This window comes from Ensifer sp. Root127, from assembly GCF_001425225.1.
GTDB classification, from domain to species: domain Bacteria; phylum Pseudomonadota; class Alphaproteobacteria; order Rhizobiales; family Rhizobiaceae; genus Ensifer; species Ensifer canadensis.
The window spans coordinates 460,187-516,709 of sequence record NZ_LMDX01000023.1; the positions used below are offsets into that span (position 1 = coordinate 460,187).

54 protein-coding genes and 1 pseudogene (1 of these 55 running past the window's edge) are annotated in these 56,523 nt (G+C 60.7%); 36 read left to right on the forward strand and 19 right to left on the reverse strand.

Annotated features, from left to right (window positions below; translation table 11 throughout):
- Position 1: 1 nt before the first annotated feature.
- The 3 genes from ASD03_RS24315 to ASD03_RS24325 form a co-directional block, all read right to left on the reverse strand.
- Positions 2–715, reverse strand: coding sequence for an SDR family oxidoreductase (locus ASD03_RS24315; protein WP_057207205.1), 714 nt, complete (start codon positions 713–715; stop codon positions 2–4).
- Between the two features lie 142 nt (positions 716–857).
- Positions 858–1,790, reverse strand: coding sequence for a LysR family transcriptional regulator (locus ASD03_RS24320; protein WP_057207206.1), 933 nt, complete (start codon positions 1,788–1,790; stop codon positions 858–860).
- 153 nt (positions 1,791–1,943) lie between these two features.
- A complete protein-coding gene (locus ASD03_RS24325) occupies positions 1,944–2,975 on the reverse strand; it encodes a helix-turn-helix domain-containing protein (RefSeq protein WP_057207207.1) in 1,032 nt (343 codons plus the stop codon).
- Between the two features lie 88 nt (positions 2,976–3,063).
- Between ASD03_RS24325 and ASD03_RS24330 the strand changes: the two genes are divergently transcribed.
- The 3 genes from ASD03_RS24330 (at position 3,064) to ASD03_RS24350 (ending at position 7,490) form a co-directional block, all read left to right on the forward strand.
- Positions 3,064–4,452 carry an FAD-binding oxidoreductase gene (locus ASD03_RS24330; RefSeq protein WP_057216991.1) on the forward strand — a complete coding sequence of 463 codons (1,389 nt, stop codon included), beginning with the start codon at positions 3,064–3,066 and terminating at the stop codon, positions 4,450–4,452.
- 1,050 nt (positions 4,453–5,502) lie between these two features.
- Entirely contained in the window at positions 5,503–6,936 is a 1,434-nt protein-coding gene (locus ASD03_RS24345) for a family 16 glycosylhydrolase (protein WP_057216997.1), read from the forward strand.
- 368 nt (positions 6,937–7,304) lie between these two features.
- Positions 7,305–7,490 (forward strand): twin-arginine translocase TatA/TatE family subunit, encoded by a 186-nt coding sequence (locus ASD03_RS24350; protein WP_025430220.1) that lies wholly within the window; start codon positions 7,305–7,307, stop codon positions 7,488–7,490.
- Positions 7,491–7,735: 245 nt separating this feature from the next.
- Here ASD03_RS24350 and ASD03_RS24355 read toward each other — a convergent pair whose 3' ends face one another.
- The 3 genes from ASD03_RS24355 to ASD03_RS24365 are packed head-to-tail and all read right to left on the reverse strand — an operon-like array spanning position 7,736 to position 10,138.
- Positions 7,736–8,659 carry a U32 family peptidase gene (locus ASD03_RS24355; RefSeq protein WP_057216999.1) on the reverse strand — a complete coding sequence of 308 codons (924 nt, stop codon included), beginning with the start codon at positions 8,657–8,659 and terminating at the stop codon, positions 7,736–7,738.
- 4 nt (positions 8,660–8,663) lie between these two features.
- Entirely contained in the window at positions 8,664–9,641 is a 978-nt protein-coding gene (locus tag ASD03_RS24360; RefSeq protein WP_057217002.1) for a peptidase U32 family protein, read from the reverse strand.
- The gene (locus ASD03_RS24365; RefSeq protein ID WP_057217004.1) at positions 9,632–10,138 is read right to left on the reverse strand and encodes an SCP2 sterol-binding domain-containing protein; all 507 of its coding nucleotides are present in this window, start codon (positions 10,136–10,138) and stop codon (positions 9,632–9,634) included. Before ASD03_RS24365 ends, ASD03_RS24360 begins: the two co-directional genes overlap by 10 nt.
- 113 nt (positions 10,139–10,251) lie before the next feature.
- Between ASD03_RS24365 and ASD03_RS24370 the strand changes: the two genes are divergently transcribed.
- Together ASD03_RS24370 and ASD03_RS24375 are read left to right on the forward strand one after the other, a co-directional pair.
- Positions 10,252–11,763: a UbiD family decarboxylase gene (locus ASD03_RS24370; protein WP_057217006.1), complete on the forward strand. Its 1,512-nt coding sequence runs from the start codon at positions 10,252–10,254 to the stop codon at positions 11,761–11,763.
- Positions 11,760–12,386: a UbiX family flavin prenyltransferase gene (locus ASD03_RS24375; RefSeq protein WP_057217008.1), complete on the forward strand. Its 627-nt coding sequence runs from the start codon at positions 11,760–11,762 to the stop codon at positions 12,384–12,386. The genes ASD03_RS24370 and ASD03_RS24375 overlap by 4 nt, the downstream gene beginning before the upstream one ends.
- Here the strand turns inward: ASD03_RS24375 and ASD03_RS24380 are convergent.
- The 3 genes from ASD03_RS24380 to ASD03_RS40050 all read right to left on the reverse strand — a co-directional run bounded on the left by ASD03_RS24380 (position 12,335) and on the right by ASD03_RS40050 (position 13,735).
- Positions 12,335–13,027 carry an NnrU family protein gene (locus tag ASD03_RS24380; protein ID WP_057217010.1) on the reverse strand — a complete coding sequence of 231 codons (693 nt, stop codon included), beginning with the start codon at positions 13,025–13,027 and terminating at the stop codon, positions 12,335–12,337. The two genes, ASD03_RS24375 and ASD03_RS24380, sit on opposite strands and share 52 nt — an antisense overlap.
- A 9-nt stretch (positions 13,028–13,036) precedes the next feature.
- Positions 13,037–13,453, reverse strand: a complete 417-nt coding sequence (locus ASD03_RS24385; RefSeq protein ID WP_057217012.1) for a hemerythrin domain-containing protein — start codon at positions 13,451–13,453, stop codon at positions 13,037–13,039.
- Positions 13,454–13,573: 120 nt separating this feature from the next.
- Positions 13,574–13,735 carry a hypothetical protein gene (locus tag ASD03_RS40050; protein ID WP_164474911.1) on the reverse strand — a complete coding sequence of 54 codons (162 nt, stop codon included), beginning with the start codon at positions 13,733–13,735 and terminating at the stop codon, positions 13,574–13,576.
- A gap of 123 nt (positions 13,736–13,858) precedes the next feature.
- On the opposite strand from ASD03_RS40050, the gene ASD03_RS24390 reads away from it, so the two are divergent.
- The 6 genes from ASD03_RS24390 to ASD03_RS24415 all read left to right on the forward strand — a co-directional run bounded on the left by ASD03_RS24390 (position 13,859) and on the right by ASD03_RS24415 (position 19,487).
- The gene (locus tag ASD03_RS24390) at positions 13,859–14,416 is read left to right on the forward strand and encodes a cytochrome c oxidase subunit 3 (protein WP_025430212.1); all 558 of its coding nucleotides are present in this window, start codon (positions 13,859–13,861) and stop codon (positions 14,414–14,416) included.
- Positions 14,417–14,420: 4 nt separating this feature from the next.
- Positions 14,421–14,699, forward strand: coding sequence for a cytochrome C oxidase subunit IV family protein (locus ASD03_RS24395; RefSeq protein ID WP_057217014.1), 279 nt, complete (start codon positions 14,421–14,423; stop codon positions 14,697–14,699).
- Positions 14,700–14,871: 172 nt separating this feature from the next.
- Positions 14,872–15,324, forward strand: a complete 453-nt coding sequence (locus ASD03_RS24400) for a cytochrome c (RefSeq protein WP_025430210.1) — start codon at positions 14,872–14,874, stop codon at positions 15,322–15,324.
- A 24-nt stretch (positions 15,325–15,348) separates the two neighbouring features.
- Entirely contained in the window at positions 15,349–16,695 is a 1,347-nt protein-coding gene (locus ASD03_RS24405) for a nitric-oxide reductase large subunit (protein ID WP_025430209.1), read from the forward strand.
- A gap of 67 nt (positions 16,696–16,762) precedes the next feature.
- A complete protein-coding gene (locus ASD03_RS24410; protein WP_025430208.1) occupies positions 16,763–17,575 on the forward strand; it encodes a CbbQ/NirQ/NorQ/GpvN family protein in 813 nt (270 codons plus the stop codon).
- Positions 17,576–17,585: 10 nt separating this feature from the next.
- Positions 17,586–19,487 carry a nitric oxide reductase activation protein NorD gene (locus ASD03_RS24415; RefSeq protein WP_057217016.1) on the forward strand — a complete coding sequence of 634 codons (1,902 nt, stop codon included), beginning with the start codon at positions 17,586–17,588 and terminating at the stop codon, positions 19,485–19,487.
- 69 nt (positions 19,488–19,556) lie between these two features.
- On the opposite strand, the gene hemN is transcribed toward ASD03_RS24415, so the two are convergent.
- On the reverse strand, positions 19,557–20,909 hold the full coding sequence (gene hemN / locus ASD03_RS24420) for an oxygen-independent coproporphyrinogen III oxidase (RefSeq protein WP_057217018.1): 1,353 nt from the start codon (positions 20,907–20,909) through the stop codon (positions 19,557–19,559).
- Between the two features lie 226 nt (positions 20,910–21,135).
- Between hemN and ASD03_RS24425 the strand changes: the two genes are divergently transcribed.
- From ASD03_RS24425 to ASD03_RS24445, 5 genes are all read left to right on the forward strand, one after another.
- Entirely contained in the window at positions 21,136–21,426 is a 291-nt protein-coding gene (locus tag ASD03_RS24425) for a DUF2249 domain-containing protein (protein WP_025430205.1), read from the forward strand.
- Positions 21,427–21,561: 135 nt separating this feature from the next.
- On the forward strand, positions 21,562–22,926 hold the full coding sequence (locus tag ASD03_RS24430) for a hypothetical protein (RefSeq protein ID WP_057217020.1): 1,365 nt from the start codon (positions 21,562–21,564) through the stop codon (positions 22,924–22,926).
- Positions 22,923–23,459 (forward strand): DUF2249 domain-containing protein, encoded by a 537-nt coding sequence (locus ASD03_RS24435; RefSeq protein WP_057217021.1) that lies wholly within the window; start codon positions 22,923–22,925, stop codon positions 23,457–23,459. Before ASD03_RS24430 ends, ASD03_RS24435 begins: the two co-directional genes overlap by 4 nt.
- Complete coding sequence (locus tag ASD03_RS24440; RefSeq protein ID WP_025430202.1) at positions 23,446–23,754, forward strand: metal-sulfur cluster assembly factor; 309 nt, start codon at positions 23,446–23,448, stop codon at positions 23,752–23,754. The genes ASD03_RS24435 and ASD03_RS24440 overlap by 14 nt, the downstream gene beginning before the upstream one ends.
- Before the next feature lie 126 nt (positions 23,755–23,880).
- Positions 23,881–24,732, forward strand: a complete 852-nt coding sequence (locus ASD03_RS24445) for a DUF1214 domain-containing protein (RefSeq protein ID WP_244494261.1) — start codon at positions 23,881–23,883, stop codon at positions 24,730–24,732.
- A gap of 339 nt (positions 24,733–25,071) precedes the next feature.
- Here the strand turns inward: ASD03_RS24445 and ASD03_RS24450 are convergent, their stop codons facing one another.
- Entirely contained in the window at positions 25,072–26,295 is a 1,224-nt protein-coding gene (locus tag ASD03_RS24450; protein ID WP_057217023.1) for an NnrS family protein, read from the reverse strand.
- A gap of 335 nt (positions 26,296–26,630) precedes the next feature.
- Here ASD03_RS24450 and nirK point away from each other — a divergent pair, with 335 nt between their 5' ends.
- The 4 genes from nirK (at position 26,631) to ASD03_RS24470 (ending at position 30,857) form a co-directional block, all read left to right on the forward strand.
- On the forward strand, positions 26,631–27,773 hold the full coding sequence (gene nirK / locus ASD03_RS24455) for a copper-containing nitrite reductase (RefSeq protein WP_057217232.1): 1,143 nt from the start codon (positions 26,631–26,633) through the stop codon (positions 27,771–27,773).
- A gap of 110 nt (positions 27,774–27,883) precedes the next feature.
- Entirely contained in the window at positions 27,884–28,801 is a 918-nt protein-coding gene (locus tag ASD03_RS24460) for an SUMF1/EgtB/PvdO family nonheme iron enzyme (protein ID WP_057207224.1), read from the forward strand.
- A 120-nt stretch (positions 28,802–28,921) separates the two neighbouring features.
- Entirely contained in the window at positions 28,922–29,623 is a 702-nt protein-coding gene (locus ASD03_RS24465) for a Crp/Fnr family transcriptional regulator (RefSeq protein ID WP_025430196.1), read from the forward strand.
- A gap of 328 nt (positions 29,624–29,951) precedes the next feature.
- Positions 29,952–30,857, forward strand: coding sequence for a LysR substrate-binding domain-containing protein (locus tag ASD03_RS24470; RefSeq protein WP_057217025.1), 906 nt, complete (start codon positions 29,952–29,954; stop codon positions 30,855–30,857).
- A 13-nt stretch (positions 30,858–30,870) separates the two neighbouring features.
- On the opposite strand, the gene ASD03_RS24475 is transcribed toward ASD03_RS24470, so the two are convergent.
- Together ASD03_RS24475 and ASD03_RS24480 are read right to left on the reverse strand one after the other, a co-directional pair.
- Positions 30,871–31,821 (reverse strand): alpha/beta hydrolase, encoded by a 951-nt coding sequence (locus tag ASD03_RS24475; protein ID WP_057217027.1) that lies wholly within the window; start codon positions 31,819–31,821, stop codon positions 30,871–30,873.
- Positions 31,822–31,847: 26 nt separating this feature from the next.
- A complete protein-coding gene (locus tag ASD03_RS24480; protein ID WP_025430193.1) occupies positions 31,848–32,069 on the reverse strand; it encodes a DUF2798 domain-containing protein in 222 nt (73 codons plus the stop codon).
- Positions 32,070–32,265: 196 nt separating this feature from the next.
- Here ASD03_RS24480 and ASD03_RS24485 point away from each other — a divergent pair, with 196 nt between their 5' ends.
- The 3 genes from ASD03_RS24485 to ASD03_RS24495 all read left to right on the forward strand — a co-directional run bounded on the left by ASD03_RS24485 (position 32,266) and on the right by ASD03_RS24495 (position 35,112).
- Positions 32,266–33,057: an SDR family NAD(P)-dependent oxidoreductase gene (locus tag ASD03_RS24485; RefSeq protein WP_057217029.1), complete on the forward strand. Its 792-nt coding sequence runs from the start codon at positions 32,266–32,268 to the stop codon at positions 33,055–33,057.
- 145 nt (positions 33,058–33,202) lie between these two features.
- A complete protein-coding gene (locus tag ASD03_RS24490) occupies positions 33,203–33,997 on the forward strand; it encodes an SDR family oxidoreductase (RefSeq protein ID WP_057217031.1) in 795 nt (264 codons plus the stop codon).
- A 173-nt stretch (positions 33,998–34,170) separates the two neighbouring features.
- Entirely contained in the window at positions 34,171–35,112 is a 942-nt protein-coding gene (locus tag ASD03_RS24495) for a DMT family transporter (RefSeq protein WP_025430190.1), read from the forward strand.
- 45 nt (positions 35,113–35,157) lie between these two features.
- On the opposite strand, the gene ASD03_RS24500 is transcribed toward ASD03_RS24495, so the two are convergent.
- From ASD03_RS24500 to ASD03_RS24510, 3 genes are all read right to left on the reverse strand, one after another.
- The gene (locus ASD03_RS24500; RefSeq protein ID WP_057217033.1) at positions 35,158–36,123 is read right to left on the reverse strand and encodes an NADP-dependent oxidoreductase; all 966 of its coding nucleotides are present in this window, start codon (positions 36,121–36,123) and stop codon (positions 35,158–35,160) included.
- Positions 36,124–36,257: 134 nt separating this feature from the next.
- Positions 36,258–36,713 (reverse strand): carboxymuconolactone decarboxylase family protein, encoded by a 456-nt coding sequence (locus ASD03_RS24505; protein WP_025430188.1) that lies wholly within the window; start codon positions 36,711–36,713, stop codon positions 36,258–36,260.
- A gap of 4 nt (positions 36,714–36,717) precedes the next feature.
- A complete protein-coding gene (locus ASD03_RS24510; protein ID WP_057217035.1) occupies positions 36,718–37,143 on the reverse strand; it encodes a cupin domain-containing protein in 426 nt (141 codons plus the stop codon).
- Positions 37,144–37,251: 108 nt separating this feature from the next.
- Here ASD03_RS24510 and ASD03_RS24515 point away from each other — a divergent pair, with 108 nt between their 5' ends.
- Positions 37,252–38,673 carry a PLP-dependent aminotransferase family protein gene (locus ASD03_RS24515; protein WP_057217037.1) on the forward strand — a complete coding sequence of 474 codons (1,422 nt, stop codon included), beginning with the start codon at positions 37,252–37,254 and terminating at the stop codon, positions 38,671–38,673.
- A gap of 194 nt (positions 38,674–38,867) precedes the next feature.
- Here ASD03_RS24515 and ASD03_RS24520 read toward each other — a convergent pair whose 3' ends face one another.
- Positions 38,868–39,080, reverse strand: coding sequence for a hypothetical protein (locus ASD03_RS24520; protein ID WP_057217039.1), 213 nt, complete (start codon positions 39,078–39,080; stop codon positions 38,868–38,870).
- Positions 39,081–39,393: 313 nt separating this feature from the next.
- Positions 39,394–40,632: a bifunctional alpha/beta hydrolase/OsmC family protein gene (locus ASD03_RS24525; RefSeq protein WP_057217041.1), complete on the reverse strand. Its 1,239-nt coding sequence runs from the start codon at positions 40,630–40,632 to the stop codon at positions 39,394–39,396.
- A 192-nt stretch (positions 40,633–40,824) separates the two neighbouring features.
- Between ASD03_RS24525 and ASD03_RS24530 the strand changes: the two genes are divergently transcribed.
- The 4 genes from ASD03_RS24530 (at position 40,825) to ASD03_RS24545 (ending at position 44,922) form a co-directional block, all read left to right on the forward strand.
- Positions 40,825–41,700: a LysR family transcriptional regulator gene (locus tag ASD03_RS24530; RefSeq protein WP_082555591.1), complete on the forward strand. Its 876-nt coding sequence runs from the start codon at positions 40,825–40,827 to the stop codon at positions 41,698–41,700.
- 110 nt (positions 41,701–41,810) lie between these two features.
- Positions 41,811–42,257, forward strand: coding sequence for a peptide-methionine (R)-S-oxide reductase MsrB (gene msrB / locus ASD03_RS24535; RefSeq protein WP_025430182.1), 447 nt, complete (start codon positions 41,811–41,813; stop codon positions 42,255–42,257).
- The gene (msrA, locus tag ASD03_RS24540) at positions 42,254–42,760 is read left to right on the forward strand and encodes a peptide-methionine (S)-S-oxide reductase MsrA (protein ID WP_025430181.1); all 507 of its coding nucleotides are present in this window, start codon (positions 42,254–42,256) and stop codon (positions 42,758–42,760) included. The genes msrB and msrA overlap by 4 nt, the downstream gene beginning before the upstream one ends.
- A gap of 302 nt (positions 42,761–43,062) precedes the next feature.
- Positions 43,063–44,922, forward strand: coding sequence for an ABC transporter ATP-binding protein (locus ASD03_RS24545; protein WP_057217045.1), 1,860 nt, complete (start codon positions 43,063–43,065; stop codon positions 44,920–44,922).
- A 172-nt stretch (positions 44,923–45,094) separates the two neighbouring features.
- Here ASD03_RS24545 and ASD03_RS24550 read toward each other — a convergent pair whose 3' ends face one another.
- Positions 45,095–45,748, reverse strand: a complete 654-nt coding sequence (locus ASD03_RS24550) for a glutathione S-transferase family protein (protein ID WP_057217047.1) — start codon at positions 45,746–45,748, stop codon at positions 45,095–45,097.
- Between the two features lie 400 nt (positions 45,749–46,148).
- Here ASD03_RS24550 and ASD03_RS24555 point away from each other — a divergent pair, with 400 nt between their 5' ends.
- From ASD03_RS24555 to ASD03_RS24590, 8 genes and pseudogenes are all read left to right on the forward strand, one after another.
- The gene (locus ASD03_RS24555; protein WP_025430178.1) at positions 46,149–46,736 is read left to right on the forward strand and encodes an ANTAR domain-containing response regulator; all 588 of its coding nucleotides are present in this window, start codon (positions 46,149–46,151) and stop codon (positions 46,734–46,736) included.
- 52 nt (positions 46,737–46,788) lie between these two features.
- Positions 46,789–48,073, forward strand: a pseudogene (locus tag ASD03_RS24560) (CmpA/NrtA family ABC transporter substrate-binding protein).
- A 354-nt stretch (positions 48,074–48,427) separates the two neighbouring features.
- Positions 48,428–49,720 carry a CmpA/NrtA family ABC transporter substrate-binding protein gene (locus ASD03_RS24565; RefSeq protein WP_057217049.1) on the forward strand — a complete coding sequence of 431 codons (1,293 nt, stop codon included), beginning with the start codon at positions 48,428–48,430 and terminating at the stop codon, positions 49,718–49,720.
- Positions 49,721–49,779: 59 nt separating this feature from the next.
- On the forward strand, positions 49,780–50,673 hold the full coding sequence (ntrB, locus tag ASD03_RS24570; RefSeq protein WP_057217051.1) for a nitrate ABC transporter permease: 894 nt from the start codon (positions 49,780–49,782) through the stop codon (positions 50,671–50,673).
- A gap of 14 nt (positions 50,674–50,687) precedes the next feature.
- On the forward strand, positions 50,688–51,488 hold the full coding sequence (locus ASD03_RS24575; protein WP_057217053.1) for an ABC transporter ATP-binding protein: 801 nt from the start codon (positions 50,688–50,690) through the stop codon (positions 51,486–51,488).
- Between the two features lie 6 nt (positions 51,489–51,494).
- Complete coding sequence (nirB, locus tag ASD03_RS24580; protein WP_057217055.1) at positions 51,495–53,957, forward strand: nitrite reductase large subunit NirB; 2,463 nt, start codon at positions 51,495–51,497, stop codon at positions 53,955–53,957.
- 5 nt (positions 53,958–53,962) lie between these two features.
- Positions 53,963–54,298, forward strand: coding sequence for a nitrite reductase small subunit NirD (nirD, locus tag ASD03_RS24585; protein ID WP_057217057.1), 336 nt, complete (start codon positions 53,963–53,965; stop codon positions 54,296–54,298).
- Between the two features lie 2 nt (positions 54,299–54,300).
- A protein-coding gene (locus tag ASD03_RS24590; protein WP_057217059.1) for a nitrate reductase crosses the window boundary here: on the forward strand, positions 54,301–56,523 show its 5' portion. 435 nt of this gene lie beyond the right edge of the window; the window shows 2,223 of its 2,658 coding nt (coding positions 1–2,223); the start codon lies at positions 54,301–54,303; its stop codon lies beyond the right edge, outside the window.

Below are 56,523 nucleotides of genomic sequence, written 5' to 3' on the forward strand. Positions count from 1 at the left end.
GTTACCAGCGCCCGGCGTTCTGGCCGCCATCGACATGGAGGATCTCGCCGGTGACGAAGCTCGCGTTCTCCAGATAGAGTACGGCGTCGACGATATCGCGGATTTCGCCCATCCGGCCAACCGGATGCAGCGCAGAGAGGGCCGCGTGTGTCTCGGGCGCGTGCATGGGGGTCTTGATAACCCCTGGAGATACCGCGTTGACGCGAACCCCGCTCTTCGAGAATTCCATGGCAAGCGACTGGGTGACCGCGTTCAGCCCACCCTTGGTCAGGGAAGCAAGCGCTGAAGGCAGGCCGACGATCGGCTGATTGACCAGGCTTGTGGTGATGCTGACAATGTGGCCCGAGCCCTGCTTCAACATTTCGGCCGCGGCACGCTGGGTAATGTGGAAGAATCCGGCGACATTGACCCCGAGGTTGTGATCATAGTCTTCCTGGGTCATTTCAATGAACGGCTTGGCAAGAAACACGCCGGCGTTGTTCACCAGCGAGTCGATGCGACCGAAGCGCTCCATACCTTCGCGGACGATCCGTTCGGCGGTCTCCGGCCTGCTGATGTCGCCGGGCACGGCGAGAATGTCCGGGTCGGCCGTGGCCGCGATCGACCTGGAACTGGCTATGACGCGAAAGTTTCGGTCACGGTAGGCGCGAACCAGGGCGGCGCCGATGCCTTGTGACGCGCCGGTGATAATGACGACCTTCTGTTCGGTATTCATGATGTGATCCTTTCTCAATGGCAGCGACCGTCTGATCGACGCCCGCCCGACGCCCTCGGCGTTGGTGCTATTGATTTAGATCTATCCTGAGATCGGGAGAATGGTCAGAAGTTGGACGTCAGTCATTCGAATATCGGCATAATCAAGGGAGCGTACCTGCTTCTGCAGCCAGTCGGGCAAATTCGGAGCGCAGACGTGGCGTGGCGAAATCGACAAAGGCTCGAACCTTGGGCACGGACATGCGCCCCTGGGGTGCGAGCAAATGAACGGGCAGGGGTGGGTGCTCGGCGTCGGCGAGGACGATCTTCAGTCGCCCGTCTTTGACATGTTCAGCGACATGATAGGAATAGAGCCTGGCTACGCCTCTACCCGCGACGGCCGAAGCAGCGGCGGCCCGAACGCTGTTGACGATCAATCTCGGCGTGAAGTGAACCGTCCGCGGAATGGTCGAGTCTTCTGCCGGTGTGAAGTTCCAGGAATCGAGACCGAAATTGGTAAAGGCGATGATCTGGTGCTTTGTGAGGTCGGCTGGCACCTCGATGACGGGATGATTGGCGAGATAGCGGGGAGAAGCGACCACCACGCGCCTGACATCACCGCCCAATCGCGTGGAAATATGTGACGAATCCGCCAGATGGCCAATACGCAACGCAATGTCGACGCCTTCGTCCACCAGGTTGACGAACCGATCGAGCAGCAGCAGCCGGGCAGAAACAGCCGGGTGGACGTCGAGGAAATCATCCAGGATCGGACGCATAACCTCGTCCCCTATGATCGGCGGCACGGAAATGGTCAGCGTTCCACGCGGAGCCGCACGCTCACCGCCGGCGAGCATGTCGGCCTCCTCGAGATCGATCAGCACCCGCCGACAGGCAGTCGCGTAGCGTTGGCCGGCCTCGCTGAGCTTGAGTGTGCGGGTCGTGCGATGCAGCAGTTCGGCACCCACATGCGCTTCCAGGAAGCTCAGCGCGCGACTGACCGCCGTCGGGGAGCGCTTCAGCCGACGGGCAGCACCTGCGAGGCTGCCCTCGTCGATCGCGGTCACGAACACTTTCATTGCATCAATGCGATCCATTATTCTGCCGATCTCCGGTGTAGTGCTATCAGCAGGCAAGTATTCGCCCGAAACTGGCAATAGGTAAATATGCGAACCGAAGGCACCTTCGGTTCCTCTCGGTCGAGATCGATATCGGCGATCGTCGCCGGCTGTGCCGAAACGCGGCTCCAATCAGGTATGTTTCAAGGCTTGGCGCAGCGAGCCAAATCTGAGGCGATAATGCGCGGCGGTCAGGCCCGTTTCACGGTGGAACAGGCGGCTGAAGAAGCTTGCGTCCTCATAGCCTGTTTCGTTGGCGATCGCCTCGATCGTCAGGTCGGTTGTTTCCAGCATCTGCTTTGCTTCTTCGATACGAAGCGCGTGTGCGTAGGCCAGCGGCGTCATACCTGTCGCTTTGGTGAAGCGGCGGATGAACGAGCGTTCCGACAGCCCGGAAAGAGCCACCATTGCGGCGACGGGCGCGCGGGTCTTGTAGTTCAGCGCGAGCCACTTTTGGCAGGAGTTGATCACCGCGTCGACCGTCTGGCGGAGGCTCATGAGTGACGCAAATGGCTGCTGCCCCAGGTCATGCCATTGCAGCATGTAGACCTTGGCCACTTCCATCGCCTCCTTGAGGCCGACGAACCGCGCAATGAGGTAGAGAGCGAGATCCTGCCAGCTTGACCCGCCCCCCGCCATAACGATGCGCTGCGCCTCACCACTCAGGACCAGTGACCGATCCAGGCGCACCCTGACACCAGGGTAATTGTTGGAAAGGGTCGTGACATAGCCCCAGTGGATCGTCGCTTCGCAATTGATGAGCAGTCCCGCCTCGCCGAGCAGGACGGCACCGGAACAGGCACTGGCCAGCAACGCGCCATCCTCATGCGTTCGCCTTAGCCATCTTGCTTCAGGCTCATACAGCCCTGCGACGCTGTCGCCCGGATTGATGAAAAAATCCGGAATGCACACGATCTGCGGTGGAGGGCAGTCGCCGAATGCGAAGTCTGGTTTGACCCAAATGCCGTTGGCGGCGCGAAAACCACTGTGTGAACGGGCAACGACATAGGGGCGCATGCGCTGTTGTCCCGCTTCACCCTTGACGATGAACGGCCAGTCGCGGCCGGGAGATGAAAACAGATCGAACATGCCGAACAAGGCGGAGGCCGTGACTTCGGGCACCGCGAGAAGTGCTACATTGATAGGGCTGTCCTGATCAAGCATGGCAGAAATGACCGCCTTCCAGCATTTTCGACTTTAGTACCAAGCGTCGAACGCGACTAGGCTCTTTCAGCCAAGAGGAGGTCTCGACATGTCCCATGATGTGCTCCGCAGTGTACTGCGTGGCGAGCTGCTCGAGCCCGGAACTTCGGCTTATGACGCTGCTCGAGTGGTTTGGAACGGGCTGATCGATCGGCGGCCTGCCTTGATTGCCAGATGCCGCAATGCTGCCGACGTCATCGCAGCGGTAAACCATGCGCGGACGCATCGGCTCACCATCGCCGTTCGCAGCGGCGGGCACAATGTCGCCGGCTACGCCGTTTGCGATGATGGTCTGATGATCGATATGTCGCCCATGAATGCCGTCCACATCGCGCCTGGGCTCGACCGTGTGCTGATCGAAGGCGGGGCGACATGGGGCGATGTCGATGCGGCGACCACGCCTTTTCGGCGGGCCACGCCGGGCGGACTGATTTCGATGACAGGCGTGGCCGGGCTCACTCTTTCGGGCGGCATTGGCTGGTTGCGCGGCACCCATGGCCTGAGCTGCGACAATCTCATTGCTGCCGATGTGGTCACCGGTGATGGCAGGCTCATCCGCGCCAGCGAAGTCGAGAATATCGACTTGCTTTGGGCGCTAAAGGGCGGCGGCGGGAATTTTGGCATCGTCGTGAACTTCGAGCTTCGTCTTCACGAAATCGCCGATCCGGTGATGTTCTGCGCGCCTGCCTATCCGGAAGAGCACGCCGTCGACGTCATCCCACAGTGGCGCGACCATATGGCTTCAGCCCCTGACGAAGTCAGTGGTCTCGCCGAATTCTCCACCATACCGAGTGATCAGGCCTATCCGGAACAGACATGGGGCAGGCGAGTGATAACGCTTGCCACTGTTTATGACGGTCCCGCTGAAAAAGGGGAGCGCGTCATGCAGCCGTTGCGCGCTCTTGGTGAGCCGTTGCTCGATTTCAGTGGTCAGATGCCCTATCGCGAGCTCCAGTCCATTTATGACGGATTGTTCCCCAAGGGGCGTGACCGCTGCTACTGGAAATCGACCTACCTTTCGGGCCTTGGTGACGATGTCATCGGCGCGATCATCGAGCGCCTGATTAAACGACCCTCCGAGATGACCTACGCGTCGATCTGGAAATTTGGCGGAGCCATGCAGCGCGTTGCTTCCGATGCCACTGCCTTCGGCGATCGCAACATACCTTACATGTTGAGCCTTGATGCGATCTGGTCCGATCCGTCAGATGATGACGCGAACATCAGTTGGGTTCGCAATGCATGGCAGGACATGCAGCCACATTCCACGGGTCGCCTCTACCTGAATTTTCCCGGGCTCGGCGAGGGTGACAACCTGGTTCGCAATGCTCTCGGCGCTGAAACCTATTCGAGACTTCAGAAGATCAAACGCGTCTACGACCCGGAGAACATCTTCCACTTGAACCAGAACATTGCGCCGGACGTTCGATTGTCTTGACCAATGAGCGGTCGCGGCAGTCGGCAAGGGCTGCACTCTGCCGATGGGGCGGATCGACCTGTGGATCCAAGCGCGCGTCACGCCGGAGTGGTACGCCATTTAGATCGCGACGTTGTCCCGCTCTCTCCTGTTACCAGTGGAACATTCGAGCTGACGCCGATGAGGTAAATTTCATCCGCGGATCTGTGGAGGAGAAACGTGATGGCGACAGACATGACCATATCCGAGGTTTTGAGAGATCCGCTTATCAGGCAGGTTTTGCGCGCCGATGGTATCGCACCTGACGTGTTTTCTGCTGCTTTAAAGCAGGCGGCCGCAGGTTTGCGACGCAGTCCCAGATTGGCTCGCTCCTCGACTGAAGCCCAGAACGTATCCATATCGAGGTGAGCGAATTTCCGGAGTGGTCTAAGTGCCTCATCGTCCAAGGTAGTTTCGCGCCCAGCTGTTTAGCGAGGCGACAAGATCGTCTACGCGCGGCCGCCCACCGCGCGTTCTTATTAGACGTGCAAAGATCGCTGTAGGACTTTGAATTGCTGCATGTTTTTATCCTTAAATCGAAGGCGATTTAAGGATAAAAACATGCAGCACGATACGATGTTGCTTGCGATCGTCATGAATGGAAATTCGTTCTCCAGCACACCCTCGAACCGGTGCTACGACGCGGCTATTCGGATGGCGCCGTGGCCGTTGTCGAGCATCCAAGGCGCCACGCGCGGTTCCGAATCGGACAATTTCGGCAGCATGCTTCGAAGCCTACTTTCGTAACCGGGAGCATCCACACATGCACGCTGGAACACACCTTCGCGTTCATGCAAGATCTCTGAGGATGGTGGCAAGATTTCCCTCTAAGCCTTTCAATACGCGACAAAATTCTGTTTGCAGTGATGTGACCTGGGTCGTGTCATTTACTGCGGCAAAGCGTTGAGATCATCCCGATCACCTGCGTTTTCCAGCGCCGCAATTCACATCAAAAACCCATAAATGCAGGCGGTGCCACCCTCTGCCGGGCGATGTTAGCTTGCCTTCGGGAGGAAACCGAAGGAGCTGAACATGCCAAAATCTATCGTCAACGCCGTAGGCACCCCGCTTTTTTACAGTGGAGCATCTACTGCGTGGTTCTCTGCGACGGGATCGGGGCCTGTGCTTTACGGCACTGAGGCAAACGACTCGATCTGGGGCGATGGCTCCGTCGATGTCACCATGGCGGGCGGGAAGGGTGACGACATTTACTACCTCTATTCGGGCATCAACCGTGCCATGGAGACGGCTGGAGCTGGTGTTGATACCATCAACACCTGGATGAGCTATACCTTGCCTGAGAATTTCGAGAACCTGACGGTCACCGGCAGCGGCCGGCATGCTTTCGGCAACAACGCCGACAATATTATCTCGGGGGCTTCCGGTAGCCAGACGATCGACGGTGGCGGCGGCAACGACATTCTGGTCGGCGGCAGCGGTGCGGACATCTTCGTCGTCGGCCGAGGTGGCGGCAGCGATCTGATTGCCGACTTCGACAGTTCCGATACGGTCCGGCTGAATGGTTACGATCTCACAAGCTTCCAGCAGGTCACCAGCCTTGCGACACAGGAAGGCACGGATTTGAGGCTGAACCTCGGCGACGGCGAGAGCTTGCTGTTTGCTGACACGAGCGTGGCCGATCTCGCGCCGGAGCAATTTCAGCTTAGTCTCGATCGCTCAAACCTTGCGCTGAGTTTTGCCGACGAGTTTGACAGCCTCTCCCTTCATGATGGCGATCAGGGCGTATGGGATGCAAAGTTCTGGTGGGCGCCTGAAAAAGGCGGAACCTTGGCCAGCAACGGCGAACTGCAATGGTACATCAATCCTGACCATGCGGAGACCGCTGCCATCAATCCGTTTTCGGTCGAAGATGGCGTGCTGACGATCAAGGCAGAGCCGACGCCGGATGCACTGGAATCAGTGATCGATGGGTACGAATACACGTCCGGAATGCTGACGACGTACTCGACCTTTGCGCAGACCTACGGCTATTTCGAAATCAGAGCGGACATGCCGACCGAAACCGGCACTTGGCCGGCGTTCTGGCTGTTGCCGGCAGATGGCTCCTGGCCCCCCGAACTCGATGTTGTCGAGATGCGGGGGCAGCAACCGAACATTGTCAACGTAACCGTTCACAGCAACGAGACCGGCGAACAGACAAGCGAGACGACCGCAGTCAAGGTCGCCAGTACCGAAGGGTTTCACACCTACGGCGTGCTATGGGAAGAGGATGAAATCGTCTGGTATTACGACGACGTCGCCGTGGCGCGTGCCGATACGCCCGCCGACATGCACGACCCCATGTACATGGTGGTCAATCTGGCGGTGGGAGGGGCAGCGGGGGAACCGAACGCAGACTTCGGCGACGGAGCAGAAATGCAGATCGACTATATTCATGCCTATGCTCTGGATGAAGTGCAGTCGGCGACTGGCGAAGCGCAGCCGATGGACGACTGGTTATCCTGATTCTTCACTTGGGCGCGCGCCGACCAATGCTCAGCCCGCGCCTCCTTGAGCGGTTGGACAGTGCCGACATCCGTCCGAAGTTGCCCCGCGTCGAACAGTCCGGCGATTGCGCGCAGTGCCTTGGCTCGCTTCTCGTCGGGATGCGCCGTCGGCGACACAAGGATGCCCACCGGGCCGGCAATCTCTGGTAGCGGTTTAGCGCCAATGAACACCAGATCGGACTGACGGGTGAACGAGCGCCGCGCGCTTTGAATGTTTGCGCCCTGACAAAGACTGGTGCCTCATGGCCCGCTAGCTTCCCGATTGTCGCCAGCGGCGCCATCGCCGCGCGGCATTGTAACGGTTCATTGGATCAGGGAAACAACGATATGGGATCTTTTAGTGTCTGGCATTGGGTGATCGTGCTGGCAGTCGTGTTGCTGTTGTTCGGGCGCGGCAAGATCCCGGAGTTGATGGGCGACGTCGCCAAGGGCATTCGCAGCTTCAAGAACGGCTTGAGCGACGAGACCGCAGCGCCCGCCGAGAAGCGGATAGAAACGGGATCGGGAGAGTAATCGGTCGCGCCGAGCCCACGACCAATCAGCCTGAGCATGCCGATCGTCAACCGGCTCGCTCAGGCAGTCGGTCGGGGGGAAGCCTCACGACCTGCTGGAGCAATTGATCGATTTTCTTCCGGCAAATTCAAACGAGCGTGGCGTGATCGATCAGACGCGGATGCTGCCGACGAAGTCAGCGATGTTGGCATCGTGTGTCGGCACCATGGCCGCGTGGATCAACGCATCTGCCAATGCGCGTCTCCCTAGGGTGAGGCGGTCGGGGCTGAGATCCACGACGCGCCGGATCGGCCATGGTGAAAGCCGTTCGACAACGGCACGCCGGGATAGGCGATAGCCAGCCGTTCGAGCCCCTCTGTGGCCGAGATCCGCCCGGTTGCAACGTCCTCATAGATACGGGCGACCGTCACCATGTCGCAGTCCTGCGGCGACAGCCGGATTCGGCTGACGCCGACGGCCGCCAGTTCGGCAAGCTCCTGCAACAGGCTCTGGCAGGTGTGCGACAGGGTCTGGACCCCATTGAGCGTGAGGAACGGCTGGCGATCGAGCGTCTCGACAATGAGGCCGTCGCTGTCTTCGCCGCAGATGAACTGACAATTGTCCTTCACCAGGCCTTTGGAGCGGGCGTGAGCACAGCGCGCCGAGATTGCGAGCGGCACGCGGCCAAAGCCGAAGATTTCGAACGCGACATCAGGCGCATCGCGAACGATGTCGCTGACCGACGCCATGGGCAACTCCGGCGGCAAACAAATGCTGGTCGCGCCGCGTGTTGCCAGCAGCCGGGCCGTAGCACCGTTGTAAACATTGATCAAAGGCCCGACCGAATGCGGTTTGCCGGCAAGGAGCCCGAGCGCAGACAAATCGTTGGCCTCGATCGGGTGGATGCTGTCGCGCACCAGACCGCGCACGAGTTGGCTCTCGCGCTCCAGGGTGACGAGAGCAAGCGAGGCAAGGCTAACCTTCTTGCCGGCGCCTTCCAGCCGTTCGATTACTTCCGCGACATGCGGCTCGATGAAATGCAGGCGCTTCGAGCAGACCGCCTCGCCGAGGGTGACATGATCAACCGGGGCTTCGTCGGCTATACGGAAATAGAAGTCGCGCCATTTGGGTCCATCCCAGAGATAGAGCACCGGACCAAGGCTGAGCGAGGGGTGGGTTGTTGCGGACATGTCGTTACCTCCACCGCTTTTCATAGGCGCCCGACGTCGTCTTCTGTCCTTCGCTGAGCCGCCTAAGTCGTGACAACAAGGCGGGCCTTTCGGCCGCATCGGCAGCGACGGCACGGCGCATGATGGAAACCACCTCGGCGACATAGGCCTTGCCGCGCTGACGTCCCTCGATCTTCAGTGCTCCAACACCGGCATCGCGCAGGGCGTCGATGTGGTCCATGACGTCGAGAGAAACCGGATCCTCGAAGGCGTAACCACGCTCCTCGGCGATGTCGAAACGTCCCTTGCAGAGCGTGGGATAGCCGGCAGCCTCGCCGGCCGGAAAGCGGTTGATGGTGTAGTCCCCCAGCTCCGACACCAGTTCGCTGCCATCTTCGCGGTAACGAACGTGGCTTGCCGGAGAGCAGACGCCGTTCATGTTGGGCGATTTTCCGGTGGCGTAGGACGAAAGCGAGCAGCGCCCCTCCGCCATGACGCAAAGCCCGCCGAAAACAAAGACCTCGATCTCGCAGCTGATCTGCCGTGCAAGGCGGGCAATATCCGGAATGGTCAGAATACGCGGAAGCACGACGCGCTTCGCTCCGAAGGTTTCGACCAGGAATTTGACGGCATCGGCGTTCGAGGCGGAAGCCTGGACCGAGACGTGTAGCCGCTGCTGAGGGTGGCGCTCGGCGGTGTAGGCCATCAATCCGAAGTCGGCGAGGATCACGGCATCGGCCCCCAGACGCACGGCATCGTCGACGGCGTCATGCCAGAGCTTTTCGTGGCCAGCCCGCATGAAGGTGTTGATGGCAACGAAGGTCATCACCTTGTGCCGGCGCGCATAGGCGATCGCCGTCTTCAGCTCGTCGCGCGAAAAGTTCAGGCCGGGAAAGTTGCGTGCATTGGTCTCGTCGCGAAAACCGCAATAGACCGCATCGGCACCGGCATCGACGGCCTCGCGAAAGGCAGCCGGCGTGCCTGCCGGACAGATCAGCTCCATCTGGCTGCCTCCCCTGACAATGCGCGTGTCCTGATCTCAGATGCCGCGCGCCGAACCAAGGGCGCGAACGGTCCGCTCATGCGGGCGATATCTGCGGGCAGGTCGATATTGCAGTCGTCGAGCGCGTTGCGCAGCGCCAACATGGCTTCCATGTCGCCCGTTATCGTCAGGCTTCTGGAAAAGAACACGGCATCGCCGTCGATCTGGCCCTCGAGCAACGCCAGAAGCAGCACGAACTTGCCGCCCATGCAGGCGTCAGCGGCCGGCAGATGGGCAGCGCGGTGAACAGAGATGCGCCGGGCGGCCGGCTCGACCAGAAAGCTTACCGGAAGGTCCGTCGGGATGAACGCATAGCGTTTGTCGGCGTGCTCCCCGAGCCGGTCAAAAAGATCCGGATGCTGCTCGACGACCTGGGCAAAGACGAGCCGCGCGGCGTGTTCTAAGAGGGGGATTGGCACGATCCGCAACGGCGCGGTCATCGCAAAGGGTAAGGTCATGGGCTGCCTGCATGAAAACGGAGCAAAGAATGGCCGCATGCTAGTCGGCGCGTCGCCGCCGCTGTTTGTCCCACGTCAAAGACATCGGGCATTTGCCGCCCGTAAGAGGCGGTATGAACAAGAGCTTCCGTCCCGCCAAGGGTTTCGTCTCGCTTCAGGATTTTGCCTGCGCACTGGAGCGTGAGGGGGAGCTGAAGCGTATCTCCCGTCCCGTGTCGCTGGTGCACGAGGTGACGGAGATCCACCGGCGCATTCTGGCGGATCATGGCCCGGCTTTGCTCTTCGAGCGGCCGGTCGATGCGTCTGGACGCATCCACAACATCCCGCTCTTGGCCAATCTCTTTGGCACCGAGCGTCGGATCGAACGTGGTTTCGGCCTGCAGAACGGCGGACTGACCGCGCTTGCGCGAGACCTGGCAGAGCTGCGGGACCCGCGGGCGCCGGGGTCGCTGCGCGACGCCTGGGACCGGCTGCCGCTGTTGCGCTCGGCGCTCTTCATGCGGCCGAAACATGTGACATCAGCACCGTGCCAAGACATCGTCTGGCGCGGTACGGACATCGACCTTGCTCGATTGCCGATCCAATGGTGCTGGCCGGGCGAACCCGCACCGCTGATCACCTGGCCACTGGTGATCACCCGCGCACCGGACGATCCGCGTGATGTCAATGTCGGCATCTATCGTATGCAGGTGCTTGGCCGGGATCGAGTGATCCTGCGCTGGCTTGCCCATCGCGGCGGCGCGCGACACCATCGCCTGTGGCAGCGCCAGGGGCGCGACATGCCGGTTGCCGTAGCAATCGGCGCCGATCCTGCGACGATCCTCGCTTCGGTCATGCCGCTGCCGGAGGGGCTGAGCGAGCTCAACTTTGCCGGATTGCTGCGGCGCAGCCGAACGCAATTAGTCGCCGCCACATCGGTGCCGCTGGCCGTGCCGGCAAATGCCGAGATCGTGCTTGAGGGAACGGTGTCGGCAACCGAGACCGCCGACGAGGGCCCCTATGGTGACCATACCGGCTACTACAATTCGGTCGAGCCGTTTCCGGTCATGACGCTTTCTGCCATCACCACGCGCCGTGCCCCCTATTACCTCTCCACCTACACCGGCCGCCCGCCAGACGAGCCTTCGCGGCTCGGAGAGGCGATGAACACATTGTTCATTCCGCTCGCCAAGAAGCAGTTCCCCGAGATCACCGATCTCTGGCTGCCGCCGGAAGCCTGTTCGTATCGCGCCATGGTGGTCGCGATCGACAAGCGTTATCCTGGACAGGCGAAACGCCTGATGATGGGTCTGTGGTCGATGCTGCCGCAGTTCAGCTACACCAAGCTGATCATCGCGGTCGATCCGGATATCAATGTCCGCCACTGGCCCGACGTCATGTGGGCGCTGGCGACCCGCTTCGATGCCAGCCGCGATGTCACCATCATTGCCGACACCCCGATCGACTATCTCGATTTTGCGTCGCCGCGCTCCGGTCTCGGCGGCAAGCTCGGGCTGGATGCCACCACCAAGATCGGTTCCGAGACCGATCGGGAATGGGGGCGAGTGCTCGACATGACGCCGGATGTCGTCCGCCAGGTGGATGCCATCTGGGCCGATCTTGGGCTTGAAAGGAAAGCATCATGAGCAGGCACCGAATTGTCGTTGGCATCACCGGTGCGTCGGGCGCTGCCATTCCGTTGCGCATTGCCGAGCGGCTTGCACAGATCGAGGAGGTGGAGATGCATCTGGTGCTATCGCCGTCGGCCCATCGCACACTTGCCCATGAGGTTGGCGGACATGCGCTGTTGCGGTTGCTGGAGAAGGCGGACCGGACCTATGAGCATGACGACATCGGCGCTGCGATCGCCAGCGGGTCGTTTCCGACCGCCGGCATGATCGTCGCGCCCTGTTCGATGCGCACGCTTGCCGCGATCGCCAACGGGCTTGCCGACAATCTCATCGTTCGCGCCGCGGACGTGCACCTGAAGGAACGCCGTCGTCTCGTGCTGATGGCGCGCGAAACGCCGCTGCATCTCGGCCACTTGCGCAACATGTGTGCGGTGACAGAAATGGGAGCGATCGTCATGCCGCCGGTGCCGGCGTTCTACCATCGGCCTGATAGCGTCGAGGCAATCATCGATCATCTCGCCGCAAGGGCGATCGATCTTCTCGCGCTGCCGATCGGCCCGCTTGCAAGGGCATGGCAGGGAGAGGTTCAGTCGAAAGGCAACGCCTGCAACAGCGGATCTGCCCCGAACATAACGTAGTGGCCACCGGCGAGCAGCCAGAACGTGATCGCCGCGGTCGCGAAGGCTGACAGGATCATCACCGGATCGAGGCGCAGGCGCGCCTGACCTTTCAATATCGCGCCAAAGGGCCAAATCGAGGTGCCTTGCTGGGCAATCGACCAATTGTCCGCCAGGCGGCGGCGCGCACGCTTTTCCACCATGAGGAAACCGCCGAGCGCAAACAGCGCGAAGCCGCCGAAGAGCACTAGGGAGCGCAGATCGCCATTGGCGACGACATGGCCAAGAGCCCACAGAAGGAAGCCACAAAGCACCGGGTGACGTGTGACGCTGACGATCGCTCCCTTCCGATCGTTGCTCTGGTAAATGGAGATCGACAACGGGTTCTCACTGAACAGGCCGGCGAGAACGAGGAAGAGCCCGAGTGGCGCAAGGACGAATGTCGTCCACGCCTGCCAAGGGGCCGGCTCCCAGAGCGGGATAAAATCGAGCGCAAGCGCTGCCTGAAAAACCCAGATGAGTGCGACGATCGACAGCAGCGAATAGACGGTGAAATAGGTCCGCCGCCCCAATAGTGTGATCAGCCGCTGACGCAGCGTCGGCAATGCCGGTACCATATGAAGGGCAAGGAAAACTGCGAATGCCGCGAGAAAATTGGACATCACTGGGCCTCAGATCCTCTCAGTGAGGAGCAAACGTTCTGTCGCGATATGGCGCCGGACGGTTTCGAAAAAGGCGCGCAGCATGTAGCCGATCGCCTCCCAGCTGTGCGGGCAGCGCGCGTGAAGCAGTTCATGGAGGACGCGGGCGACTTGCTCGGCCAGTTTTCCGTCATGCCGGTGCTCGTCGCGCAAACGCTCGATCAGCCTCTGTCCGTCGTTGGGGCTTCTTGCCGCCATGATGGCTGGAAACAGGATCTGATCCTCAAGCCTGTGCACGGCCAGCAGCGTCGATGGCAACTTCTCTGCAATCTCGCTGCAAGCGGCCGCATCGAGGCGGCGCGGCAGGGAGTCGGCAATCGCCTCGAGGCGATCACACAATCCGAGTAGGCTCTGATAGCCTTCTTCCAAGGCAGTCCGTCCGGGCATGGGCAGCTCCGTCAGCGAGATTTGTCATCCCTCAAACGTCTAGGCGCAATCGAAAGGGCGATCTTTGACATTTCGCAAACTGGATGGTGACCGCCTGGTGAGGAGACATCCGCGACATGGCTATTGCGACGGGTCGAGGAAGAGCACGACGGCGATCGCGACGGAAAACAGGATAGCCGACAGCGTTGCCGCACGCTGCAGGACCCCCATGCGATAGAGAAGGATGGCGAACCCGACAATGATCGGGGTTGCGACGGAAAGGCCGATTTGAGCATCTGTCATCGAAAAACTCCTGGAATGATCCTGCTGCTATCAGCCCAGTTGCCAGGCCTCTTTGCGTAATCGCAAAGACAGGTCATCCCCGCCTGCCTAGGTGTCGGCCGGTTCCGGCAAAGGAGTTGGCGCATGGACGGACGGGCACTCCCGGTTCAAGACGCAGACGAGAACGCATCCGCGGATGACCTTCTGCTTTGGGTGCTGGTGTGGAGCGAGTTGGCCGCCTTCGGCATCCTGCTCGTAGGTTTTCTCGTGGTCGGTGTCATCCAGGCGGACGCGTTTGCCGCCGCCCGTTCACATCTCAACCCGTTGCTCGCAGGTATCAATACGCTCGTTCTTCTGACCAGCGGCTGGCAGGCGGCTCTGGCGACGCGTCCGGCAGCTTCGACGCCGACGCGCCGGCGCGCGCTCGTTCTTGCCGCGCTCTTCGGTTTCGCCTTCGTGGCCATCAAGCTGTTCGAATATTCGACCGAAGTCGCCGTCGCCGGGTTGCCGAAGTTCGGCGCCTTCTTCGAGCTCTATTTCCTCATCACTGGCTTCCACCTGCTGCATGTCGCCTTCGGCAGCGTGATTCTGCTGTTGGTCGCCTGGCGCCCAAGCCCGGGAAACATCGCTCTGATCACCACGCTCTGGCACGTCATCGACCTTGTCTGGATCGTGATGTTCCCGATCATCTATCTCGCGTGACGCCATGACCCATCACAATGCGCGCCGACTTCGCAATACCTTTGCCGTGCTGATCGCGATCGTGCTTTCGGGCATGGCCATCATGACGATTTGCGGCGGCACGGCTTTCGTGATCGCGGCCCTGCTGGTGCTGGCGGTGATCAAATGCCGGCTTGTTGCCCTCGATTTCATGGGCCTTGGTCAGGCGCCGGCTGGCCTGCGGTTTGGCCTCTTGGCCTGGCCGATGATGCTTGCGCTTCTGGCCCTGGCCAAGCTTGCGATGGACGTGGTGCTATCCGCTTGAAACCACTCTCTGTCTTGTTTGCCAAAACGCAAAGAAGGCCCTTCGGAAATCCCTAGACATGGGTCGCGCCCCGACAGTTCGTCGGTGCCGCACGTCGCGGCGCCAAGCGGGGAGGGGATCAGATAAGCCGGCCACGGTGTTTGCGGCCGGCCGAAGTCGAAAGGATGACGTGATGGCAGAACGCCTCACCAAGACCGGGGCCCGAAACGTCTTTTACGGCGGGTCCTTTTTCTTTTTTGCAATCTTTGTCGGGCTTACCGCCCACAGTCACTACTACATGCGGACTGTTTCGACCGATGAGTCGACCCTGACGGACGCCGTCGCCCGCGGCAAGCACGTCTGGGAAAAGAACGCCTGTATCAACTGCCACACGCTTCTCGGTGAAGGCGCCTATTTCGCGCCCGAGCTCGGCAATGTCTGGAAACGCTGGGGCGGCGAGACCGATCCGGAAGGTGCGCGCGAGACGATGAAGGCCTGGATGGCGGCCCAGCCGAGCGGCATCGAAGGGCGCCGCCAGATGCCGCAGTTCAACCTGACCGAACAGGAACTCAACGACCTCGCCGATTTCCTGGAGTGGACGAGCCGCATCAAGACCCAGAACTGGCCGCCGAACGAGGCCGGCTAAGCGTTGCGATTGGAGTGTGAAATCATGAAATACCAGACCCAGAAGGTCGCAATGCTCTACTTCTACGGAGCAATCGGCCTGTTCCTCGCCCAGGTGCTGTTCGGCGTCCTTGCCGGCACCATCTACGTCCTTCCCAATACCTTGTCCGAACTGTTGCCTTTCAACATCGTTCGCATGGTGCACACCAACGCGCTCATCGTCTGGCTGCTGATGGGCTTCATGGGGGCCACCTATTATCTCCTGCCGGAAGAGGCGGAGACCGAGCTTTACAGCACGAAGATCGCAATCGCGCAGTTCTGGATCTTCCTGATCGCGGCTGCGATTGCCGTCGTCGGCTATCTCCTGCACATCCACGAAGGCCGAGAGTTTCTCGAACAACCCTTCGCGATCAAGGTCGGCATCGTCATCGTCGCTCTGATGTTCCTCTATAACATCACGCTGACGGTCCTTAAGGGCCGCAAGACGACCGTCACCAACATCCTGATCTTCGGGCTCTGGGGTGTGGCGATCTTCTTCCTCTTTGCCTTCTACAATCCGATCAATCTCGCGCTCGACAAGATGTACTGGTGGTACGTGGTTCATCTCTGGGTCGAAGGCGTCTGGGAACTGATCATGGCTTCGGTGCTCGCCTTCCTGATGATCAAGCTCAACGGCATCGACCGGGAAGTCGTCGAAAAGTGGCTCTATGTCATCGTCGGCCTGGCACTGTTTTCAGGCATCCTCGGCACTGGCCACCACTACTACTGGATCGGCGCGCCGGGCTACTGGCAGTGGATCGGTTCGCTGTTCTCGACGCTCGAGGTCGCACCGTTCTTCACCATGGTGATCTTCACCTTCGTGATGACCTGGAAGGCCGGTCGCAAGCATCCGAACAGGGCAGCGCTGCTGTGGTCGATCGGCTGCTCGGTGATGGCCTTCTTCGGCGCCGGCGTCTGGGGCTTCCTGCACACGCTGTCGTCGGTGAACTACTACACCCACGGCACACAGGTGACCGCCGCTCACGGGCACCTCGCCTTCTTCGGTGCCTATGTCATGCTCAACCTTGCGGTCATGGCCTATGCGATCCCCGAAATCCGCGGGCGGGCGCCCTATAACCAGATGCTTTCGATGGTCAGCTTCTGGATCATGTGCACGGCCATGTCCGTGATGACCTTCGCGCTCACCTTCGCCGGTGTGCTGCAGGCCCATCTGCAGCGCGTGCTCGGTGAAAGCTACATGGACGTCCAGGACCAGCTCGCGCTGTTCTACTGGATCCGCCTTGGCTCCGGCGTCTTCGTGCTGATCTCGGCACTGATGTTCGTCTGGGCAATCCTCGTCCCCGGCCGGGAACGCAGCAAGACGCTGAGCGCATCGATGCAGCCCGCAGAATGAATGAACGTGCCGGTCCGGGTTACCCGGACCGGCCAATCTCCTTCCTCCTTTTTTACGGAGTCATGCCATGAGCATTGTTCAACCAAGCCTGGTACCGGTATCGATCGACATTCCGGCCTATAGCCCCTCCGGCAATGAATGCGCGCTGTTCGAGAATGCCTGGGTCCGGCAATTGCCGCTTCTGCTCAAGGGGCCGACCGGTTGCGGCAAGACGCGTTTCGTCAGCCATATGGCAGCAAAGCTCGGCCTGCCGCTTTCCACCGTCTCCTGCCATGACGATCTGGCCGCAGCGGATCTGACCGGACGCTACCTGTTGAAGGGCGGAGATACGATCTGGGTCGATGGCCCCCTGACGCGCGCCGTGCGTGAAGGCGGGATCTGCTACCTCGACGAGATCGTCGAGGCACGCAAGGATGTCACCGTCGTGCTGCATCCGCTGACAGACGACCGCCGCATGTTGCCGCTGGAGCGGACCGGCGAGCTGCTCGAAGCGCCTTCAGCGTTCATGCTGGTCGTCTCCTACAATCCCGGCTACCAGAACCTGCTCAAGAGCCTGAAGCCGAGCACCCGACAGCGCTTCGTCGCGATCGAGTTCGATTTCCTGCCACGCAACCAGGAGATCGAAGTGGTCTCGCGCGAGAGCGGACTGGCCGCAAGCCAGGTCGCGCCACTCGTCAACCTCGCTCAGCGCCTGCGCGCACTCAAAGGGCATGATCTCGAGGAGGGCGTCTCGACGCGGCTGCTTGTCTATTGCGCCTGCCTGATCGATGCCGGAATGCCGATCAGGGACGCGGTGCGCGCTGCGATGATCGAGCCGCTGACCGACGAGCCGGACGTGCGGGCAGCCCTTCTCGAAGTCGCCGCCTCCTTGATCGCCTGAGGACAGGCCCATGCTGGATTTCCTAGAACTCGAAGAAACCGTCGGGCGCGCCTGGCACCGGTTCATTGGCAACACCGGCACCTGGCGACGTTATCCCGAACAGGCTGTCAAACTGGCCGACATGATGCCGATGCTGGCGATCAGCTTTCGGGGACACGGCGGCGAGACCGCGGTCCAGATCGTTCCCGCACGCGGCCGCACCTCTGGCCACCGTCTGAAGTGGCGACAGAAAATGGGTCTCGGCGAGGAAAAGCTCGTTCAGCCTGGCCGGGATCACGCCTCGTTGATGCTGCCGGGCGAGATCGACATCTTTCCCGACCGGAAACTCAACATTGACCTCTATCTCTGGCTGGTCGCCTATATGGCGACCATGCCGCTTGCCCCGCGTGATGAGGCCGACCCGTTACAGGCCGACCTTACGTATCTGTCGCGGGCGCAGGAAACCGTGGCGGAGGTCTTTCAGCGATTTCCGGGCATGCGCCATAAATACTGCCGCCTGGCTGAAGCCGTTCTCGTCGAGCGCCAGCGCGGTTCACTCCCGTCGGTAGAGCAGCATGTCGAAAACCGTGTCCTGCGGCTGTTGCGCAAGGCGGCCGGACAGCCGGATACGACTTTGCCGGTAATCTTCCCGCATCGCGCGCCGCCGGGATATTTGCCGCTGCTGCCGGTGCCGCTGTGGCCCGATACCTTGCTGCGACCCGAGACCATTACCGAACGCGATGACGATGTGGCGGCAACAGGTGCCGCCTCCAGCCAGATCGCCGAGACCGAACGGCACGTGGCCGTCAGGGAAAACCCGGAGAACCGCAAGGGCGATCGTAGCCCCTTCATCCTCAACCGCTTCGAAAAAATTCTGGCGATGGCCGAGATGGTCAATGTCGACCGGCCGTCCGACGACAGCGACGAACACGACAACAAGGCCGCACAGGATCTTGACGAGATGACGCTCGGCGAGCGGAAGGGCCGCCCGTCTGCGCGTTTCCGCTTTGATCTCGACCTGCCGCCGGAAGCCGTCGACCCGACACCGCTGACATCAGAACTGACCTATCCCGAATGGAACTACAGGACGTCGAGCTATCTGAAAGACCATTGCCGGGTGCTGGCCAGCCCAGCCTCGGGCATGGAGGACCGGGCTGAACTCACACCGGAAACCAGGAGCCTGATCCGGCGGGTACGGCGCCAGTTCGAAGTGCTGCGTCCGCGCAACGAGATCCTGCGCGCGCAGATCGACGGCGCCGATCTCGATCTCGATGCCGTGGTGCGGGCTCGCACCGATCTGGCGGCCGGCGGGCAGGGGAGCGATCGCATCCATCTGATGAGCCGCCCGCAGGTTCACGACCTCGCCGTCACCATCCTGGTCGACGTCTCGCTTTCAACCGATGCCTGGTCCGACAATCGCCGGGTGCTGGACGTCGAAAAGGAGGCGCTGCTCATTCTCGCCCATGGCCTTTCGGCCTGCGGCGACAATCATTCGATCCTCACTTTCACCTCGCGGCGGCGCGACTGGGTGAAAGTGGAAAGCGTCAAAGCTTTCGACGAGCCGATGGGCCCGCTGGTCGAATCCCGTATCGCCGCATTGAAGCCGGGATATTACACCCGCATCGGTGCGGCTATCCGCCATGCCACATCAGAGCTCCAGAGGCAGCCCAACCGCAAGAAGCTGCTTTTGGTCCTGACCGACGGCAAGCCGAACGACGTCGATCACTATGAGGGACGCTTCGCGCTGGAGGACAGCCGCAGGGCGGTGATGGAAGCGCGCCGCAGCGGCATCAGCGCTTTTGCCGTCACCGTCGACCGCGAGGCGAGGTCCTATGTGCCTGCCATGTTCGGCCAGAACGGTTATGCGCTGGTCGGCAATATCACCCGGCTGCCGGCGGCATTGCCGGCGATCTACCGAAGCCTGGCGGGATAGAACGGTCAGGTACAACACGAAAAGGCCCGGTCTCGACCGGGCCTTTTCGTGTTTGTGGTCAACCGAGGTTCAGGCCGCCTTGCTGTGCGTGCGTTGCGCGTCGTCGATATAGGCATCGAATGCTGCGGCCACGGCGCGGATCACGAAGCGATGATCCTGGCTTACCGTTATGACGCCGTCGGCGATATCCAGCACGCCGTCATTGGCCATCGTCGTCAGCCGTGCATTGCCACCGAGAAGGACCTTCGGGTCGCGTCCGTGTGCGGTGGCGATTGCCTTGATGTCGACCGTGAAGTCGCACATCAGTCTCTCGATGATCGCGGCACGCAGGCGATCCTCATCGGTCAAACGATAGCCTTTGGTCGTTGCCAGCCGTCCAGACGCGATGTGGCTTGCATAAAGTCCTGGGGGAACCTCGTTCTGCACGTAGCCGGCTTGTGACCGGCCGATTGCCGAGGCGCCGAAGCCTATCAGCGTTTCACAATTGTCCGTAGTATAGCCCTGAAAATTCCGCCGAAGCGTGCCGGAGGATTGCGCGAGCACGAGATCGTCGTCGGGCAGGGCGAAGTGGTCGAGCCCGATCTGGCGGTAACCCGCTTCACAGAGCGCCTCGCTGATGGCGAGCGCCTGATCGGTGCGCGCCGAAGCGTCGGGCAGCACGTTCTCGTCGATCATGCGCTGGTGTTTCTTGAACGACGGCACATGCGCGTAGCCGAAGACGGCAAATCGCTCCGGCCGCATCGCCACTGCCGCCTGGACCGTCTCGACGCAGGAGCGAACCGTCTGGTGCGGCAATCCATAGATCAGGTCGAAATTGATTCCGGTGACACCGGCTTTGCGAAGATGCGCCACTGCATCCGCCGTCTGCTGTTCTGTCTGAATGCGGTTGATCGCCTTCTGGACGACCGGGTCAAAGCTCTGCACGCCGAGGCTGGCGCGTCCAACGCCCCCCTCGCCAAGCGCTTGCGCCATGGCTGCGGTCAGGCGTCGGGGATCGATTTCGACAGCCACGCCTGTCTTTTGACCAAACAGGTAGCGTTCGCGCAGGAGGGCCATCAGGGAAAGGAACTCTTCCGGCTCGATGATCGTCGGCGTCCCGCCGCCGAAATGGACCTCGCCGATTGGCAGCGGCGCGGACACATGATCGGCCACCATGCCGATCTCCTGCCTCAGCACGTTGAGGTAATCGAGGATCGGTTCGTCCTGCCGGGTAATCGTGGTGTGGCAACCGCAATACCAGCACATCGATCGACAGAAGGGGATGTGCAGATAAAGAGACACATCGCGATCCGCGGGAACCGCGCCGAGCCAATCGGCGTAGGTCTTGCGATTGACATCGGCGGAAAAGCGCGGTGCGGTCGGGTAGCTGGTGTAACGCGGCAAGCGCATCTCGGCATATTTCAAAAGGGCGGTGGACTGCATGGCGGTTCCTATCGGCTTGTCGAAACAATCGACCCGTTTCTAGGCCTCGTGCCCCCGTCGTTCTTTGCGAAATGCCAAGTAACCGAGCATGAAGGCGCAAAGCGGGATTTGTTTGCGCTTCGACAAAATGTCGCGTTGCCGTCGGCATTAGCCTTTGCAAATCCGGGCCGTTTGCGCCGGCGTTTCCCGGAAACCGAGGCAACAACGGCGCCCTGAACGGACTGAGATGACCACTGCAGAAACAGAAACCAAGCCCTTCATCGACGTGCGCACCATCCCGCCGGTGGAGCGCCATCCGAAGATCTTCGGCATGCTCAATGCGCTGGCCGAGGGCGGCTCCTTCATCATCGTCAACGACCATGATCCGCGTCCGCTGCACTATCAGCTGGAAAGCCGCTACCCCGGCGAATTCACCTGGGATTACCTCGAACAGGGACCGGATGTCTGGCGGGTCGAAATCGGCCGGCAACAGGCCTCCGGCTGCGATTGCTGCTGCGGCAGCAGCAGCGGCCACTGATACGAGTGTCCCGGTTAGGGCGTTTCCAGTTTAGGCAGAGCCGCAGGAACGCTCTATCTCTTTGTGTTTACGCATTTCCGGCCGGAAAACCGCTTCGCACTTTTCCTGGAAATGCACTCTTCTGGATGAACCGCGATGTTCGGAGCCACGCTTTCCCGCTGGACGATGTCCTATTTCGCGGCCGCGCTGATCTTTCTTGCCACCAGCGAGATCATGATGGTCCTCGGCTTCGGATATCCGGTTTCCTCCATCGAGGCACCTGAGACGCTGGCGCTCGTCCATACCATTGCGCTCGGATGGCTCAGCCTGCTGATGGCGGGGGCACTGCTGCAGTTCGTGCCTGTTCTCGTTGGTCGGCCGCTTTCGTTTCCCAACCTGGCTTTTCCAGCTCTGGCGCTGCTGGTTGTCGGCATAACCAGCCTGGTGCTTGGTTTTGCCAGCCTCGCAGGCGCCGTCAGCCTTTCACCGCTCCTTCTGCCGTTCGGGGCGACTGTGACGATCGCCGGTTTCGGCCTGCTCATCATCATCTTTGCATCGACGCTTTGGCAGGCGCGACCGCTGCCCTTGCCCGCGCGGTTTGTCGCCGTTGGTCTTGGCTCGCTGGTCATGACCTTCATTCTCGGTGGCATCTACGCATTCGTCCTTGCCGGACTTGCCGATGCGCCGGCCGCGATCGATCTGACGCTCGAAGGTGTTTCGCTCCATGCCACGTTGGGGCTGGGCGGCTGGCTGAGTTTTACGACCATGGGGGTCAGCTACCGTCTTTTGACCATGTTCATGCTGTCGCCGGACCGCGAACGGCATAGCAGCAGGATCGTCTGGGCGCTGGGTGCTGTTGCCCTCGGAATGATCGTCTGCATTGTGCCGATGATCCTTTCCGGTTCGGACGGGCGGACGATCCTGCTCGTCGGTGCGGCGCTCGCCGGTGTGATCGCCATTGGAATTTACATGGCGGACATCGTGCGGATCTACCGCGAGCGCAAACGCAAGCTCATCGAATTGAACAGCCGCGCCGGCATCGGCGCTTTCGTGGCGCTGATTGTCGCGACCGTATTCCTTGTAGCTTCGGTCTTGAGCGGCCGCATCGAAGAAGGCGTCGGTCCGCTCGTCTATCTCGTCACTTTTGGCTGGCTGACGGGCATGGGGCTGGCACAGCTCTACAAGATCGTTCCCTTCATCACCTGGCTCGAATGTTACGGCGCGCTGCTTGGACGCATGCCGACGCCGCGCGTTCAGGATCTGGTCGTCGAAACGCGTGCGGCGTTCTGGTTTCGCCTCTACTATCTCACCGTGATCGTTGCCTCGACAGCGCTCTATTTCGACAACGCATTGCTGTTTCGGGCGAGCAGCCTTGGCCAGTTGATTGCGGTCAATGCGTTGCTTTGGGAATTCGTGGCAACACGAAGGCTCAGCAACGTGCCCGGCAATCTTCAGCTTCCTGGCGGCTTCGCCCGTCCGCATCTCTTCTTCCCATCGTTTCAGTCACGGAGACAACCATGATCAAAGACCCCTACGAACTCGACGTCCGGCCGCTTCTCAAAAGCGGTAGCGATCCGTTCCAGGCCATCATGCGCGCCGTCGACGGTCTGGCACCCGGACAACCGCTCAAACTGATTGCAACGTTCAGGCCGGTGCCGCTTTTCAGCATCATGGCCGGCCGCGGCTTTGCCCACCAGGACCAGCCGCTCGGCAACGGTGACTGGGAGGTTCTATTCACGCCGGAGGAACAGGTCGACGAGATCAGGGTCTCCGCCGGCGACACGGATCTGGACGCCTGGCCGGATCCCGCGCGCCAGCTCGACCTGACGGATCTGGACCCGCCCGAGCCGATGGTTCGCATCCTCGCCGTGGTGGAAAAGATGCAGGCCGGCGAGGTGCTTTTCGCACTTCTCGCGCGTGAACCGTTGTTTCTCTATCCCGAACTTGCCATGCGCGGCCACAAATGGGCCGGGAACTTCGACGCGGCGGGCGAGACCTATCGCATCCTGATCCGCGTCGGTGGACACAAGGGGCACGAAAATGCAGCCGACTGAACGCGAAGAGCTGGTCGAAAGCATACGCAGCGCCCTGCGGATGATTGTCGATCCGGAAATGGGGTCCAATGTCGTGGATCTCGGTTTGATCTACGACATTGCTGTCCAGGATGGCGGCATCGTCCGCGTAACGATGACCACGACGATAAAGGCCTGCCCCGCCACGGCCTTTCTCAAGGAAGCCGTGCAGAACTGCGTCTGGTACGTTCCCGGCGTCGAATATGCCGAAGTGCGGCTGACCTACGAGCCGCCATGGACCCCGGAAATGATGCGCGAGGCATCTGCCAGGTATTAGGTCGTGGACGTGTAAACTTGCAGGCATGTAGCGTGCTGGTGCGCACTGTGCTGTCAATCATCTGAACCACAGCACCGTTCAGGTTCGAGATCGCTCTACGGCGACATCGCTGCGGCAGTCAGGAGCGTGAAGGACCATGCGCGTGTCTATCGGCTGTCGGCGGGCAAGGAGCCGCCGGAAACCACCTTTATCAACATCTCAGGCAAGCAGATGAATACGGTCCATGCCAATGACTTCCATTTCTACGAGGAGCTGAACAGCGTCATCCAGACCGAGCCGGGCGATGCATTCGATCCCGAAATTGTCGGCCTGTTCGCATCTATTGGCATAAAGAAGGGCAAGCCGTTCGCGCCTGATACCCGCATGAGGGCAATCCTCACCGAGGCTGTTGCGGTCGGCAATGCGACGGCCCGGTCCATGGTCTTTGCTCCCCGCGATGAACGCGCGAAATTTTACCCCGACCGTCAATGGAACAATGGCTTCATCGGCAACAGCTATCAGTTCCTGAACGACGGCGAACGCATGCTCGACGCGCGCACGATGTTCCACTACGCGGCGACGGGGATCACACCTGCGATGGCAGATGCGAAGCCCGGCACCGGCTCAGCCTACGCGTTTGCGGTCAGGGACTCGACCGGAACCTATCTCGACGGCAGCAAGACATACAAAATCACCTTGCCTGCCCCCGTTCCGGTCGGACAGTTCTGGTCGTTCACGGTGTATGACAATCAGACCAGATCAATGCTGGAGACTGACCAGAAGCTCGCAGGCATCGACAGCAATCAGCCGGGCATCAAGAAGAACGAGGACGGTTCGGTGACAGTCTGGTTCTCTCCAGAGGCTCCGTCGGGACAAGAGGGAAACTGGGTTCAAACCATACCCGGCAAGGGCTGGAATTCGCTGTTGCGGCTGTATGCTCCATTGGAGCCATGGTTCGACAAGAGTTGGAAGCCAGGCGACTTCGAGAGGGTTGATTGAACACGCGCCGCGGGTTCCGGATGTTTTGCATACGGTCCGACACCCGCCCCGCTGGGAAGTCACCGAAGAAATGAACCACAGGCACTGCATGAGTGCTAGATTTCTTGCGTCTGCCGCCGTGGCAAGTGTTTCTGCCCCCATCGCTTTTTTCAGCGCAGCCAATGACCGGTTATTGGCTGCGCTAGCGATTTTCGAGAGGTTCGCCTCACGTCCGCTGTCGGAGGCACAAGCTTCGATCCTGCGGGGCGGCGTCTTTATGAGTACATGGCCTCGTCGGAAGGTTGCCGCAGCGGAGGCAACCTTCTTTTTTGGTTATGCAGAACCAACTTACTCGGGGCGCTAGGCAGCACCCCGTGGCGCGCGCCGGGCGCGAACCAGCATCGGACCGTATTCGATGCAGAACAGCGCAAAGGCTGTGATCCAGAGTGCTCCCGATAGCGCGAGCAGGTGATGATAGTGCGCCGGCAGGATCTCGGCGAAGGGGCGCGCCAGCGCCGCGCCGATGATGGCGATGTAAGAGGCGCAGCTGAGGTTCGATGCAGCCAATGGCCGTCCGGTGTGTCCGCGGCTTGCGCGCGTCATGACGGCCAGCATCATGCAGGCTATGACCCCAACGGTCATCACATGCATGACGGGGTACGCGTCGAGAGCGCTGACCGCGCCTGCCGCAACGGCGGCAAAGCCGAGTGGAACGAAGGCATAGGCCGCGTGCAGGACGAACACGATCTTGTCCGGCCACGTGGTCCACCCGCGCCAGCGGATAAGCCGGGCCGCCTGCAGCAACGAGGCGGCGGACGCTACCGTAGCCGTGACGATGTGTTGCGGCGCGAAGGTCCAGCAGACAAGAGCAGCGACGCCGACGAGAATCGTCACTGTGTCAAAGCGGTTATAGGGAACCGGAAAGTCGGTCCGGCCGAACTTGTTCAGCCAGTTGCGGGTGAAGCTTGGCAGAATTCTGCCGCCGACAATCATGATCAGCATGACATAAGCGCCGATCGCCAGCCGTGCCGCCGCGTCGACGTCGAGCTCACGGACGACGGAGATATGGAACCACGCATTGGCGGCTGAAAGAAGAACCAGACCGCCGACGATTTTCAGATCTTTCCACTTCCGACCGACGATGATTTCGCGCGCGCAGATCGCGAGCAACGCCGGCATGAAGGCGGCCTCGATGATCACTGCGAACTTCAATCCGATAACATCGGTTGCAAGCAGCGCCAGCCGCCCGGCAACCCACAGGGCGAACAGGTAGGCGAGCGGCCTGCCAGAAACTGGCAGCCTGCCGGTCCAGTTCGGAACAGCGGTCAAAAGGAAGCCTGCGAGTACGGCGGATGAGAACCCGAAGAGCATCTCGTGTGCGTGCCAATGGGCAGGGCCATATTCGCCGGCAATGTCGATACCCGTGGTAAGGGCGGCAATCCATCCGGCCATGGCGAAGATCGCCCAGAGACTGGCGCCGAGGAAGAAGGGTCTGAAGCCATAGGAAAAGAGAACGGGACCGGTGGTGGCGATTCCGCGCGGGATTCCTCCGCTGGGCCTTGGTTTGCTGAAGTAACTAAACATTGTTCGATCCTGTTCTTTCGTCGAGCGGACGGGTGGATGGGATCGATTTATCCGGGGCTTGCCGAGGCATCTTTGCGAAAACGCAATTATAGAGCCTGGCGAACGCCGCCCCCGCGAAGATTTGCAGAAAAACATCCACTTTCCGGGGCGATTTGTTCCAAGACAAAGACGTCATTCGCTCTCGGTTCTACTTGAGGCATGACTACTGAAAAACCGGTGGTCAAAACCTGAGGTGAGCCCGCCAGGGACGGCAGAGGACACCGTAACACGTTGAATTTCGGCATGATTTTCGGACGGCCACTCCGGTCGCGCGGTCATGCCCAAGGAGAGCAATGATGACAGAACAGCTGCAGATGACTCGCCGGACGATTCTGGCCGGCGCCGCCTTCGCTGGCGCGCTGACGCCGATCCTGACGGCGACCTCGACCCAGGCCGCAACGGCCGCCGCTCCCGCGGCAGCGGACACGGCGCCGGTCGACATTGCGACAATTGAACGGGTCAAGGTCGACCTCGTCGCTCCGCCCTTCGTTCATGCTCACGATCAGGTCGCCAAGACCGGCCCGCGCGTGGTCGAGTTCACCATGACCATCGAAGAAAAGAAGCTGGTCATTGACGGCGACGGCACCGAAGTGCACGCCATGACCTTCAATGGCTCGGTTCCCGGTCCGCTGATGGTCGTCCACGAGAACGACTATGTCGAACTCAGATTGATCAACCCCGCCACCAACACGCTGCTGCACAATATCGACTTTCACGCAGCAACGGGGGCCTTGGGCGGTGGCGGCCTGACGCAGGTCAATCCCGGCGAGGAGACGACCTTGCGCTTCAAGGCGACCAAGCCTGGCGTCTTCGTCTACCATTGCGCGCCGGAAGGCATGGTGCCCTGGCACGTCACGTCGGGCATGAACGGCGCCATCATGGTGCTGCCGCGTGACGGGCTTAAGGATGAGAAGGGACAGCCGCTGACTTATGACAAGGTCTACTACGTGGGCGAGCAGGATTTCTACATCCCGCGCGACGAAGCCGGCAACTACAAGAAATACGAAACGCCCGGCGAAGCCTATGAAGATACCGTCAAGGTGATGCGCACGCTGACCCCGACCCACGTCGTCTTCAATGGCGCGGTCGGAGCGCTGACCGGCGAGAAGGCGCTGACAGCGGCCGTTGGCGAACATGTGCTCGTCATCCACTCGCAGGCCAACCGCGATACACGGCCACACCTGATCGGTGGACACGGCGACTATGTCTGGGCAACCGGCAAATTCCGTAATCCGCCCGAGCTCGATCAGGAAACCTGGTTCATTCCGGGCGGCACGGCCGGCGCGGCCTTCTACACATTCCGGCAGCCGGGCATCTATGCCTACGTCAACCACAACCTGATCGAGGCCTTCGAACTGGGCGCGGCCGGACACTTCAAGGTCACCGGCGAGTGGAACGACGATCTGATGACCTCGGTCGTCAAGCCGGCTTCGATGTAACCCCGATATGACAATCGGCCGCGTTGCCCGAAGAGGTCTTTGGGCAGCGCGAGGCAGCGACAAAGGCATGCGCCGGATCCATCGGCGCATGCCAATAGGAGGGGAAGAACATGCGCGATAGACGTCACAAGAATTCGGTTTCGGTGTTTTCCGTCGCCGTTCCAGCTTTGCTGCTGGTTGCCATCGGCGGGGTGCTTTCGGCCAAGGTCGGGCTGCTGGATGACCTCGACGCAACGGTCGACACCCGCATCGAAGCGCCAGTGACAGTGACGATCGAGCCGCGCCGCATGGAATACCGGGCCGAAGGCCACTTCATCAAGAATGGCTTTGCCGTCGATGCACCGCTGGTTGATGCGACGCTCGCGAAACCGTTCAGGATCATGAAGTACCAGGTTAGCCGCACGGACTATCAGCGTTGCGTCGAAGACGGCGCCTGCGAGAAGGGTGAGCCGGCGGCAAGCCTCGGCAATGATACCCCGATGACCGGCGTCAACTACACCGACGCCAGCAACTATGCCGCCTGGCTGACGGAAAAGACGGGGCAGGTCTGGCGTCTGCCGACCGATCGGCAATGGGCCTTTGCGGCCGGCCGGAAATTTCCCGACGACGCGCTCGGCATTGACGGCAGCAAGGACAATCCGGCGCTGAGGTGGCTTGCCGACTACGAGCGCGAATCCGCGCGGCAGAAGTCGAAGAACCCAATGCCGCAACCGTCGGGCACGTTCGGCGAAAACGAATTCGGCGTCGCCGATCTCGACGGCAATGTCTGGGAATGGACGCAGACCTGCCACCGTCGCGTGACGATCGGCGTCGATGGCGAAGTGCTGAAGATATCGCCAGCCTGCGGGATCTACGTCGTCGACGGCAAGCACCGTGCGTCGATGAGCTTTTTCATTCGCGATCCGAAGAGCGGCGGTTGCGCGGTCGGCGTGCCGCCGGACAATCTCGGCTTCCGCCTGGTTCGCGACGATCGTTGGTATGCGGACATGCTGTACGCCTTCGAGCGCCGTTTCCCCGGTGCGGTGTAACAGCGCGGGGCCTTGATTATCGCCGCTTAAGGGCGGCGAAAGGGTGTTGTCCGCTTCTTCCTCCCGATCGCACGTGATATAGCAGCCCGCATCGCCGATCCGCAGGAGACAGGAAACGACGTGGCTGCACTGGACCGAACACTCGTCAAATCACTCCCGCTGTTTCAGAAGATGAGCGATCAGGAGCTGGACAAGCTCCTGGCGCACGCGACCGTGCGGCGCGTCCCCCAGAATGAGGCCGTCTTCGAGCAGGGGGCTGCGGCGGATTCGTTCTATCTGCTTCTGCACGGACGCCTTAAGGTCACTCAGGTCACCCGCGACGGACAACAGATCATCGTCCGTGTCGTCAATCCGGGCGATCTGTTCGGCTTTGCCCGCGCGCTGCAGCGCAGCGACTATCCGGGAACGGCGATGACGGCAACGGAAAGCCTCGTCCTCGCCTGGCCGACCGAGCTCTGGAACGTGTTCGTCGAGAGCAATCCGCATCTGGCCATCAATGCGATGCACACGATCGGCCAGCGGCTCGACGAGGCCCATACCCGCATCCGCGAGATGTCGACCGAGGAAGTCGAACGCCGCGTCGCGCACGCGGTTCTGCGGCTGGCCGAACAGGCGGGTAAGCGCGAAGAGCTTGGCGTGCGCATCGATTTTCCCATTTCCCGGCAGGACATAGCCGAAATGACCGGCACGACGCTCCACACCGTCTCGCGCATTCTCAGCGCGTGGGAGGGGCGGGGACTGGTGCAGGGCGGACGACAGAAGCTGCTCCTTTGCGATTTGCCAGGGCTGCGACGTCTCGCTGAACAAGTCGAGAAGAGCTAAGGAATGACTGCCCCTCCACGAGGTGTGTTGCTTCCAGACGTCCGGTCAGGGCCGGTGGCCGGCTGCAATCCCTACTGCATGTTTCCTTAAATCCTATTCGATTTAAGGAAACATGCAGTAATTCAAAGTGCTGCAGCGATCTTTGCGCGTCTAATAAGACGCGCGGCGCTGTAGTCACCTTCGGACGAATGCAGTACCTATGGGCAAACTTTAGAGCGCCGTGCGTTCAGATGAACGCACAAAGGACGCTCTAGCACTTTGATTCTAGAGCATCTTATCCGCTTTCGGTGATTCTACTTGAAAGGGGATGCTCTAGTCGCGGGGTCCAATGGATCGACTTGATGCTATGCGGGTACTGCTTGCGGTGGTCGACGCCGGAAGTTTGTCGGCTGGCAGCCGCAAGCTGAATGCTCCCTTGCCGAGTGTCAGCCGCAAAGTCGCTGATCTCGAGCGGCACCTCGGTGCAAACCTAATCATTCGCACAAGCCGAAACCTGCAACTTACTGATGCCGGTCGTGATTATGTCGAAGCGGCGCGGAAGATCGTGTCCGACCTGGAGGAGGCCGAGCGACGCGCCTCGGGTGAATATCAAACACCGCGCGGAACGTTGACGATCACGATGCCGGTGGAGTTCGGAAGCCGCTACGTGCTGCCGATTGCATTGGACTTCATGGACAAGCACCCGGAAGTCTCCTTGAACATCTTGTCGTTGGACCGCTCAGTCAATCTCGTCAACGAGCAGGTGGATGTTGCCATTCGTCTCGGGGAACTTGCCGACAGCTCTCTTTACGCAGTCAAGGCTGGCGAGTTTCGCCTTCTGACGGTTGCCAGTCCAGCTTATCTCAAGCGGCATGGCGTGCCTGAGCATCCGAGCGACCTGCCGAAGCATGACGGCATCATGTTCAACAACCGCTCGTTCTTCTGGGGATTTGACGTCGACGGTAAACTGATCGAAGCTCTTCCGGTCACCCGGCTCGAAGTCAACACGGCGGCAAATTGTGTTGCCGCCGCGTTAGGTGGAGTCGGCATCTCCAGGGTCTTTGACTACCAGGTGCCAGAGGAGCTCTCCACCGGCGCGCTTGTGCCGATCCTGCAAGGTTATGGCGGCGAGGCGAAACCGATCCACATCGTTTATTCGCGTCAAGGGCTACTCGCATTGAAGGTGCGCGCCTTCATCGACTGGGCCCTGCCGCGGCTCCGTACGACTTGCAGTGGGTATGGATCGGCGGCCTGACAGCTACGCCCCGTCACCGAAATGAAGCTCGAACCTCTTCGATCGTTTGCTTCGGGCTCTGCAGATGAGGGTAATGCCCAACGCCGGCAAGAAGATTGAGTTTTGCGGAGAGCCTTGAGGCGAGTTCGAGCCCCATTTCCTTCTTGATGTAGAGGTCCTTCTCACCCCAAACCACATTTACGGGTGTTTTGAACCTGGCCAATTGGGTTTCAAAATGGTCCTGGTCCCGCGTGAAGTGAGAATAATAATACGAGAAAGCGTCTGCCGTCGTCAAAGCGCCGTGGTTCCAGCCATTGGCCATGTCGTCCTTGAATTCCTTCGATACCTCGAACTGAGCTTCTTGGGGCAGGCCTCGTCTGAAGGCGTTCTCGAGGATATCGGCGCGATTCTTGTTCAGTTGGGCGCGCGCCTGGTCGGTCGATCCCGCCACTTTCAGGCTTTGCAGGCTCTCGTACATGTACTGGGGCCTGTTGAAGGGAGCGAAGTCGCCGACAATGATCGTCCTGGCGATATCAGGCTTTTCCAATGCCAGGAGCAGCGCTGGCAGGGCTCCGATGTCGGTTGCGTAGATCGTCAACTTCGAGGTGTCGATATCCGCTTTCGCCAGGTATTCGTTCAAGACGCGCGCGTAGTCCTTGGGCGCATAGGAAAATCTGTCGACCGCTGGCCGTGATGAGAGACCGTAACCTGGCCAGTCGAAAGCATGAACCTCGTAGTCATTGCCAAGGGCGAGCGAAACATCTTTCCAGGCATAGAGGGTCTCCGGAAAGCCATGCAGGAAGAGAACGGTCCCCTTCGGTCTCGGGTTATGCACCACCATTCTTCTAAGCGTGATGTCTGCATCGATCTTCAGGAAGTCGATGTTGGCCTTTGGTTGTTGGCTGTCTTCGGCGCTTGCCGGAGCGATGGCAGAGCAAAGCACCGCGGCGGCCGCGAACAACGTCCGAATGGATGATTTTGGCATGTCAGTTTCCTCAATGTAGCGTCAGATCAGTAGACCAGGCGATCGACTTGCGCCTGAAGGCGAGGGCCGATCAGGAGGATTGCGGGAATGACGATCACGTAGCCGATCCCCCAGGAACGCAGCCACGTCAGGACAAATCCATTCGAAAAGCCCAGATTGAAGGCGAGAAGCGAGAAGGAGATGATCCCCGTCGTCACGACGCCCATCGACAGGGCGAATGCGATTTTCCGTTTCAGATGTATGTGCATGTCTTTCTCCCAGAAGGCTTGGAAATAGCGGTTCAATCAGCCTGCTTGTCGTCAGCGACGAGTTCAGGACCTGGCATAAGAATTGAGCGCCACGCCCGCGGCCGGTAGAGCAAGAATGCGAGAGGCAGCCTCTTGATGTCGGCAAGTCCCAAACGGGGCGGAATGACATACACCAGTCGCGAAAGGACGAAATGTCATGTCGCGAACGCACCCGAAGGCCCTTGTGACCTACGCGTCATGCGCGATCGGTCTCCTTTATGCCGATCGGCTGGCGCGCCGCGGATACGATGTTGTGATGCTTGCAAATGGTGCTGATCGACCAGCCGCGCTTGCACGTATTCTGCAAGCCGAAACCGATGCGGCGGTCGAGATCATCACTCCAAACCTTTGCACCGATCGCGGCCTGGATGACGTGGAAGCCAGTTTCGCGCGAGGAACCGGCTTTGACGTCGTCGTCAATAACCTCGGCCTGCCTCCCGGCAAGGCACTGGCCGAAGCTTCTGCGGCAGATCTCGACCGCCTGATTGGCACGAATGTGAGGGCATACACGCGCATTTCGGCGGCCGCCGCCCGGAACATGGCCCTTCGGCGCCACGGTGCGATTATCAACGTGGCGTCGGCCGGCGGCATCGCACCCGAAACTGCAACCGGCGTCTACGGCGCGAGCAAGGCCTTCCTGATCGCCCTGGCCCGCACGATGCAACACGAACTGGGACATCACGGCGTTTATGTACAATTGGTTCTGACCGCCGCAATCCGCACCGATGTCTGGCCATTTGCGGGATGTGAAGCCGAACTTCTGCCCGGAATGATGTGTGCCGCCGACCTGGTGGATGCCGCATTGGTCGGATTCGACCGCCGCGAGCCGCTGACCATTCCCTCTCTGGCGAAGGCAAGCCAATGGGCGCGGTACGAACACGCGCGCAAGACGCTGCTCGATGATCTCGTGAATGGCGAGTTGGCGCCGCGATATCGGCGCCTTGTCTGACCCGAGACTACGAAACGAGAGGCTGGCTCTCATTTCCCCTCAGTACCGGTCGCCGGGTGTCCAGCCTAATCTAAAGGGCATGAGCAGAGACCGAAGCTCGCCAGCGATGACGGCCTGCCTTCACCACAATCAGAGAGGAACGACGATGCAAGAGACGTTGGGAAAAGCTGTCATTACCGGTGCATCGAGCGGTATCGGTGCGCTTTACGCTGATCGCCTGGCTCGGAAGGGTTATGATCTGATCCTCGTCGCGCGAAACGGCGATCGGCTGCGGCGAGCTGCTGCAACCATTCACGAGCAGACGGGCCGCACGGTTGAAACGGTCACGGCCGACCTGACGGTCGCGGACGATGTGGCGCGGGTCGCGGCGCAGATCGCCGGTGATCCGCGGATAACTATGCTGGTCAATAATGCCGGCGTCGGCGCAACTGCGCCTCTGCTCCAATCTGACGCTCACGCCATGAGCGCGATGATCGCACTCAACGTCGACGCTCTGATGCGCCTCACCTATGCCGCGGTGCCTGCCTTCGTCGAGCGGAACAGGGGCACTATCATCAATATCGCTTCGATCGTGGCGGTTGCACCTGAGAGGCTGAATGGCGTCTACGGCGGCACGAAGGCCTTTGTTCTCGCCTTCAGCCAGAGCCTGCGTCAGGAGCTCGCCGACAGCAACGTTCATGTGCAGGTCGTGTTGCCAGGCGCCACTGCGACCGACTTCTGGGATATCGCCGGCTTGCCCGTGCAGCACTTGCCCCAGGAAATCGTCATGCCGGCCGATGCCTTGGTCGACGCCGCGCTCATGGGTCTCTCCCGCAACGAATTCGTTACGATCCCCAGCCTTCACGATGTCGGCGAGTGGGACACCTTCGAGGCTGCCCGCCAGGCGATGGCCGACAATCTGTCTACGAACAAACCCGCCGACCGCTACCTGGCCAACTGACCACCATTGAGGGCACACGGGCGACAACGTCGACGCCCGGCAGTGCCCTCGAACGAACGCTTAGATCAAGGGAAGCGCGAAGGCTCTATCGCTGTGTAGCATAGAGAAACATTGGCCATGGAACCAGCAGACGGCGGGACCGCCTCGCTTGGCTTGGCAGATCGGGGCCAGTTATGGACAGACAGTTTTATATCGGCGTTTTCGCGGCGATTTTTGCCGCATTCGCCTTTTCCCTCAACTTCATCGTGCCGTTCGTCATCGGCGATTACTCTACCTTCGATTTTGCTCTGATCCGCCATGTCGTTTCGGCGGTGGTTGGCGTGTATATCTTGGTGATCACCAAGGGGGTGGCGCAGTACCTTACCCCCGGCAACTGGCTCATCGCCACGTGGCTCGCCTTCATCGGCTATGTCGGCTATTTCCTCACGGTTACGGGCGCGGCCATCTATGCCGGGCCGGTGATTGCGCCCGCATTCCTCGGACTTGTCCCGATCGTTCTGGCCCTCATCGGCAATCGGCGGCAGGGATCCCTGCCGTGGCGATTTTTGATGATGCCGCTCATGCTGGTGTTGTTCGGTCTTGTTCTTGTCAACAGCGCCGCGTTCACCGAGGTCGGATTGGATTCTGTGCGTTCACTCTGGATTGGGGTTCCACTTTCTATCGCAGCCGTCGTGTTGTGGGTATGGTTTGCCATTGCTAACCAGGCAGCACTGGCCGCCAGACCGGGCATGCCTTCAGGTGTGTGGTCGGCTCTCATCCTCATCGGCGGCGGCATTTTGATGCTGGTTTTCTACCCGATTGGCGCAGCGATGGGGCTGTTCCAGCTTCCCAAGCTTGGTTTCGGATGGGGCACCGCTGCACCATTGTACCTGTGGGGTGTGTCGCTCGCTCTGGTGGCGACAGTTGGCGGCGTCTGGACCTGGAATGTGGCCGCGCGCAGCCTGCCGGTCGCGCTGGCGGCTCAATTGATCGTTTCAGAAACGGCCTTCGGCGTCATTGGTGGGCTCATTGTCCATGCTCGAATACCGACGGTTTTGGAAGGCGCCGGCGTTGCGATACTGATCGCCGGGGTCGTTCTGGCGATCCGTGTGTTCCACGGAAGAAGGGCCTGTTGAAGCGACCCATCATTCCATTTCTCCGGTAGCCTGGCGCGATTTTCGTCAGTTGGCTTCACCCATTGCCAGGACGATTTTTCCCTTCGGTCTCGGCAGCTCGCCTTCGAGCATCAAGTGCGCGTCCTTCGCTTGCTCAAACCGTAATGTCGCCCCGACATTCATCCGGAGGGCACCTCGGGAGACGAGAGAGGAGATGCGGGCAAGGCTTTCGGTCGATACGTCGACGAGAAAAAATTTGGACAGGACCTGGTGCTGTGCGGCCAGAGCCTGGTCCGGAACCGAAACGGCCGAAATCAATCGCCCTCCCTTTTTCAGCACCCGGAACGATCGCGTTTGGGTTTCTCCGCCCACCAGATCGATGACGGCATCGACATCGCGAATTTCGTCCTCAAATCTGGTTTTTGTATAGTCGATGACCGTTTCGCCACCGAGAGCAACAACGCTTTCGATGTCACCCGACGCGGCGGTGCACACTGTCCGAAGGCCCGCTTCTCTGGCGAATTGCACGGCATAGGCGCCGACGTTTCCCGCCGAACCGTGGATCAGCACAGTTTGGCCCCTTTCCAAACCAGCCTGATCGAAAAGTGCCTGCCATGCTGTCACCGCGATCACGGGCAGCGATGCCGCAGCGACGTGGTCAATCGACACTGGTTTGTGATCGAGCATGGAAGCACTGGCGACTGCGTATTGCGCGTATCCACCACAAAAGCGCTTGTTGGTGACGCCATAGACATCATCTCCAACCTTGAACCGCGTCACCCCAGCGCCGACCGCGCCGACCTCGCCTGAGATGTCCGAACCGAGAATGAGAGGGAGAGGCTGGGGCAGGGCGCTGTTGCCGGCGCGAATCCACCCATCCCAAGGGCCAACACCAGCTGCATGAACCTTGACGATGACCTCGTTCATCCTTGGCTCTGGAGTGTCCACGCGCTCTAACTGCATTACATCTGGCGGCCCGAACTGATGGACGCGCCATGCCTTTCCTGAGAAGGTCTTTGAGACATCCGGCATGTGTTTTCCTCTCGATGTTAGTGCAGTGACGAGCGCGCTGCTCACAGTGAAACAGCCCGGGCTCCACCGCCAAATCGCGTTGGGCCGCGCTGCGGACGCGCGATCGGCCGCGGTCCGCGAGCGCTGTTTCGAGGCTATCTGCCAATCGCCGCGTGGGGCACATTCCTGAAGCTTATGGCCATCCGATTGTAGGCGTTCATGAGGCTGATCGCGATCGTGAGATCGACGCGTTCGCGTTCGCTGAAGACGGCGCTGACAGCGTCATAGGCGTCACTAGGCACACCCGTCTCTGCCACGCGCGTCACTGTTTCGGCCCATGCGAGCGCCGCACGCTCGCGCTCGTCGAAGAGAGGGCCGGCTTCCCGCCAGGCTTGAAGCAACGCGATCTTCTCGATCTGCTGCCCCTTCTTCAAAAGATCCCGCGTGTGCATGTCGAGACAATAGGCACAGTTGTTGATCTGGGAAACACGCAGATAGACCAGCTCGAGCAAAACGGATGGGAGGCCGCTTTGCATGACGTAACCGTAGACACCGCCCAGCGCTTTCGCGCCGGCAGGAGCGATTTGGTTATAGTCCAGACGGGCTGACATCTGTTCATTCCTTTGTGTTGGCTGTGGTGGTCAGTTCCTTGTCGTCGGTGTCGACGACAAAGACAGCCAGAAGCTTCGCGGGTTCGGTCTTGCTCGCGTTGCGGCTTACGAGGTGGCTGGAGCCAGGGGTCTCGTAGAAGCTTTCGCCGGGACGATAGGTCCTCTTGGGCTCATCGTTCACCTGTGACTCGATTTCTCCCGACAGAACATAGGCAAAAATGAACGCCGATTTTGCATGGACATGTGGCAGTGACGCTCCGCCTGGACCGTAATCGACGACCACGGCGCGAACCGACTTGCCGGGAATGTTCGGAATATTCTGCTCGAAGGCCGGCGTAACTGTTTCGAGGGGATCATGCGCGGCGACGGGCATCGCAACGGCAATGGCGACTGCGGCGCAGGCTGCACCGATGATGGATCGTGCATTCATGATGACATTTCTCCTTTGTGGCCTGTTCATCTACTCGCTATAAATACCCCTCGACTGGTCCTGTAATAAGCACCAGGAACGCGCGAAAATCTTGTACCACGGGACGGAATGGCTAAACCGCTTGAGCTGCAGATTGATCGCACTGCGAAGACCCCGCTGGCGGACCAGATCTGCATGGGCATCACTGCCGCGATCGACAGTGGCGTATTGGCATCAGGCGCGCGCCTACCCTCCTGGATAGACTTGGCGGCCCAACTTGGCGTCGCCCGTGGCACCGTTCGGCTGGCCTACGATAAACTGGTGGCGGCTCAGCTTATCGTTGCATCTCGCGCAACGGGAACGCGTGTAACGGAGCGACCGATCCTATCCCGGCGACAGGATTCCCCACCGGAGCCTGGCTCCTTCATGGAGCGGTATCAGGAGATGATCGCGGGCCCGGCAATCTTCCAGATGGGCGTGCCGGCGAAGGAGACCTTTCCCGCAAAACTCTTCGCCAGGATCCGGTCACAAAGTGTGCGCGCCGAGGCGAGCGCACCGGCGATGTATCCGGACCCACGCGGCGAACTCGAGCTGCGGCGAGAGATCGCCGCCTATCTTGCCATTGCGCGCGGGATCGAGTGTTTGCCCTCTCAGATCCTCATCACTTGCGGTTTTGCCAGCGGCCTTGGATTGACGCTCCACACGCTGGGGCTCGAAGGACGCAAGGCCTGGATGGAGGATCCCGGGTTTCCGTTCACGCGGCGCGGGCTAGAGCTGGCGAGATTGTCGCCTGTCCCTGTCCCGGTTGACGCCGACGGCATCGATGTCGACTACGGCCTTCGCACCGCTCCAGACGCGGGGCTAGTCGTTGTGACACCTGGACAGCAGGCCCCAACTGGAATGACGCTTTCGCTCGGGCGGCGATTGCGCCTTCTCGATTGGGCCGAGCAGGCGGGAGCTTGGGTAATCGAGGATGATTATTTGGGCGAGTTGCAACTGACAGGCCGCGCCGCGCCGGCACTCGCCTCGATTGATCGTGCAGGCCGGGTCATCCATATCGGCTCGTTCAGCAAGACCATAAGTCCGACATTGCGCCTCGGCTTTGTCCACGTGCCGCGGTCTCTGGAAGCCCGCTTCGCCGAGGTTGCTGCATGTTTGGCGCCTCCGCCCGGGCCATCCGTACAACTCGCCACCGCGGAGTTTATTTGCGAGGGGCATTTCTTGCGGCATCTGCGGCGCACGAAACGCGCATACACGGCACGCCGAGACGCATTGCTGCGGTGTCTGGAAGCGCGCGCAGACGGGATCATCGTCACGACAGCGGGTCTGGCCGTTCTGTTGCGCCTCGCCGATGGCGCTCCGGATGTTTCCATCGTGCGCGAAACGCTACCGTTCGGCCTGGCGCCGGCACCGTTGTCGGTATGGCACGCATCGCCGGCCCTTGCGAAACCCGGTCTGCTTTTGGGCGTTGCCACGTGCCCTCAGCAATATGTCGAGCGGTCTTGTGACCGCCTTCTCGAAATTATTCATCGCTGCACATCGTCGCGATGAGGAAGGCACCGGCCCAATCCGTCGGTCTTTTCTGACAGCCTGATCACGGATCCAATGTGCCAACCTTCAAAGGTGGCGGTCAACATACTCCGCCACTCGCGTGCACAAGGGCGAAAGAACGGAGCCTGAGGCCAGCAAGGGGCAGTCTATGGGAGCGCTGGTGATCGCGATCAATCACAGCCGGTGCTTGTCAGCTAGAGGCGCGGGGTTCTGGGTGAGAACTCCTCATCGAGATCCTCGAAATGAAAAGGCGGAGCGAGCGTTCCGTGTGCCTCAGTTGTGGCGAGGAGACCGTCACTGGACCGACTGATTGGCACGAACGGTGCCCTCTTGAAATCGCCGGAGTAAAACAGGGAGGCCGCTGCGGCGACGCAGAAGGCAAGAAAAAGATTGATGATGCCGGACATTTCACGTGCCTTGCTTTGATATTGGCGCCCAATCCGCGGCCAGTGTTCCAGGTGATGCTTGCCCCGACCATTTACCGCCAAACCACATGGCCTGCAGGCAAGTCTCGACGCCTTGACACAGATCGATAACGCACCTGGAACACTGGTATTCGTTGCGCATGTAGACGTAACCTTGATTTTTCAAGCGTTTGTATCCGATGCCAACGAACCCATCTTCCTGCGAGCGCGTATACCGGATATGTCTGCCAAGGGGCATTTCTGTAATCATTTGTATCCGCGCAGGCGGATTGCGGCGGCGCCCTGCCGAAAGTGATTATCGCAACGGCGCTTTCACGACCGTTTCTATCCTTGCGACACCCTCCAGCGTACGATGGACCGGGCATTTGTCGGCGATTTCAGCGATCTTGTCTCGAAGCTCCTCTGAGACCTCGCCGTCGATCGAAATGACGCGTTCGAAGCGATCAATCCTGCCGCCAGTGCTGCGCTCAGATTCCGTGCATTCCACACAATCCCTGGCATGGATCTTCGTGTGGGAGACATCAACGCCGATGCGCCCGAGCGGCAGATTCTTGTATTCGGCGTATTGGCGCAGCGTCATCGACGTGCAGGCGCCGAGCGCAATGGACAGGAAGTCATAGGGTGACGGGCCGGAATCGAGGCCGTCCATTGCCTTGGGTTCATCGGCGAAAAGACGATGGCTGCCGGCCTGGACGGTGTTCTGAAATTTGCCGCCGCCTGTCTCCGTCACCCGCACATGCTCTATCGGCTCCGCGCCTTGCGGCGTATCGGCAGCGAGATAGCGCGTCATCCATCCTGAAATGACCCGTCCGGCAAAGGCCGCGTCCTCAAGATTTGTGAGCAAGTGGTCTGCCTTGTCCAGCGATATGAAGCTTTTTGGATGTCTGGCTGCGCCGAAGATTTCGGTAGCGTTGTCGATGCCGACGGTTTCGTCCAAGGGGCTATGCAAAATGAGCAGTGGCTTTTTCAGCGACGCGACGGCGTCCTTGATGCGGTGCGCACGCGCATCCTCGACAAATTGCATTTTGACGAGGAACTTGCGTCCGGCGAGATCCACTTCCGCCGAACCGGACGTCTCGATCTCCTTGAGGCTCGCGCCCAAGTTCTTCAACACGTGGCCGACATCGGCCGGTGCGCCAATCGTTGCAACCGCGCGGACTTCAGCAATGTCCTTGGCCGCCGCGAGCACTGCGGCCCCGCCGAGCGAATGACCGACCAGCAACGAGGGTGCCTGGAAGTGATGACGTAGATAGTTGGCCGCCGAGACAAGGTCGGCAACATTCGAGGAGAAATTCGTCGATGCGAATTCGCCTTCACTCGATCCCAACCCCGTGAAGTCGAAACGTAGGACAGCGATACCCTCTCGGGCCAGTTCCGCTGCGATCCGGCGCGCCGACGCGAGGTCCTTGGAACAGGCAAAACAATGGGCAAACAGAGCGTAGGCGCGCAGGGGCCCGCTGGGGAAGTCGAGCCGGGCGGCAAGAGTTGCTCCGGAATGCCCGGTAAATTGAAGCCGTTGCGAACTGAAAGCCATAGGAATGCTCCTTCGCTGCTGGGACGTGCGCAGTCTATATGAGCGGCGGCGAGCGGCTACCCGGATTCGGTCCGGACCCATTCTGCTCGTGCCCTTCACCTGAGCCAAGCGTTGCGGCAAGCTGCGTTCTCGCGGGTGACAAGCGCGCCAACTTTGCGACTGCAGCCAGGCAACCAACGTGGAGCATCAGACATGGATATCAATCAGGTCGGATACTTCCTCAATCTGGCTGAAACGTTGAACTTCACGGAAGCCGCGCGTCGAAGCGGCGTGTCGCAACCGAGCTTGACGCGCGCAATTCAGCGCCTCGAAGAAGAACTGGGCAGTCCACTGATCTACCGCGATGGCAAGGACAGCCGCCTGACGGCGCTTGGTCGCGACGTCCAGGCTGAATTCATGCGGGTGGAACTCGCTCTTCGAAACGTGCGCGAACATTCAGAAAGCACAGTCCACGGCCGCCGCCGTATTCTCGACATTGCCGTTGCCCCGACGATCGGCCCCGCCAAGTTCACGGCATTCTTTGACAAAGTGCTCAGCCAACTGCCTGCCGTAAACCTCAACATGCATCAGTTGTCGGCCGGCGAGGGTGCGCTGGAGGTGCTGTCGGGCAAGTATCATGCCTGCATCCTTCCGGAAGCGCCGCGTTTCAACCCCAAGCTCAACATCGTGCCGCTGTTTCGTGAGCGATTTCTCCTCGCCTGCGCTGATGGGCACCCACTTGCTGAAAATGACGTCGTCAGCGTCAAGGCCCTCGCCTCGTATCCATATGTCGACCGGCTCGCTTGCGAGTTCCATACCCAGATGACAGAGCACCTGATGAACCACAACGCGGTGATGCAGCCACGTTTCAGTGCCGATCGTGAGGACTGGGTCCAGCAACTGGTGGCGGAAGGCCGCGCGATCTGCATTATGCCCGAGCGTTCGGTTGTGGTTGAGGGGATAGTGACCCGCAGGATCGAAGGCATGTCATTGGAACGAGAGGTGGTATTGGCATCCGTTTCCGGTTCCGGCACGCCACTTGAGATGCGCAAGATCGCCCAGATGGCAGCCCGTCACGATTGGGCCTGAGGCGCTGAAACGCCGCATGGCATCGCTATTGAATCTATGCACGCCCTCTATTGGGAAAATCGCCGACCCAGCGCCATATTCTGGCAGCAAGTCCAATAGGAGTAATGGCTGTGAAGTACACGAAGACCGATGACGCGATCGCCAGGCTGACGTCGATTCAGTACCAAGTGACCCAGAAAAATGCGACGGAACGGCCCTTTACCGGGTCGTACAATGACAACAAGGAACCGGGCATCTACGTCGACATCGTTTCAGGCGAACCTCTGTTTGCCTCTGCCGATAAGTTCGAATCCGGTTGCGGCTGGCCGAGTTTTACGAAGCCGATCGTACATGCAAATGTTCGCGAATTGTCTGATGGTACTCATGGCATGATCCGCACCGAAGTGCGCTCAGCTCATGCCGATAGTCACCTCGGCCACGTGTTCACAGACGGTCCGGCAGATCGGGGTGGATTGCGTTATTGCATCAACTCCGCGGCACTGCGGTTCATTCCGCTCGGCGAAATGCAGGCCGAGGGCTATGGTGCCTATCTCAACCAAGTGGAGACTTTCAAATGACCGAGAAAGCTGTTTTGGCCGGTGGCTGCTTCTGGGGCATGCAGGATCTCATCCGAGCGTTGCCCGGCGTCATCAAGACCCGGGTGGGTTATACCGGCGGCGATGTACCGAATGCGACCTATCGCAATCACGGCACCCACGCCGAAGGTATTGAGATCGTGTTCGACCCCGAGACGATCAGCTATCGCCGGATTCTGGAGTATTTCTTCCAGATTCACGACCCAACGACGGTCGACCGGCAGGGCAACGACATCGGCAGTTCGTACCGATCTGCGATCTACGTTCTTGGCGATGAGCAAAGACGAATAGCCAAAGACACCATCGCCGACGTCGACGCGTCGGGACTGTGGCCAGGAAAAGCCGTGACGTCAGTCGAGCCGGTTGGAGATTTCTGGGAAGCGGAACCGGAGCACCAGGACTACCTGGAGCGCTATCCCAACGGCTACACCTGCCATTTTCCGCGCGCGAACTGGGTGCTGCCCAAGCGGGAAGCGGCCGCGTAACCGCCGGTACGTCAGCTTCAAGAGAATGGCATCCCAGCGTTCTGGTGATTTGCCGGAACACTGGGATGCCTCTGTACGCGGATGCGATCGCGAGCACATTGCCCGCGGTCGCTTTTCGGCAACCGTGCGTGGTTGGTAAAGACGCCGGGTCTGGGAACACATATCCGAGGTCTTCGCTCCCTCCCAATAGTTGCAAAATTCCCGGATTTTACCAAAATATTCTAATTAAGATTGCAGGAAGAGGGTGGTAAGGTGCGATCTGCGTCGCTGACCTTCCCATCCGCTATTTGACCGAGTGGCCCATGTCGATTTCAGATGCGATCTACCGTCCGTTCGAAACCTTGATCCGGCCCCTGGATATTCCTTACCGACCGCTGCCGTCCAAGGGGCCCGCAACCGTCCTTCTGCATTTCATATCGATGTTCCGCGGCGTGCTGATCGCGCTCGCGCTTTCGTCCATGGCGATTGAGGCCATCAACCTGACTATCGTCTGGGGGCTTTCTGTCATCGTCGATGGCGTATCGCAGAACGGTGCATCCGCCTTCTTGCACAGCGAATGGCCCCTCCTGGCTTTTCTCGGGCTGCTGATCTTTCCGGCCATGCCGGTCGCCTCGTTTCTATTGAACACGCTCAACTCGCATACGCTCGGCGTCGGCATGCCGGCCGCAATCCAATGGCAGGGTCACAAGGCGGTCGAGCGGCAGGATCTGGCTTTCTTCCACGATCTTTTTGCCGGACAGGTCGCTTCGCGCCTGTCACAAGTATCATCCGCCGTTCAGCAGCAGATCATCGCCGCCTTCCAGTCCATTCCACGTTTCCTGCTGCAGATGGTCGGTTCCGTCGTTTTGCTGAGCGCCCTATCCTGGCAGCTCGCCCTGCCGGTCATCGTCTGGATCGGGCTCAATGTGGCACTCGCCGTCAAGATGGCGCTGATTTTCGTGGAACGCTCGCGCAGCACTGCCAAGCAGCGAAGCTTGGTGTCAGGCGCCATCACCGACCTTTACACCAACATGCAAATGATCAAGCAGTTCGCTGCCGAAGACAGCGAGGCCGGCGCGATCCGTCGCATCATTCACAACACCATACAGACGCAGCACAGGGAACAGCGCATCTATCGCACGTCTGAACTCATTGTCGTGGCGCTGAACATGGCACTTTGGCTGGCGATGCTTTCGATTGGTTTTTCGGGCCTCGTCAACGCCTTTCTCACGGTCGGCGAGTTCGTCGGGGCGGTCTATATCCTCCAAAGGCTGTCCGGGCACACCTTCACCTTCCTGCAGATGGGCCAGCAGATCTTCCAGGCGATCGGGACGATCAAGGATGCGATGCCCGTGATGACGACGCCGCCGACCATAACAGATCGGCCTGACGCGACGACCCTCGTGGTCAACAACGGCGAGATCCGCTTCCAAGACGTCTGCTTCGCATACAAGTCCGGCAAGCCCGTCATCGCCAATCTATCGCTGACGATGCGGCCCGGGGAGAAAGTGGGGCTGGTTGGCCTCTCCGGGGCCGGCAAGACCACGCTGGTGAGCCTGCTGCTGCGCTTCTACGACATCAACGAAGGCGCGATCCTGATCGACGGGCAGGACATCCGCGATGTCACACAGACAAGTCTTCGCCGCAACATCGGGGTCATCGCGCAGGACGTCGCGCTGCTGCACCGTTCGGTCGGCGACAATATCCGTTACGGCCGACCGGAGGCGACGCAGGAAGAGATCGAAGAGGCGGCCAAGACGGCAAGGGCCGATGTGTTCATCACCGATCTTGCTGATGGCGAAGGCCGTAAGGGTTATGGCGCCTTCGTTGGCGACCGCGGCATCAAGCTCTCGGGCGGTCAACGGCAGCGCGTGGCGATCGCCCGCGTTCTGCTGAAGGATGCGCCGATCCTCGTGCTGGACGAAGCGACTTCCGCCCTCGACAGCGAATCTGAGGCGGCCATCCAGGAAAAACTCAACCTGGTGATGGAGGGAAAGACGGTGATTGCCATAGCACATCGCCTTTCGACCATCGCAATGATGGATCGGATAATCGTGCTCGATCAGGGGCGCATCGTGGAAGAAGGCAGACCGGAAGAACTGGTTGAACGGGATGGCCTGTTTGCCCGTCTGTGGAAACGCCAGACCGGCGGCTTTATTCCTGAGGAAATAAGCGAACTGTGAGACAGGCAGTTGGTGGCGAGATGGGCCATCGGAGCGGTTTCCAACATACCGTCACCTGGAAGCCTGCCGTGTGTTCAATCGTTTTCCGCCGTTGCGTCCATGTTCACGCAAATGCTCCGGCTGAAGGCTGCCGGTAAAGATTTCCGTCTGGAACACCAGTCGTAGCGGACCTTTATCCGCCTGTTGATGCAGCGGTGAAAACCGCCAATTGAGCGTCGAAAGCACGCTGGTAGGCGGGCCGCGCTTCGCCGCGGGCGATATACTCGGTGAGATTCGGATACTCGTTCAATATGTCTGATCCTGCCAATCTGCGCAGCACCGTCACCATCAGAAGGTCGCCGGCGCTGAACTCGCCGTCGAGCCAGTCGGCATTGCCAAGTCTCGCGGACAGTTCGTTCAGCCGTTTATGGATGCGGCCCTCGACGGCAGACATCCGCTGCTCGTACCAGGTCTCGTCGCCCTCCAGATACCTGGCGATTTCGCGATCCACGATCGGCGGCTCCATCGTGTTGAGCGCGGCAAACATCCATGTGATCGCGCGCGCCCGGGCATTCGCCTCGTGTGGCAGCAGGCCCGAACGGCGCTCGGCGATATGGAAAACGATGGCGCCGGACTCGAACAGGGCGAGATCGCCTTCTTCATAGGTCGGGATCTGTCCGAAAGGATGAAGTGCTAAATGCACCGGTTCCTTCATCGTTTTGAACGAAACAAGACGAACGTCGTAAGGCTGGCCCACTTCTTCGAGCGCCCAGCGAACGCGCATGTCACGCGCCATGCCCCTGCCGCGATCGGGCGATCGTTCAAATGCGGTAATGGTGATAGTCATCGCTGTTCTCCTAGCTTGTCTGTCTTGAAGACGATTGACTAAGCGAGATTCCGACGCTCCGTGCTCGCGATTGCTCGGGGGGTATTACTGCAATTCTGGCCTATGCCCTGCGGGCATCATATCGGCGAAGATCAGACTTGGCAGCAATTGCATGGCGCCTCGCCACTACCTGACTACTGAGAGGCCAGTCGATCGCAGAATGCCCCGTGATCTTGCCGGATTTTATGGTCTTGCGAGCAATCTAAAGAAGTTTGCGGCTTCGGGTCAGGAAGCGCTGTCTGGAGCAAAGTTCCGACCTTGCAAATGCTGCGGAATCGATTAAAAAATAAGCAACGAAGAATTTGTTAAGAAAATAGGCAATTCTGTTGCGGAATTTGCTGCGCTGCATCATGATCGCCTCATGACAAACCGCGACCTCACCATTCTCGTCATCGACGAGAACGCCATTCGTGCCTCGATCATCGAGGAAGGATTGCATGAGGCCGGGCATCGCAAGGTGACTGTCATCCATGAGGTGCAGGGTGTCGCGCGCGTCATCGACAGTCTTAGGCCCGATGTAATCGTCATCGATATCGAAAACCCCAATCGCGATATGATGGAGCATCTGTTCCAGCTGACGCGCACGGTGGGGCGGCCGATCGCGATGTTCGTGGATCGCTCCGACACCGCTTCGATCGAGGCAGCGGTCGAGGCAGGCGTGTCCGCCTATATCGTCGATGGTCTCAAGAAGGAGCGCGTCAAGCCGATCCTCGACATGGCCGTCAGTCGTTTCAACGCCTTCAGCCGATTGCAACGGGAACTGGCCGATGCCAGGTCCGCGCTCGAGGAGCGCAAGGTCATCGAGCGCGCCAAGGGCATTCTGATGAAGATCCGTGGTCTCTCGGAAGAGGAAGCCTTTGCCCTGCTGCGGCAGACGGCGATGAACGAAAAGAAGAAGATGTCTGAAATCGCGCAAAGCGTGGTGACGGCCGCCGGCCTGCTGATGTGATGGCGAGCGCCGCGTACCGGCTTTGTCGCAAGGAGTAGGTGGAGTGAACAGCATGGCCAATTTCGGCGATATCGGCAGCGGCCTCACCTCGTCCGGTCATGGTTTACCGGCGCCGCAAAAGATGCGCAGCGAGGGCGCCCGCACGCTTCGTGCCGGCTTCATCCCGCTCGTCGATGCATCGGTCCTGATCGCCGCTTGCGAGTTCGGTTTTGCCCGCAGCGAAGGTCTGACACTCGATCTGGTCAAGGATGTCTCCTGGGCCAATGTCCGCGACCGTTTGGCGTTCCGCCAGTTCGATATTGCCCACATGCTTTCCCCCATGCCGGTTGCGGCCATGCTTGGGCTTGGCTCCAATCCTTCGCCGACAATCACGCCCTTCTCGCTCGGGCGTGGCGGTAATGCCATCACGCTGTCCAATCGGCTCTTTGCCCGTATGGTGGAGGAGGGGGGGCTTGAAGGCGCCGAGAACGCGCTTGCCAATGCGCAAGCGTTCGCCGCCGTACTTGGTCGCATGAAAGCGAATGGCGATGCGCCGCCGACCTTGGGCGTCACCTATCCGTTCTCCTCGCACAATTACGAATTCCGGTACTGGCTGGCTGCCGGCGGCGTTGATCCGGATCGTGACGTCAAGCTTGTCGTCGTGCCGCCGCCGATGACAACAGACGCGCTCGAAGCCGGCGCGATCGATGGTTTCTGCGTCGGCGCGCCCTGGAACATGGTTGCATCCGAGCGCGGCGTCGGACGTATTGTCGCCGCCAAGCAGGATATCTGGCCGTCGGCGCCCGAAAAGGTCATCGGCATGCGCCCCGAGTGGGCCGAAGCCAATCCAGAAACGGTTTCGCGGTTGATCGTGGCGCTGGATGCTGCCGCCCGTTGGTGCGACGATCCGCAAAATCGCGACGCCTTGTCCGAAGCGCTCGCCGACCAGCGCTATGTCGGCGCCCCGGTCGAAATCATCCGCCGCGTGCTTTCCGGTGAGTTCACCATCGACGCTCAAGGACAGCGTCGGGTCATCGACGACTATTTCGTCTTCCACCGCAACTTCGCCAACTATCCCCGCCCCAGCCATGCACTCTGGATCTACAGCCAGATGGCGCGCTGGGGACAGGCCGACTTGGGTCCGGAAGCGACGACGGCGGCAGCTTCGGCCTATCGCCCTGACCTTTATCGGCTTGCGCTCGGGGCCGATGCGGCACCGGCTCAGGATCGAGGGCGCATCCGCTGAGGATCGCTTCATGGACGGCCATGTTTTCGATCCTGCCGCGATTGAGGCCTATGTCGAGGCGTTTCCTGTGCGTGCAGAGGGCGGCGCGACCGCATCTGGCGCTGACAACTGATGGTTCGGCCGCTGCTTGTTTGGGCAGAGCGGCCGAGCCGGCTGTGTGCAGCGCACAATAATTCAGCAGATTCTACAATAGCTGTTTTGCTGGGCAATTACGCTCGTTCGTATTTTTATCATTCGATATCAAACTATTAGTTCCTGGCTTGTCGAACTGGCACGGCTCTTGCTTTTAAGAAATTGCTTCGGTCAACGGCGATTGAAGCGAGTTCAAACGCCAGATCGCGTTTGCCAGAGACACTGACGTCGCACGGTTTTTGTTTCCCGAGGAATCCTCCTGATCCCGGACGCAATCTCCAAGCGGCGTTTTTTTATGTCCGGTTTTGCCCGGCAGCAGCAGAGGAACCTGCGCATGATCAAGTTTTCGACTGGCGGACTGACCCGCCGCGGCCTGCTGAAAACCACAGCGACGGCCGCTCTACTCGGTGCCGTCAAGACGGCCTTCCCGACCGGCGCCTTTGCACAGTCGACCGGTCCCGAGACTACCAAGGCGGTTCTCGGTTTCATTGCTCTGACAGACTCCGCGCCGCTGATCGTCGCCAAGGAAAAGGGCTTGTTCGACAAATACGGCATGACCGAAGTCGACGTGGTCAAGCAGGCCTCCTGGGGCACCACACGTGACAACCTCGTGCTTGGCTCAGCCGGCGCCGGCATCGATGGCGCCCATATCCTGACGCCGATGCCCTACCTGATCTCGACCGGCAAGGTGACGCAGAACAACCAGCCGCTGCCGATGGCGATCCTCGCGCGCCTCAATCTCGACGCGCAGGCAATCTCGGTCGGTGGCGCCTATGCCGATCTCAAGGTCGGCCTAGACGCGTCGGCGCTCAAGGAAGCCTTTGCCAGGAAGAAGGCTGACGGCGCGGCCGCCAAGGTGGCGATGACCTTCCCGGGCGGGACGCATGACCTGTGGCTGCGCTATTGGCTTGCCGCTGGCGGTATCGATCCGGACTCCGATGTCGAGACCATCGTCGTGCCGCCGCCGCAGATGGTCGCCAACATGAAGGTCGGCACCATGGACTGTTTCTGCGTCGGCGAGCCGTGGAACGAGCAGCTCGTCAACCAGAAGATCGGCTATACCGCCGTCAACACTGCCGAGATCTGGAACGAGCATCCGGAAAAATCCTTCGCCATGCGGGCCGACTGGGTGGAGAAGAACCCGCGCGCCGCAAGGGCGCTCACCATGGCCATTCAGGAAGCCGCGCAATGGTGCGACGACATGGCCAACAAGGAAGAACTGGCGAAGATCGTCGGCAAGCGCAGCTGGTTCAACGTGCCGCCGAAGGACATCGTCGACCGGCTGAAGGGCGAATACGACTACGGCAACGGCAAGGTCGTCGAGGCGAGCCCGCACTTCATGAAGTTCTGGCGCGACCACGCCTCCTATCCCTTCCAGAGCCATGACAGCTGGTTCCTGACGGAGAACATCCGCTGGGGCAAATTTGCTCCCGACACCGACATCAAGGCGCTCGTTGCCAAGGTCAACCGCGAGGATATCTGGCGCGAGGCGGCCAAGGAGCTCGGCGTATCCGACATCCCGACCTCGACGTCGCGCGGCATAGAGAAATTCTTCGACGGCAAGGTGTTCGATCCCGCAGACCCGCAGGCTTACCTGAAGAGCCTGAGCATTTCGCGCGTCGCCTGAGCCTTTTTGGCGGCGGGCGAACCCCGCCGCCACTCGACTTGAACCTCTAGGAGAACGGTATGTCCGTCACCAATCTCAAGCTTCCGCAGGATTCCGCTTCACGGCCCGCGGCCCGCGTCATCGCCTTTACCCGTGCGACGAGGCCCGGCGGCGGCCGCCGGCTGCCGGCAGCGCTCGCCACCGCCTTTACCAATCTTGTCCCGCTGGTGGTGACCCTGAGCTTCATCCTTGTCGCCTGGCAGGTGATCTGTTCGGCGCCCGACTCCAGCCTGCCGGCGCCGACACGCGTTCTGGAAGAAAGCTGGGAGCTCATCGCGCACCCGTTCTATGTCGGGCAGGGCGTCGATCAGGGCCTGTTCTGGCATATCTCGGCCAGCCTTCAGCGCGTCGCGATCGGTTACGCGATCGCCGCTGTCGTCGGTATCGCGCTTGGCGCACTCGTCGGCCAGAGCGCCCTTGCCATGCGCGGGCTCGATCCGATCTTCCAGGTGCTGCGCACCGTGCCGCCGCTCGCCTGGCTGCCGCTGTCACTCGCTGCCTTCCAGGATGGTACCCCCTCGGCGATCTTCGTGATCTTCATCACCGCGATCTGGCCGATCATCATCAACACCGCGGTCGGCATCCGCAACATTCCGCAGGACTACCAGAACGTCGCCAAGGTGCTGCGGCTCAATGCCTTCGAATATTTCGCCAAGATCATGCTGCCGGCGGCTGCCCCTTACATCTTCACCGGTCTTCGCATCGGCATCGGCTTGTCCTGGCTTGCGATCGTTGCCGCCGAGATGCTGATCGGCGGCGTCGGCATCGGCTTCTTCATCTGGGATGCGTGGAACTCGTCGCTGATCAGCGACATCATCGTTGCGCTCATCTACGTCGGCATCGTCGGCTTCCTCCTCGATCGTCTCATCGCCCTCATCGGCCGCGTCGTCACCCGCGGCACGGCAACTGCGTGAGAAAGGCAAAGACCATGACCAAGAGCTACCTCTCGCTTGAGCTTATCGACAAGAGCTTCGAACGCGGCGGCGTCAAGACGGACGTTCTGAAGCAGGTTTCGCTTTCCGTCGACAAGGGCGAATTCATCTCGATCATCGGCCATTCCGGCTGCGGAAAGTCGACGCTGCTCAATATCGTCGCCGGCCTGACGCAGGCGACCACAGGCGTGGTGCTGCTCGATGGCCGGGTCGCCGACGAGCCGGGACCGGACCGCGCCGTCGTCTTCCAGAACCACTCGTTGCTGCCCTGGCTGACGGTTTACGAAAACGTCCGCCTCGGCGTCGACAAGGTCTTCCGCGCGACCAAGGGCAGGGCCGAACGTCACGAATGGACGATGCGCAATCTCGAGCTGGTGCAGATGGCGCACGCCGCCGACAAGCGCCCGTCCGAGGTGTCGGGCGGCATGAAGCAGCGCGTCGGCATCGCCCGGGCGCTGGCGATGGAACCGAAGGTTCTGTTGCTCGACGAGCCGTTCGGCGCGCTCGACGCCCTGACCCGCGCCCATCTGCAGGACCAGGTGATGCAAATCCACGCCGAGCTCGGCAATACGGTGCTGATGATCACCCATGATGTCGATGAAGCGGTGCTGCTTTCCGACCGCATCGTCATGATGACCAATGGTCCCTCGGCGCGCATCGGCGAAATCCTCGATGTGCCGCTAGCCCGGCCGCGCCGGCGCATCGAACTGGCGGCCGACCGAACCTACCTCAAATGCCGCGAAGCGGTGCTCAAGTTCCTCTACGAGCGCCACCGTTTCGTCGAAGCTGCGGAGTAATTTCCTATGGCTCACCAAACGCCCGAAAAACTCGTCATCATCGGCAATGGCATGGCGCCCGGACGCATGCTGGAGCACCTGTTCGAACAGGCGCCGGGGCAATATCAGGTCACGATCTTCAACGCCGAACCGCGCGTCAACTACGACCGCATCATGCTTTCGCCGGTCCTTTCCGGCGAAAAAGACTACGAGCAGATCATCATCCACGGCGATGGTTGGTACATCAAGCACGGGATCACGCTCTACAAAGGCCACAAGGTCGTGGCGATCGACCGCGCGAAGAAGACTGTGACCTCTGATCACGGTGTGACCGAAAGCTACGACAAGCTTGTCATCGCGACAGGCTCAGTGCCCTTCATTATCCCGGTTCCCGGCAAGGATCTGCCCGGTGTTATTACCTACCGCGACCTCGATGACGTGCAGGCAATGTTGCTTGCCGCGCAGTCGCGCGAAAAGGCTGTCGTCATTGGCGGTGGCCTGCTCGGGCTTGAAGCGGCCGCCGGACTTGCCTCGCGCGGTATGGATGTGACCGTACTGCACGTGATGCCAACTCTGATGGAGCGCCAACTCGATCCGGCGGCTGGTTATCTCTTGCAGAAAGCCGTCGAGGAGCGCGGCATCAAGGTCATCTGCAGGGCCAATACCAAGGCAATCATCGGCGATGGCAAGGTCGAGGGCATCGAGCTCGACAACGGCACGATCATTCCCGCGACACTCGTCGTCATGGCTGTCGGCATCCGGCCGAACGCGGGCATCGCCAAGGAAGCCGGCCTAGCGGTCAATCGCGGCATCGTCGTCGACGACGGCATGCAGACCTCCGATGGCGATATCCTGGCGCTTGGCGAATGCGCCGAGGTCGGCGGCATGGTCTACGGCCTCGTCGCACCACTCTACGAAATGGCGCGCATCGCCGCATCGCATCTGGCGGGCGATCGCTCGCCCGCCTTCGTGCATTCCGACACGCCGACGAAGCTCAAAGTCACCGGCATCAACCTGTTCTCCCTCGGAGACTTTGCCGAAGGCGACGATCGCGAGGAGATCGTGCTGCGCGATGCAGCCGGCGGCGTCTACAAGCGGCTGGTGCTGAAGGACAACCGCATCGTCGGCACAGTGCTTTATGGCGAAACCGCCGATGGCGCCTGGTTCAACGATCTGAAGAAGAAAGCCACCGATATCTCGGAAATGCGCGAAACGCTCATTTTCGGCCAGGCCTATCAGGGAGGGTCCCCGCTGGACCCTATGGCGGCCGTTGCAGCCTTGCCGGATGATGCAGAAATCTGCGGCTGCAACGGCGTGTGCAAGGGCAAGATCGTGGCGACGATCCAGGGCAAGGGACTGACGTCGCTCGACGATGTCAGGGCGCATACGAAGGCGTCCGCTTCCTGCGGTTCCTGCACCGGGCTCGTTGAGCAGGTGATGTCGCTGACGCTTGGCGAAACCTACAATCCCGCCGCCGTCCAGCCGATGTGCACCTGCACCGAGCTTGGCCACGACGATGTCCGCCGCCTGATCAAGGCCAAGGGCCTGAAGACCATTCCCGCCGTGATGCAGGAACTGGAGTGGAAGACATCCTGCGGCTGCGCCAAATGCCGCCCGGCGCTCAACTACTACCTCGTCTGCGACTGGCCGGACGAATATGCCGACGACTACCAGTCGCGCTTCATCAACGAGCGTGTGCACGCCAATATCCAGAAGGACGGCACCTACTCCGTCGTTCCGCGCATGTGGGGCGGCGTCACAAACTCTGGGGAATTGCGCGCGATTGCCGACGTTGTCGACAAGTTCGAGATCCCAATGGTCAAGGTCACCGGCGGTCAGCGTATCGACCTGCTCGGCATCGAGAAGGAAGACCTGCCGGCCGTCTGGGCCGATCTCGGCAAGGCCGGCTTCGTGTCGGGCCAGGCTTATGCCAAGGGCCTGCGCACGGTGAAGACCTGCGTTGGTTCCGACTGGTGCCGCTTCGGCACCCAGGATTCCACCGGCCTCGGCATCCGCATCGAAAAATTCATGTGGGGGTCCTGGACGCCGGCCAAGCTGAAATTGGCCGTCTCCGGCTGTCCGAGAAACTGCGCAGAAGCCACCTGCAAGGATATCGGTGTCATCTGCGTCGACAGCGGCTTCGAGATCCACTTCGCCGGTGCAGCCGGGCTCGACATCAAGGGCACCGAGGTTCTTGGTCTGGTGAGGACCGCGGACGACGCCCTCGAACATATCGTGGCGCTGACGCAGATGTATCGCGAGCAGGCCCGTTATCTCGAGCGCATCTACAAGTGGGCCAAGCGCATCGGTCTTGAAGAAATCCGCCGGCAGATCATGGACGATGCCGAACGGCGCAAGGCGCTCTTCGACCGCTTCGTCTTCAGCCAGAAATTCGCCCAGGTCGACCCATGGTCGGAGCGTGTCTCCGGCAAGGACAAGCACGAGTTCCGGCCGATGGCGACGGTCGGATTTTCAGAAGCGGCGGAGTGAAGAGCATGGACATGAACTGGATCTCAATCGGTGACATCTCCGACATCCCGCTTCGCGGCGCACGCTGCGTGCGCACGCCCGAGGGCAAGATCGCCGTCTTTCGCACCGCCGAAAACGAGGTTTTCGCCATCGAAGACCATTGCCCGCACAAGGGCGGGCCGCTGTCGCAGGGCATCGTCCACGGCACGGCGGTCACTTGCCCTCTGCACAACTGGGTGATCTCGCTCGAAACCGGCAAGGCGCTGGGCGCAGACAAGGGCGCCGTGCGCACAATCCCTGTGCGCAACGATGGCGGTGCGCTGTTCATCGCACTCGAAAGCCTGATGATCGCGGCGGAGTAGTCATGGCAACCGAAGTCAAAACCACGTGTCCCTATTGCGGTGTCGGCTGCGGCGTGGTCGCGACGGTTGGCGATGACGGCGGCGTCGGTGTGAAAGGCGACCCGGATCATCCGGCCAACTTCGGCCGGCTTTGCTCCAAGGGGGCGGCGCTTGGCGAGACGCTCGATCTCGACGGGCGGCTGCTCTATCCCGAGATCGGTGGACAGGCAGCGGAGTGGGATAAGGCGCTCGACCTCGTCGCCGATCGCTTTTCGCAGGCGATTGCCGAGCACGGGCCGGATTCTGTCGCCTTCTATGTCTCCGGTCAGTTGCTGACCGAGGACTACTATGTCGCCAACAAACTGATGAAGGGGTTCATCGGTTCGGGGAATATCGACACAAACTCCCGCCTCTGCATGTCCTCATCGGTGGCCGGTCATCGCCGCGCCTTCGGATCGGACACCGTTCCCGGTTGCTACGAGGATCTGGAGCTTGCCGATCTCGTGGTGCTGACGGGCTCCAACCTCGCCTGGTGCCATCCGGTACTCTACCAGCGCCTCGTTGCTGCCAAGGCGGCGCGCCCACAGATGCGCGTGGTCGTCATCGACCCGCGCCGCACCATGACGGCCGATATCGCCGACATGCATCTGGCGGTCCGGCCGGATGGCGACGTCGCGCTCTTCAATGGTCTCCTTGCGTACCTGGCCTCCAGCCCGGCCGTAAACCAGGGCTACATCTCGGCACACACCAGCGGATTTGCCGAGGCCCTCGCCGCGGCAAGCGCCTTCGATCAAGCCACACTGGCGCGACTAACTGGGCTCGACGAACAGGAACTCGCCGCCTTCTTCCGACTTTTCGAGAGCATCGAAAAGGTCGTCACCTGCTACAGCCAGGGGGTCAACCAATCGGTCTCCGGCACCGACAAGGTCAATGCCATCATCAACTGTCACCTGGCGACCGGCCGGATTGGTCGACCCGGCATGGGGCCGTTCTCCCTGACGGGCCAACCCAACGCCATGGGCGGCCGCGAGGTTGGCGGCCTTGCCAATATGCTGGCCGCCCACATGGACATAGAGAAGGCCGGAGACCGCGATCAGGTCAGACGTTTCTGGGGTGCGCCGGCCATCGCCGCAAGACCAGGCCTCAAGGCCGTCGACATGTTTCGCGCAGTCGCCGATGGGCGCATCAAGGCGATCTGGATCATGGCGACCAATCCGGTGGTGTCGATGCCGGATGCCGATGCGGTCGAGGCAGCGCTCAGGGCCTGTCCCTTCGTCGTGGTCTCCGATGTCATCAGGCAAACAGATACGACCCGTCATGCGCATGTGCTGTTACCTTCGCTTGGTTGGGGCGAGAAGGATGGCACCGTTACGAACTCCGAGCGCCGCATCTCCCGCCAGCGCAGTTTCCTGACGGCTCCTGGTGAAGCCCGGGCGGACTGGTGGCAACTTGCCGAAGTCGGCAGCCGCATGGGTTTTGCCGGCGCCTTTGCCTACGCATCGGCATCCGAAATCTTTGCCGAACATGCCGGCCTTTCCGGTTTCGAGAACGATGGCCGGCGCGATTTCGATGTCGGCGCCTATGCCGAAATCGATGGTGCCGGCTATGATGCACTCATGCCGTTCCAATGGCCGCAGCCGCGGGGCAAGGCAAGTACTGTGACGCGCTTCTTCGCCGATGGCGGATTCTACCATCCGGATGGTCGCGCGCGCTTCATCACGACCGCAAGCCAGCTTGCCAATCGCGTCAGCGATGCCTTCCCCTTCACCCTCAATACGGGGCGCGTTCGCGACCATTGGCACACGATGACCCGGACGGGAAAGAGCGCGCGGCTCTCCGCCCATATCGGCGAACCCTTCGTCGAGATCCACCCCCGCGATGCGATGGAGCTTGATCTTTCGCCTGCTGATCTCGTGGTGCTGGAAAGCCCCTTTGGTGCGGTGGTCGTCCGAGCACTGATCACCGACCGCCAGGCGCGCGGCAATCTCTTCGTGCCGATGCATTGGAACGACCAGTTCGCGGCTAAGGCGCGCATCGATGCCTTGGTGCCGCCGATCACCGATCCTGTTTCGGGCCAGCCCGCCTCCAAGAACGTTGCCGTTTCCGCCCGCCGTTTCTCAGCCTCCACCTATGGATTTGCAGTCAGTGCCGCAAGGCCGGAAGGGCTTGATTGCGCCTATTGGGCGCTGGCCAAGGCAAGGGGCGGGTGGCGGCTCGAACTGGCGTCGCAGACCGAGCCTGATGAT

Bases quoted from the DNA above. Each gene is read 5' to 3' on its own strand.
- ASD03_RS24315 (WP_057207205.1), bottom strand. From the start codon at position 715: ATGAATACCGAACAGAAGGTCGTCATTATCACCGGCGCGTCACAAGGC.
- ASD03_RS24320 (WP_057207206.1), bottom strand. From the start codon at position 1,790: ATGGATCGCATTGATGCAATGAAAGTGTTCGTGACCGCGATCGACGAG.
- ASD03_RS24325 (WP_057207207.1), bottom strand. From the start codon at position 2,975: ATGCTTGATCAGGACAGCCCTATCAATGTAGCACTTCTCGCGGTGCCC.
- ASD03_RS24330 (WP_057216991.1), top strand. From the start codon at position 3,064: ATGTCCCATGATGTGCTCCGCAGTGTACTGCGTGGCGAGCTGCTCGAG.
- ASD03_RS24345 (WP_057216997.1), top strand. From the start codon at position 5,503: ATGCCAAAATCTATCGTCAACGCCGTAGGCACCCCGCTTTTTTACAGT.
- ASD03_RS24350 (WP_025430220.1), top strand. From the start codon at position 7,305: ATGGGATCTTTTAGTGTCTGGCATTGGGTGATCGTGCTGGCAGTCGTG.
- ASD03_RS24355 (WP_057216999.1), bottom strand. From the start codon at position 8,659: ATGTCCGCAACAACCCACCCCTCGCTCAGCCTTGGTCCGGTGCTCTAT.
- ASD03_RS24360 (WP_057217002.1), bottom strand. From the start codon at position 9,641: ATGGAGCTGATCTGTCCGGCAGGCACGCCGGCTGCCTTTCGCGAGGCC.
- ASD03_RS24365 (WP_057217004.1), bottom strand. From the start codon at position 10,138: ATGACCTTACCCTTTGCGATGACCGCGCCGTTGCGGATCGTGCCAATC.
- ASD03_RS24370 (WP_057217006.1), top strand. From the start codon at position 10,252: ATGAACAAGAGCTTCCGTCCCGCCAAGGGTTTCGTCTCGCTTCAGGAT.
- ASD03_RS24375 (WP_057217008.1), top strand. From the start codon at position 11,760: ATGAGCAGGCACCGAATTGTCGTTGGCATCACCGGTGCGTCGGGCGCT.
- ASD03_RS24380 (WP_057217010.1), bottom strand. From the start codon at position 13,027: ATGTCCAATTTTCTCGCGGCATTCGCAGTTTTCCTTGCCCTTCATATG.
- ASD03_RS24385 (WP_057217012.1), bottom strand. From the start codon at position 13,453: ATGCCCGGACGGACTGCCTTGGAAGAAGGCTATCAGAGCCTACTCGGA.
- ASD03_RS40050 (WP_164474911.1), bottom strand. From the start codon at position 13,735: ATGACAGATGCTCAAATCGGCCTTTCCGTCGCAACCCCGATCATTGTC.
- ASD03_RS24390 (WP_025430212.1), top strand. From the start codon at position 13,859: ATGGACGGACGGGCACTCCCGGTTCAAGACGCAGACGAGAACGCATCC.
- ASD03_RS24395 (WP_057217014.1), top strand. From the start codon at position 14,421: ATGACCCATCACAATGCGCGCCGACTTCGCAATACCTTTGCCGTGCTG.
- ASD03_RS24400 (WP_025430210.1), top strand. From the start codon at position 14,872: ATGGCAGAACGCCTCACCAAGACCGGGGCCCGAAACGTCTTTTACGGC.
- ASD03_RS24405 (WP_025430209.1), top strand. From the start codon at position 15,349: ATGAAATACCAGACCCAGAAGGTCGCAATGCTCTACTTCTACGGAGCA.
- ASD03_RS24410 (WP_025430208.1), top strand. From the start codon at position 16,763: ATGAGCATTGTTCAACCAAGCCTGGTACCGGTATCGATCGACATTCCG.
- ASD03_RS24415 (WP_057217016.1), top strand. From the start codon at position 17,586: ATGCTGGATTTCCTAGAACTCGAAGAAACCGTCGGGCGCGCCTGGCAC.
- hemN (WP_057217018.1), bottom strand. From the start codon at position 20,909: ATGCAGTCCACCGCCCTTTTGAAATATGCCGAGATGCGCTTGCCGCGT.
- ASD03_RS24425 (WP_025430205.1), top strand. From the start codon at position 21,136: ATGACCACTGCAGAAACAGAAACCAAGCCCTTCATCGACGTGCGCACC.
- ASD03_RS24430 (WP_057217020.1), top strand. From the start codon at position 21,562: ATGTTCGGAGCCACGCTTTCCCGCTGGACGATGTCCTATTTCGCGGCC.
- ASD03_RS24435 (WP_057217021.1), top strand. From the start codon at position 22,923: ATGATCAAAGACCCCTACGAACTCGACGTCCGGCCGCTTCTCAAAAGC.
- ASD03_RS24440 (WP_025430202.1), top strand. From the start codon at position 23,446: ATGCAGCCGACTGAACGCGAAGAGCTGGTCGAAAGCATACGCAGCGCC.
- ASD03_RS24450 (WP_057217023.1), bottom strand. From the start codon at position 26,295: ATGTTTAGTTACTTCAGCAAACCAAGGCCCAGCGGAGGAATCCCGCGC.
- nirK (WP_057217232.1), top strand. From the start codon at position 26,631: ATGACAGAACAGCTGCAGATGACTCGCCGGACGATTCTGGCCGGCGCC.
- ASD03_RS24460 (WP_057207224.1), top strand. From the start codon at position 27,884: ATGCGCGATAGACGTCACAAGAATTCGGTTTCGGTGTTTTCCGTCGCC.
- ASD03_RS24470 (WP_057217025.1), top strand. From the start codon at position 29,952: ATGGATCGACTTGATGCTATGCGGGTACTGCTTGCGGTGGTCGACGCC.
- ASD03_RS24475 (WP_057217027.1), bottom strand. From the start codon at position 31,821: ATGCCAAAATCATCCATTCGGACGTTGTTCGCGGCCGCCGCGGTGCTT.
- ASD03_RS24480 (WP_025430193.1), bottom strand. From the start codon at position 32,069: ATGCACATACATCTGAAACGGAAAATCGCATTCGCCCTGTCGATGGGC.
- ASD03_RS24485 (WP_057217029.1), top strand. From the start codon at position 32,266: ATGTCGCGAACGCACCCGAAGGCCCTTGTGACCTACGCGTCATGCGCG.
- ASD03_RS24490 (WP_057217031.1), top strand. From the start codon at position 33,203: ATGCAAGAGACGTTGGGAAAAGCTGTCATTACCGGTGCATCGAGCGGT.
- ASD03_RS24495 (WP_025430190.1), top strand. From the start codon at position 34,171: ATGGACAGACAGTTTTATATCGGCGTTTTCGCGGCGATTTTTGCCGCA.
- ASD03_RS24500 (WP_057217033.1), bottom strand. From the start codon at position 36,123: ATGCCGGATGTCTCAAAGACCTTCTCAGGAAAGGCATGGCGCGTCCAT.
- ASD03_RS24505 (WP_025430188.1), bottom strand. From the start codon at position 36,713: ATGTCAGCCCGTCTGGACTATAACCAAATCGCTCCTGCCGGCGCGAAA.
- ASD03_RS24510 (WP_057217035.1), bottom strand. From the start codon at position 37,143: ATGAATGCACGATCCATCATCGGTGCAGCCTGCGCCGCAGTCGCCATT.
- ASD03_RS24515 (WP_057217037.1), top strand. From the start codon at position 37,252: ATGGCTAAACCGCTTGAGCTGCAGATTGATCGCACTGCGAAGACCCCG.
- ASD03_RS24520 (WP_057217039.1), bottom strand. From the start codon at position 39,080: ATGTCCGGCATCATCAATCTTTTTCTTGCCTTCTGCGTCGCCGCAGCG.
- ASD03_RS24525 (WP_057217041.1), bottom strand. From the start codon at position 40,632: ATGGCTTTCAGTTCGCAACGGCTTCAATTTACCGGGCATTCCGGAGCA.
- ASD03_RS24530 (WP_082555591.1), top strand. From the start codon at position 40,825: ATGGATATCAATCAGGTCGGATACTTCCTCAATCTGGCTGAAACGTTG.
- msrA (WP_025430181.1), top strand. From the start codon at position 42,254: ATGACCGAGAAAGCTGTTTTGGCCGGTGGCTGCTTCTGGGGCATGCAG.
- ASD03_RS24545 (WP_057217045.1), top strand. From the start codon at position 43,063: ATGTCGATTTCAGATGCGATCTACCGTCCGTTCGAAACCTTGATCCGG.
- ASD03_RS24550 (WP_057217047.1), bottom strand. From the start codon at position 45,748: ATGACTATCACCATTACCGCATTTGAACGATCGCCCGATCGCGGCAGG.
- ASD03_RS24555 (WP_025430178.1), top strand. From the start codon at position 46,149: ATGACAAACCGCGACCTCACCATTCTCGTCATCGACGAGAACGCCATT.
- ASD03_RS24565 (WP_057217049.1), top strand. From the start codon at position 48,428: ATGATCAAGTTTTCGACTGGCGGACTGACCCGCCGCGGCCTGCTGAAA.
- ntrB (WP_057217051.1), top strand. From the start codon at position 49,780: ATGTCCGTCACCAATCTCAAGCTTCCGCAGGATTCCGCTTCACGGCCC.
- ASD03_RS24575 (WP_057217053.1), top strand. From the start codon at position 50,688: ATGACCAAGAGCTACCTCTCGCTTGAGCTTATCGACAAGAGCTTCGAA.
- nirB (WP_057217055.1), top strand. From the start codon at position 51,495: ATGGCTCACCAAACGCCCGAAAAACTCGTCATCATCGGCAATGGCATG.
- nirD (WP_057217057.1), top strand. From the start codon at position 53,963: ATGGACATGAACTGGATCTCAATCGGTGACATCTCCGACATCCCGCTT.